53 protein-coding genes (1 of these 53 running past the window's edge) are annotated in these 57,671 nt (G+C 57.4%); 32 read left to right on the forward strand and 21 right to left on the reverse strand.

Annotation, left to right across the window (positions count from 1 at the left end):
• From I6L35_RS05975 to I6L35_RS06005, 7 genes are all read left to right on the forward strand, one after another.
• Positions 1-690, forward strand: the final stretch of a protein-coding gene (locus tag I6L35_RS05975; RefSeq protein ID WP_216952540.1) for an ATP-binding protein. The gene continues 1,278 nt to the left of window position 1, outside the view; only the last 690 of its 1,968 coding nucleotides appear in the window; its start codon lies beyond the left edge, outside the window; the stop codon is at positions 688-690.
• 76 nt (positions 691-766) lie between these two features.
• Positions 767-2,116, forward strand: a complete 1,350-nt coding sequence (gene gorA / locus I6L35_RS05980) for a glutathione-disulfide reductase (RefSeq protein ID WP_216979788.1) — start codon at positions 767-769, stop codon at positions 2,114-2,116.
• A 349-nt stretch (positions 2,117-2,465) separates the two neighbouring features.
• Positions 2,466-4,160 (forward strand): potassium-transporting ATPase subunit KdpA, encoded by a 1,695-nt coding sequence (gene kdpA, locus I6L35_RS05985; protein WP_216979789.1) that lies wholly within the window; start codon positions 2,466-2,468, stop codon positions 4,158-4,160.
• Between the two features lie 67 nt (positions 4,161-4,227).
• Positions 4,228-6,285 (forward strand): potassium-transporting ATPase subunit KdpB, encoded by a 2,058-nt coding sequence (gene kdpB, locus I6L35_RS05990; RefSeq protein ID WP_216979790.1) that lies wholly within the window; start codon positions 4,228-4,230, stop codon positions 6,283-6,285.
• A gap of 62 nt (positions 6,286-6,347) precedes the next feature.
• Positions 6,348-6,875 carry a potassium-transporting ATPase subunit C gene (locus I6L35_RS05995; protein ID WP_005355772.1) on the forward strand — a complete coding sequence of 176 codons (528 nt, stop codon included), beginning with the start codon at positions 6,348-6,350 and terminating at the stop codon, positions 6,873-6,875.
• A 126-nt stretch (positions 6,876-7,001) separates the two neighbouring features.
• Positions 7,002-9,590, forward strand: a complete 2,589-nt coding sequence (locus I6L35_RS06000) for a sensor histidine kinase KdpD (protein WP_216979791.1) — start codon at positions 7,002-7,004, stop codon at positions 9,588-9,590.
• Between the two features lie 58 nt (positions 9,591-9,648).
• Positions 9,649-10,332, forward strand: a complete 684-nt coding sequence (locus tag I6L35_RS06005; protein WP_005355774.1) for a response regulator — start codon at positions 9,649-9,651, stop codon at positions 10,330-10,332.
• A 4-nt stretch (positions 10,333-10,336) separates the two neighbouring features.
• Here I6L35_RS06005 and I6L35_RS06010 read toward each other — a convergent pair whose 3' ends face one another.
• Positions 10,337-11,464 carry a multidrug effflux MFS transporter gene (locus I6L35_RS06010; protein ID WP_216979792.1) on the reverse strand — a complete coding sequence of 376 codons (1,128 nt, stop codon included), beginning with the start codon at positions 11,462-11,464 and terminating at the stop codon, positions 10,337-10,339.
• Positions 11,465-11,556: 92 nt separating this feature from the next.
• Here I6L35_RS06010 and I6L35_RS06015 point away from each other — a divergent pair, with 92 nt between their 5' ends.
• Entirely contained in the window at positions 11,557-12,381 is an 825-nt protein-coding gene (locus I6L35_RS06015) for a helix-turn-helix domain-containing protein (protein ID WP_216979793.1), read from the forward strand.
• On the opposite strand, the gene I6L35_RS06020 is transcribed toward I6L35_RS06015, so the two are convergent.
• On the reverse strand, positions 12,311-12,544 hold the full coding sequence (locus tag I6L35_RS06020; RefSeq protein ID WP_216979794.1) for a hypothetical protein: 234 nt from the start codon (positions 12,542-12,544) through the stop codon (positions 12,311-12,313). The two genes, I6L35_RS06015 and I6L35_RS06020, sit on opposite strands and share 71 nt — an antisense overlap.
• Before the next feature lie 293 nt (positions 12,545-12,837).
• Here I6L35_RS06020 and I6L35_RS06025 point away from each other — a divergent pair, with 293 nt between their 5' ends.
• Positions 12,838-14,088, forward strand: a complete 1,251-nt coding sequence (locus I6L35_RS06025; RefSeq protein ID WP_216979795.1) for a valine--pyruvate transaminase — start codon at positions 12,838-12,840, stop codon at positions 14,086-14,088.
• A gap of 71 nt (positions 14,089-14,159) precedes the next feature.
• On the opposite strand, the gene I6L35_RS06030 is transcribed toward I6L35_RS06025, so the two are convergent.
• Both I6L35_RS06030 and I6L35_RS06035 read right to left on the reverse strand, forming a co-directional pair.
• The gene (locus I6L35_RS06030; RefSeq protein ID WP_005357182.1) at positions 14,160-14,600 is read right to left on the reverse strand and encodes an Hsp20 family protein; all 441 of its coding nucleotides are present in this window, start codon (positions 14,598-14,600) and stop codon (positions 14,160-14,162) included.
• 92 nt (positions 14,601-14,692) lie between these two features.
• Positions 14,693-15,106: an Hsp20 family protein gene (locus I6L35_RS06035; protein WP_005339298.1), complete on the reverse strand. Its 414-nt coding sequence runs from the start codon at positions 15,104-15,106 to the stop codon at positions 14,693-14,695.
• Positions 15,107-15,386: 280 nt separating this feature from the next.
• Here I6L35_RS06035 and I6L35_RS06040 point away from each other — a divergent pair, with 280 nt between their 5' ends.
• Complete coding sequence (locus I6L35_RS06040; protein WP_216979796.1) at positions 15,387-16,157, forward strand: MBL fold metallo-hydrolase; 771 nt, start codon at positions 15,387-15,389, stop codon at positions 16,155-16,157.
• 95 nt (positions 16,158-16,252) lie between these two features.
• Positions 16,253-17,212, forward strand: coding sequence for a helix-turn-helix domain-containing protein (locus I6L35_RS06045; protein WP_216979797.1), 960 nt, complete (start codon positions 16,253-16,255; stop codon positions 17,210-17,212).
• A 93-nt stretch (positions 17,213-17,305) separates the two neighbouring features.
• Here I6L35_RS06045 and gyrB read toward each other — a convergent pair whose 3' ends face one another.
• The 4 genes from gyrB to dnaA all read right to left on the reverse strand — a co-directional run bounded on the left by gyrB (position 17,306) and on the right by dnaA (position 23,377).
• The gene (gene gyrB, locus I6L35_RS06050; protein WP_076494165.1) at positions 17,306-19,717 is read right to left on the reverse strand and encodes a DNA topoisomerase (ATP-hydrolyzing) subunit B; all 2,412 of its coding nucleotides are present in this window, start codon (positions 19,715-19,717) and stop codon (positions 17,306-17,308) included.
• Complete coding sequence (recF, locus tag I6L35_RS06055) at positions 19,714-20,817, reverse strand: DNA replication/repair protein RecF (protein ID WP_216979798.1); 1,104 nt, start codon at positions 20,815-20,817, stop codon at positions 19,714-19,716. The genes gyrB and recF overlap by 4 nt, the downstream gene beginning before the upstream one ends.
• A gap of 2 nt (positions 20,818-20,819) precedes the next feature.
• The gene (dnaN, locus tag I6L35_RS06060) at positions 20,820-21,923 is read right to left on the reverse strand and encodes a DNA polymerase III subunit beta (RefSeq protein ID WP_005339306.1); all 1,104 of its coding nucleotides are present in this window, start codon (positions 21,921-21,923) and stop codon (positions 20,820-20,822) included.
• 83 nt (positions 21,924-22,006) lie between these two features.
• Positions 22,007-23,377: a chromosomal replication initiator protein DnaA gene (gene dnaA / locus I6L35_RS06065; protein WP_005339307.1), complete on the reverse strand. Its 1,371-nt coding sequence runs from the start codon at positions 23,375-23,377 to the stop codon at positions 22,007-22,009.
• 311 nt (positions 23,378-23,688) lie between these two features.
• On the opposite strand from dnaA, the gene I6L35_RS06070 reads away from it, so the two are divergent.
• The 9 genes from I6L35_RS06070 (at position 23,689) to I6L35_RS06110 (ending at position 31,256) form a co-directional block, all read left to right on the forward strand.
• Entirely contained in the window at positions 23,689-24,447 is a 759-nt protein-coding gene (locus I6L35_RS06070) for an amino acid ABC transporter substrate-binding protein (RefSeq protein WP_005339308.1), read from the forward strand.
• Positions 24,448-25,116, forward strand: coding sequence for an amino acid ABC transporter permease (locus tag I6L35_RS06075; protein ID WP_019445518.1), 669 nt, complete (start codon positions 24,448-24,450; stop codon positions 25,114-25,116).
• Positions 25,117-25,128: 12 nt separating this feature from the next.
• Entirely contained in the window at positions 25,129-25,863 is a 735-nt protein-coding gene (locus I6L35_RS06080) for an amino acid ABC transporter ATP-binding protein (RefSeq protein ID WP_100652144.1), read from the forward strand.
• A 270-nt stretch (positions 25,864-26,133) separates the two neighbouring features.
• The gene (gene rpmH / locus I6L35_RS06085; protein ID WP_005307156.1) at positions 26,134-26,268 is read left to right on the forward strand and encodes a 50S ribosomal protein L34; all 135 of its coding nucleotides are present in this window, start codon (positions 26,134-26,136) and stop codon (positions 26,266-26,268) included.
• A complete protein-coding gene (rnpA, locus tag I6L35_RS06090) occupies positions 26,268-26,627 on the forward strand; it encodes a ribonuclease P protein component (RefSeq protein WP_005342318.1) in 360 nt (119 codons plus the stop codon). Before rpmH ends, rnpA begins: the two co-directional genes overlap by 1 nt.
• Complete coding sequence (gene yidD / locus I6L35_RS06095; RefSeq protein WP_075116235.1) at positions 26,594-26,842, forward strand: membrane protein insertion efficiency factor YidD; 249 nt, start codon at positions 26,594-26,596, stop codon at positions 26,840-26,842. Before rnpA ends, yidD begins: the two co-directional genes overlap by 34 nt.
• Positions 26,843-26,847: 5 nt before the next feature.
• Positions 26,848-28,494: a membrane protein insertase YidC gene (gene yidC / locus I6L35_RS06100; protein ID WP_088868083.1), complete on the forward strand. Its 1,647-nt coding sequence runs from the start codon at positions 26,848-26,850 to the stop codon at positions 28,492-28,494.
• A 98-nt stretch (positions 28,495-28,592) separates the two neighbouring features.
• On the forward strand, positions 28,593-29,954 hold the full coding sequence (mnmE, locus tag I6L35_RS06105; RefSeq protein WP_216979799.1) for a tRNA uridine-5-carboxymethylaminomethyl(34) synthesis GTPase MnmE: 1,362 nt from the start codon (positions 28,593-28,595) through the stop codon (positions 29,952-29,954).
• A gap of 162 nt (positions 29,955-30,116) precedes the next feature.
• Positions 30,117-31,256, forward strand: coding sequence for a site-specific integrase (locus tag I6L35_RS06110; protein WP_058056545.1), 1,140 nt, complete (start codon positions 30,117-30,119; stop codon positions 31,254-31,256).
• Positions 31,257-31,457: 201 nt separating this feature from the next.
• On the opposite strand, the gene repC is transcribed toward I6L35_RS06110, so the two are convergent.
• The 7 genes from repC to I6L35_RS06145 all read right to left on the reverse strand — a co-directional run bounded on the left by repC (position 31,458) and on the right by I6L35_RS06145 (position 38,252).
• Positions 31,458-32,258, reverse strand: a complete 801-nt coding sequence (gene repC, locus I6L35_RS06115) for a replication protein C, IncQ-type (protein WP_234704036.1) — start codon at positions 32,256-32,258, stop codon at positions 31,458-31,460.
• A gap of 25 nt (positions 32,259-32,283) precedes the next feature.
• A complete protein-coding gene (locus I6L35_RS06120; RefSeq protein WP_161653293.1) occupies positions 32,284-33,135 on the reverse strand; it encodes a helicase RepA family protein in 852 nt (283 codons plus the stop codon).
• Positions 33,136-33,142: 7 nt separating this feature from the next.
• Positions 33,143-33,478, reverse strand: a complete 336-nt coding sequence (locus tag I6L35_RS06125) for a helix-turn-helix domain-containing protein (protein ID WP_042864679.1) — start codon at positions 33,476-33,478, stop codon at positions 33,143-33,145.
• 208 nt (positions 33,479-33,686) lie between these two features.
• Positions 33,687-34,403: a Qat anti-phage system TatD family nuclease QatD gene (gene qatD / locus I6L35_RS06130; protein ID WP_103255316.1), complete on the reverse strand. Its 717-nt coding sequence runs from the start codon at positions 34,401-34,403 to the stop codon at positions 33,687-33,689.
• 8 nt (positions 34,404-34,411) lie between these two features.
• The gene (gene qatC, locus I6L35_RS06135) at positions 34,412-35,716 is read right to left on the reverse strand and encodes a Qat anti-phage system QueC-like protein QatC (RefSeq protein ID WP_216979801.1); all 1,305 of its coding nucleotides are present in this window, start codon (positions 35,714-35,716) and stop codon (positions 34,412-34,414) included.
• Entirely contained in the window at positions 35,713-36,465 is a 753-nt protein-coding gene (locus tag I6L35_RS06140) for a hypothetical protein (protein WP_042864680.1), read from the reverse strand. The genes qatC and I6L35_RS06140 overlap by 4 nt, the downstream gene beginning before the upstream one ends.
• Positions 36,465-38,252, reverse strand: a complete 1,788-nt coding sequence (locus tag I6L35_RS06145) for a P-loop NTPase fold protein (protein ID WP_103255138.1) — start codon at positions 38,250-38,252, stop codon at positions 36,465-36,467. Before I6L35_RS06145 ends, I6L35_RS06140 begins: the two co-directional genes overlap by 1 nt.
• Before the next feature lie 578 nt (positions 38,253-38,830).
• Here I6L35_RS06145 and I6L35_RS06150 point away from each other — a divergent pair.
• Positions 38,831-39,154, forward strand: coding sequence for a hypothetical protein (locus tag I6L35_RS06150; protein ID WP_216979802.1), 324 nt, complete (start codon positions 38,831-38,833; stop codon positions 39,152-39,154).
• Here the strand turns inward: I6L35_RS06150 and I6L35_RS06155 are convergent.
• Positions 39,151-39,768 carry a recombinase family protein gene (locus I6L35_RS06155; RefSeq protein ID WP_216979803.1) on the reverse strand — a complete coding sequence of 206 codons (618 nt, stop codon included), beginning with the start codon at positions 39,766-39,768 and terminating at the stop codon, positions 39,151-39,153. The two genes, I6L35_RS06150 and I6L35_RS06155, sit on opposite strands and share 4 nt — an antisense overlap.
• 537 nt (positions 39,769-40,305) lie before the next feature.
• Between I6L35_RS06155 and I6L35_RS06160 the strand changes: the two genes are divergently transcribed.
• A complete protein-coding gene (locus tag I6L35_RS06160; RefSeq protein ID WP_042013334.1) occupies positions 40,306-40,560 on the forward strand; it encodes a helix-turn-helix domain-containing protein in 255 nt (84 codons plus the stop codon).
• Positions 40,560-41,879 (forward strand): type II toxin-antitoxin system HipA family toxin, encoded by a 1,320-nt coding sequence (locus I6L35_RS06165; protein WP_139743359.1) that lies wholly within the window; start codon positions 40,560-40,562, stop codon positions 41,877-41,879. Before I6L35_RS06160 ends, I6L35_RS06165 begins: the two co-directional genes overlap by 1 nt.
• A 423-nt stretch (positions 41,880-42,302) precedes the next feature.
• Here the strand turns inward: I6L35_RS06165 and fhuB are convergent, their stop codons facing one another.
• The 5 genes from fhuB to I6L35_RS06190 all read right to left on the reverse strand — a co-directional run bounded on the left by fhuB (position 42,303) and on the right by I6L35_RS06190 (position 49,833).
• Positions 42,303-44,285, reverse strand: coding sequence for a Fe(3+)-hydroxamate ABC transporter permease FhuB (fhuB, locus tag I6L35_RS06170; RefSeq protein WP_216979804.1), 1,983 nt, complete (start codon positions 44,283-44,285; stop codon positions 42,303-42,305).
• The gene (locus tag I6L35_RS06175) at positions 44,282-45,166 is read right to left on the reverse strand and encodes an ABC transporter substrate-binding protein (protein ID WP_216979805.1); all 885 of its coding nucleotides are present in this window, start codon (positions 45,164-45,166) and stop codon (positions 44,282-44,284) included. The genes fhuB and I6L35_RS06175 overlap by 4 nt, the downstream gene beginning before the upstream one ends.
• Positions 45,167-45,199: 33 nt before the next feature.
• Complete coding sequence (locus I6L35_RS06180; protein ID WP_216979806.1) at positions 45,200-45,964, reverse strand: ATP-binding cassette domain-containing protein; 765 nt, start codon at positions 45,962-45,964, stop codon at positions 45,200-45,202.
• A 46-nt stretch (positions 45,965-46,010) separates the two neighbouring features.
• Positions 46,011-47,657: a multidrug ABC transporter permease/ATP-binding protein gene (locus I6L35_RS06185; RefSeq protein ID WP_216979807.1), complete on the reverse strand. Its 1,647-nt coding sequence runs from the start codon at positions 47,655-47,657 to the stop codon at positions 46,011-46,013.
• 79 nt (positions 47,658-47,736) lie between these two features.
• The gene (locus I6L35_RS06190) at positions 47,737-49,833 is read right to left on the reverse strand and encodes a TonB-dependent siderophore receptor (RefSeq protein ID WP_216979808.1); all 2,097 of its coding nucleotides are present in this window, start codon (positions 49,831-49,833) and stop codon (positions 47,737-47,739) included.
• 396 nt (positions 49,834-50,229) lie between these two features.
• Between I6L35_RS06190 and mioC the strand changes: the two genes are divergently transcribed.
• From mioC to atpF, 9 genes are all read left to right on the forward strand, one after another.
• Positions 50,230-50,679 carry an FMN-binding protein MioC gene (gene mioC, locus I6L35_RS06195; RefSeq protein ID WP_033138545.1) on the forward strand — a complete coding sequence of 150 codons (450 nt, stop codon included), beginning with the start codon at positions 50,230-50,232 and terminating at the stop codon, positions 50,677-50,679.
• Between the two features lie 508 nt (positions 50,680-51,187).
• Positions 51,188-53,077, forward strand: a complete 1,890-nt coding sequence (gene mnmG, locus I6L35_RS06200; protein ID WP_128816787.1) for a tRNA uridine-5-carboxymethylaminomethyl(34) synthesis enzyme MnmG — start codon at positions 51,188-51,190, stop codon at positions 53,075-53,077.
• Positions 53,078-53,085: 8 nt separating this feature from the next.
• Entirely contained in the window at positions 53,086-53,712 is a 627-nt protein-coding gene (gene rsmG, locus I6L35_RS06205; protein WP_041202839.1) for a 16S rRNA (guanine(527)-N(7))-methyltransferase RsmG, read from the forward strand.
• Between the two features lie 26 nt (positions 53,713-53,738).
• Positions 53,739-54,542, forward strand: a complete 804-nt coding sequence (locus I6L35_RS06210) for a ParA family protein (RefSeq protein ID WP_005357226.1) — start codon at positions 53,739-53,741, stop codon at positions 54,540-54,542.
• Complete coding sequence (locus I6L35_RS06215) at positions 54,539-55,447, forward strand: ParB/RepB/Spo0J family partition protein (protein WP_216979809.1); 909 nt, start codon at positions 54,539-54,541, stop codon at positions 55,445-55,447. Before I6L35_RS06210 ends, I6L35_RS06215 begins: the two co-directional genes overlap by 4 nt.
• Before the next feature lie 190 nt (positions 55,448-55,637).
• Entirely contained in the window at positions 55,638-56,048 is a 411-nt protein-coding gene (locus I6L35_RS06220; RefSeq protein WP_216979810.1) for an ATP synthase subunit I, read from the forward strand.
• An 8-nt stretch (positions 56,049-56,056) separates the two neighbouring features.
• A complete protein-coding gene (gene atpB, locus I6L35_RS06225) occupies positions 56,057-56,839 on the forward strand; it encodes a F0F1 ATP synthase subunit A (RefSeq protein ID WP_216952488.1) in 783 nt (260 codons plus the stop codon).
• Between the two features lie 58 nt (positions 56,840-56,897).
• The gene (atpE, locus tag I6L35_RS06230; protein WP_005307205.1) at positions 56,898-57,140 is read left to right on the forward strand and encodes a F0F1 ATP synthase subunit C; all 243 of its coding nucleotides are present in this window, start codon (positions 56,898-56,900) and stop codon (positions 57,138-57,140) included.
• A 55-nt stretch (positions 57,141-57,195) separates the two neighbouring features.
• On the forward strand, positions 57,196-57,666 hold the full coding sequence (atpF, locus tag I6L35_RS06235) for a F0F1 ATP synthase subunit B (protein ID WP_204480536.1): 471 nt from the start codon (positions 57,196-57,198) through the stop codon (positions 57,664-57,666).
• Positions 57,667-57,671: the final 5 nt, after the last annotated feature.

Consider the following 57,671-nt stretch of genomic DNA (forward strand, 5'->3'; position numbering starts at 1 on the left):
ATCAATACCCCAATCGGCATCAGTGTGACCGCCTCCTCCTACCTGCAGGAACGGGTTGCCGATTTCAAATCTCATATAGAGTCAAAACAGCTGTCGCGTTCCTATCTCAACGAGTTCACCGTCAACCTCGACGAGTCGATGCAGCTGCTGCAGAGCAACCTGCGGCGCGCCTCCGAGCTGATTGCCAGCTTCAAGCAGGTGGCGGTCGACCAGTCATCGGAAGCACGCTACAACTTCAGCCTCGCCGACAACCTCCATCAGGTGGTGGTCTCGCTTGGCCACAAACTGAAGAAGAGCCAGTGCGAAGTGGATATCCAGTGCGATCCCAAGCTGTCTATATTCTCCTTCCCGGGCAGTTTTACCCAGATCTACTCGAACCTGATCCTCAACTCCATCAACCACGGGTTCGACAACTGGGACAAACCGAAGAAGATCACCATCAAGGTGGAACAGCAGGGAGAGGAGCTGTTTATCGACTATTCGGACAATGGCCGCGGCATCCCGCCCGAAATCTTGCCGCGCATCTTCGATCCCTTCGTCACCTCCAAGCGGGGTCAGGGTGGCAGCGGTCTGGGCACCCACATCATCTACAACCTGGTGGTGCAACTGCTGAAAGGCCGTATCAGCTGTGCCAGCGAACCGGGCCAGGGCGCCCAGTTCCATATTCGCCTGCCGATCCAACATAACTGAGTGCTGGCTCTTGTGAGCCAGCCGCTTTATCCCCATCATGCTGTGATTGCATTCTTAATGAGCGGAGAACCTCGCAATGGCACAGCATTTTGACTATATCGCCATCGGCGGCGGCAGCGGCGGTATTGCTTCTGCCAACCGGGCTGCCATGTACGGTAAGAAAGTTGCCCTGATTGAAGCCAAAGAGTTGGGTGGAACCTGCGTCAACGTAGGCTGCGTACCGAAGAAGGCTATGTGGTATGCAGGCCAGATCGCCGATGCCCTGAAATATGGCGCCGACTACGGCTTTGACACCACCCTCAACCACTTCAACTGGGCCAAGCTGGTCGAGTCCCGCCAGGCCTACATAGGCCGCATTCACCAGTCCTATCAGAACGTGCTGGGCAAGAACCAGATCACCGTCATCAAGGGCTTCGCCCGCTTCGTCAGCAGCAACACCATCGAGGTTAATGGCGAGCACTACACGGCCGATCATATCCTGATCGCTACCGGTGGCCGCCCGGAAATTCCGGCCATCCCGGGTGCCGAGCTGGGTATCGACTCCGACGGTTTCTTTGACCTGCAAAGCCAGCCCAAGCGGGTTGCCGTGGTGGGTGCTGGCTACATCGCAGTCGAGATCGCTGGCGTGATGCAGGCACTCGGCTCAGAGACCCATCTGGTGGTGCGCAAGCACGCGCCGCTACGCAACTTCGACCCCATGATCCACGAGACTCTGGTCGAAATCATGGCGCAGGAAGGGCCCAAGCTGCACACCCACGCCATTCCCAAAGCCGTGCTCAAGAACGCTGACAACAGCCTGACCCTGCAACTGGAAGATGGTCGCCACCTCACTGTTGACTGCCTGATCTGGGCCATCGGCCGGGTACCGGCTACCGACAACCTCAACCTGGCCGCAGCCGGTATCGAGCTGGACAAGCAGGGTTTCATCCCGACCGACAAGTTCCAGAACACCGCCGTCGCCAACATCTATGCAGTGGGTGACAACACCGGCCGCATCCAGCTCACCCCGGTGGCTGTCGCCGCGGGCCGTCGCCTCTCCGAACGGCTGTTCAACAACAAGCCGAACGAGCACCTCAACTACGATCTGGTGCCGACCGTGGTGTTCAGCCACCCGCCCATAGGTACCATTGGCATGACCGAACCGGAAGCCATCGCCCAATACGGCGAAGATCAGGTGAAGGTCTACCGCAGCCAGTTCACCGCCATGTACTCGGCACTGACCCAGCATCGCCAGCCCACCCGGATGAAGCTGGTCTGTGTCGGCCCGGAAGAGAAGGTAGTCGGTCTGCATGGTATCGGCTTTGCCATGGACGAGATCCTGCAAGGCTTCGGCGTCGCCATGAAGATGGGTGCCACCAAGGCAGACTTCGACAACTGTGTCGCCATCCACCCGACTAGCGCGGAAGAGTTTGTAACAATGCGATAAGCACGTTGCAGACTGACCTGCCACTATCAGGTCATCTTCTCCACCAGCGTTCAAACCCGGCTCAGGCCGGGTCTTTTGATCCCGCCTCGCCACCAGAACCCTCGCAAAAACCTCGTTCTTTACGCCGATTTTACGCCAGCCAAATCGGGCTTTATGGCGCCTTTACGCCCGTTTTACATACCCTTTCAGCGTCAATGAGACCTATGGGATCGACACGGATATGCATCGATCCCTGACGCTAATTACCTCAACGGAGTCGTTATGAATTGGCTATATCTGCTGCTGGTCCTCGCCCTCGCGGGTTATCTGCTGCGCGCCCTCGCGCGCACCCATGAGTGAGGAACCGGATATGTGGCAAGAGATCATCTATCCCGTCGCGTTCGTGCTGCTGGTGCTGCTGCCGGCGCCTCTGCTTGGCAACTACCTGTATCGGGTATTTGAAGGCAAGAGTCGCTGGCTCGCCCCGCTTGAGCGTGCCACCCTGGCCTGCTGCGGCACGGACGGGCGCGAGCAGGACTGGAAGTCCTACGCCCTCAGCCTGCTGGCCTTCAACGGCGCAGGCTTCGGCCTGCTGTTCCTGATCCTGCTGGCGCAGGGGCTGCTGCCCCTCAACCCGCAGCAACTGCCCGGGCTGAACTGGCAACTGGCATTCAACACCGCGGTCAGCTTTATGACCAACACCAACTGGCAAGCCTATTCCGGTGAGGCCAGCCTCTCCTACTTCAGCCAGATGGTTGGGCTGACCACCCAGAACTTCGTCTCCGCAGGGACGGGTGCAGCCGTCGCCATTGCCCTGTTCCGCGGCATCGCCCGCCAGCAGACCATCAACCTTGGCAACTTCTGGCAGGATCTGGTGCGTTTCTGCCTCTATGTGCTGCTGCCCATCGCGCTGATCATGGCGCTGGTGCTGGTATGGCAAGGGGTGCCGCAAAGCCTGTCAGCCTATCTGCCGTTCCACGGTGTGGAAGGTCAGGAGCAGCTGCTGCCCCTCGGCCCGGCGGCCTCGCAGATCGCCATCAAGCAACTGGGCTCCAACGGCGGCGGCTTCTTCGGCATCAACTCGGCACATCCGTTCGAGAACCCGACAGCCCTCTCCAACTGGCTGGAGATGGTCGCCCTGCTCACCATCGCCGCTGCAATGGTCTTTACTCTGGGCAGCTATGTGAAAGACATGGCCCACAGCCGCGCCATTCTCGGCGCCATGACCCTCATGCTGGTGCTAGGGCTCTTCGTCTCACTCTCTCAGGAGCTGAAACCGGATCCCACCCTCGCCCAGCTCACCACTGACGCCAGCAACATGGCTGGCAACTGGGAAGGCAAGGAGAGCCGCTTCGGCCCTGTGCTCTCCAGCATCTGGGAAGTGGCGACTACTGCCGCCTCCAACGGTGCCGTCAACGCCATGCACGACAGCTTTACTCCGCTCGGCGGCATGGTTGGCATGATCAACATGCTGCTGGGTGAGGTCATCTTCGGCGGGGTCGGCTCCGGTATCTACGGCATGATGCTGTTCGTGTTGCTGACCGTGTTCCTGTGCGGCCTGATGGTGGGACGTACCCCGACCTATCTGGGCAAACGCCTCGGCATCACCGAAATGAAGTGGGTCGTCGCCAGCATGCTGGTCATGCCGGTGGGGGTTTTGGTGATCGGTGGTGTCACCCTGCTGATGCCGGATGCCAACACCATCATCGGCCATGATGGCCCGCACGGTCTGTCACGCCTCATCTACGCCTACGCCTCGGCTGCCGGCAACAACGGCTCCGCTTTCGCCGGTTTTGCCGCCGGTGACAACTGGCAGTGCATCGCCATCGGTCTGGCCATGCTGCTCGGTCGCTTCGGCTACATCATTCCGGTACTGGCCATCGCCGGTCAGCTGGCCCGCGCGCCCCGTCAGGAGACGAGCGAAGGGGACTTCCCCATCAGCGGCCCGCTGTTCGTTACCCTGCTGATCATCACCGTCCTGCTGATAGGTGGCCTCTCCTTCCTGCCGGTGCTGGCACTGGGCCCTGTGGCCGAACATCTGAGTCTGATCGGAGGGGCACTCTGATGAACCTGACCCTGTCGATCACCATCCGGATGCCAATGGCCAACTATCTGATGCTGGGAGCTTTCCAATGAGCAAGTCCACTGCAATGAGCACCGACACCATGTTGGTGAAGGGCAAAAAACAGAAATCACAGATCATCCAGGCAATGGTTGAGGCCCTCTATCGCTTCAATCCCAAGGCGCTGTTTGGCAGCCCCATCCTGTTCACCCTCTGGCTGGCCGCAGTCATGGCGACGGTGGAGTCCCTGCTGGGGCAGCCGCTCTCCGGCGTCGCCCCTTCGCTGGCCTGGCAGCTGACTGCCTGGCTCTGGCTCACCCTCTGGTTTGCCAACTTTGCGGAAACCCTGGCCGAGGGGCGCGGCAAGGCTCGCGCCGACAGCCTGAAAGCGGGCATGAGCCAGCTCAAGGCCCGTCGGGTGACCAATGCCAAAGATGGTCAGGGCGAGTGGGTACCCGCCACCAGCCTGATGAAGGGGGATCTGGTGCTGGTACGCAGCGGCGAGATGATCCCGGCCGACGGCGAAGTGGTCGCTGGTATCGCCTCGGTCAACGAGGCCGCCATCACCGGCGAATCCGCCCCCGTTATCCGCGAGTCGGGCACCGACCGCAGCGGCGTGACCGGCAACACGACGGTCGTCTCCGACGAGATCTGGGTGCGCGTCAGCAACAATCCGGGCGAAAGTACGCTGGACCGGATGATCGCACTGGTGGAAGGGGCCAAGCGCCAGAAGACCCCCAACGAGATGGCGCTCGACGCCCTGCTGGTGGGCCTGACCCTGATCTTCCTGTTGGTGGTCGCCACCCTGCCCTGGTTCCTCGACTACAACGGCACCCAGGTCCCGCGTCTCTACCTGATCGCTCTCTTTATCACTCTGATCCCGACCACCATCGGCGGCCTGCTCTCCGCCATCGGTATTGCCGGCATGGATCGACTGGTGAAGCTGAACGTCATCGCCAAGTCTGGCCGTGCCGTGGAAGCGGCCGGTGACGTGCGCACCCTGCTGCTGGACAAGACCGGCACCATCACCTTCGGCAACCGGATGGCCGATGAGTTGATCCCGGCACCGGGTGTCGACCCTGCCCTGCTGGCACAAGCGGCCATGCTGGCCTCGCTGGGTGACAATACCCCGGAGGGCAAATCCATCCTGACTCTGGCCAGCAAAAGCATGGCCAAGCCGAGCCAGCTGGAGAGCGACAAGGTGATCCCTTTCAGCGCCGAGACCCGCCTAAGCGGACTGGATCGCAACGGTCATCAATATCGCAAGGGTGCGGTGGATGCAGTGTTGAACTACCTGAGCCTCGACCGCAAGGCGGTACCTGAGCTGGTGCTCAAGTCAGTCGACAGCATCGCCCGTCAGGGTGGCACTCCGCTGCTGGTCTGCACTCAGGAGAAACTGCTGGGGGTGGTCTACCTCAAGGACATCATCAAGCCCGGTATCAAGGCTCGCTTCCAGATCCTGCGCCACATGGGGATCCGCACAGTGATGATCACCGGTGACAACCCGAAAACCGCCGCCGCCATCGCCGCCGAAGCCGGGGTGGATGACTTCATCGCCGAAGCGACGCCGGAGAAGAAGCTCGCCTATATCCGTCAGGAGCAGGCCGATGGCCGTCTGGTCGCCATGTGCGGTGACGGTGCCAACGATGCGCCCGCGCTGGCGCAGGCTGACGTGGGGCTGGCCATGAACGAGGGTACCCAGGCCGCCAAGGAGGCGGGCAATCTGGTGGATCTCGACTCCAACCCCACCAAGCTGCTGGACGTGGTGCTGGTCGGCAAACAGCTGCTGGTGACCCGCGGCGCCCTGACCACCTTCTCCATCGCCAACGACGTGGCCAAGTACTTTGCCATCCTGCCAGCCCTGTTCATCGCCGCCTACCCGCAACTGGGGGCACTGAACCTGATGCAGCTGGGCAGCCCGCAGAGCGCCATCCTGTCGGCCATCATCTTCAACGCCCTGATCATTGTGGCGCTGGTGCCGCTGGCACTGCGTGGTGTCGACCTGAAAGGCTCGGCCGCCAGTCTGCTGCGCCGCAACCTGTTGATCTACGGGGTCGGTGGTCTGCTGGTGCCTTTCATTGGCATCAAGCTGATCGATCTGGTCATTACCGGCCTGGGTCTGGTGTAACGACATAACCGGGATGCGGGGCAGACCCGCATCCCAAGCCATCCTTTTGGAGCAAGAGAATCATGATAGCAATCAGAACCCTGTTGACCCTGACCCTGCTGCTGGGCGTGGGTTATCCGCTGGCGGTCACCGGGCTGGCCCAACTGCTGTTCCCCTGGCAGGCCAACGGCAGCCAGCTCACCGACAGCAAGCAGCAACTGATCGGTAGCGCCCTGCTGGGGCAGAAATTCGAGCGGGCTGACTACTTCCATCCCCGCCCCTCAGCCAGCGATTTCAACACCATAGGCGGCAGCGCCAGCAATCTGGGGATGAGCTCACCGCTGCGGGCAGAGTTCGCCGAACAGGCCGCCAAGGCACAGCCGGGAACCAGCTCCCCCGCCATGCTGACCCGCTCCGCCTCCGGCCTCGATCCCCACCTGCCGCTGGATGCGGTGCTGGCTCAGGTCGACCGCGTCGCCAAAGAACGTGGACTGGATCCCGCCCAACTGACGGAGCAGGTCAAGTCGGCCACACAAGCTGGTATCCTTGGCCCGCAGGTGGTCAACATTCTCCAGCTGAATCTGCAACTGGATCATAAAAAGGGCGCCTGATGGCGCCCATTCCGGTTTGGTGATGACCTCGATTTTCGAAACGGGCGGTTGGCTCGATAGGGATAACAATGGCTGATGTAGCAAGCGCTGATGCCCTGCTGACGATTCTGATGCAGGAGCATGGGGATGCGTGATGAGGTAAGGGCCGACGCCCTGCTGGCGAGCCTGGAACAGGAGCACAAGGGCAAGCTGAAGGTGTTTCTCGGGGCCGCTCCCGGCGTGGGCAAGACCTACGCCATGCTGCAGGCGGTGCGGGAGCAGGCCAAAGAGGGGGTAGACATCCTGATCGGCGTGGTGGAGACCCACGGCCGGCAGGAGACCCTGGCTCTGCTCGACAAGCTCGCCATCATGCCGCGCAAGATCCACATGCACCGCCAGCAGCGACTGGAGGAGATGGATCTCGACGGCCTGCTCGCCCGCAAACCGGCCATCGCCGTGGTGGACGAACTGGCACACAGCAACGCCCCCGGCAGCCGCCACGAGAAGCGTTGGCAGGATGTAGAGGAGCTGCTCAACGCCGGGATCGACGTCTACACCACCCTCAACGTGCAGCATCTGGAGAGTCTCAACGATCTGGTGTGGCAGCTGACCGGGGTCAGGGTGAAAGAGACTCTGCCAGATCAGGTGCTGCTGGAGGCCGACAGTCTGGTGCTGATCGACCTGCCCCCCAAGGAGCTGCTCGACCGCCTCAAGGAGGGCAAGGTCTATGTGCCCCATCAGGCCAAGGCTGCGTTGCAATCCTTCTTCTCCCTCAACAACCTCACCGCATTGCGGGAGCTGGCGATGCAGACTGCCGCCAGCCATGTGGAGGGCGATCTGCAACTGCAATGGCAGGCGGCGGGCAAGAGCACCTTGCCGCTGCGGGGCAAGCTGATGGTTTGCCTCGGTGACCTGCACGGCTCGGCGCTGGTGCGCTACGGCCACCGCTTTGCCCAGCGCCGCCAACTTCCCTGGCTGGTAGTGCATGTCGACAGCAATGGCTGCCGCTCGGCCGATGTGGAGCAGGCGCTGGCGCTCGCCTCCCACCTCGGTGCCAAGGTGCTGACCCTCTCCAGTCCGGCTGTCGCCAATACCCTGCTGGAAACTGCCGAGCAGCAGCAGGTCTCCCAACTGCTGCTTGGCAAACCTCACAAGGCGCCGTGGCGCCGCTCACTGGTGCAACACCTGCTCAAACAGGCACAGGGGCTGGAGATCACGCTGGTCGATACCGAGAAGCAGAAGCCCGAAGTGGGAATGCGCGTCCCGACCCCGAAGGATATACACCACAGCATGCTGGCAGTGGTGATCATGGGGATCACCTCGGCCGCCGCTTGGGGACTCTCCTACTGGCTACCGCCAGCAGCGTTGCCGCTCATCTTCGTGCTGGGGGTGCTGGCGACTGCCCTCACCACCAGTCTGGTGCCCGCCACGCTGGCGGCTGTGCTGGGCTTTATCGCCCACAATCTACTCTTCACCGCCCCCTACTTCTCCCTGAGCGTCGCCAACCACAGCGACCTGCTCACCCTGTTTGTGCTGCTTATCGTCGGCATGACGGCGGGACGGCTCGCCTCCCGCCAGCGGCAACAGCTGATCGGTCTGCGCGAGACCCAGCAGCTGGGCAATGCCCTGCTCTCCCTCAGTCAGGGGCTGGCCACCGCCAGCAGCCCGGAGGAGGTGCTCAGACAAGGTGCCCAGGCCATTTCGCTGGCGCTCGGCCAGCCGACCGTAGTCATCGACAAGGAGTTCAACGATCGGCTCGGCAACGAGAAACACAGGCCCGGGCAGACCGACAAGGCGGCCATCGACTGGTGTCTGGCCCAGAAGCAGAGCGCCGGGGCCCACACCGCCACCCTCAATGCTGCAGAGGCCCAGTATCACCATCTCAGCGACGATCTGGTGATCGGCATAACGCTGGCCAATCCGCTCTCCTCCTCTGCCGAACATCAGCTGCAGGCGCTGCTCACCGATATACGCGCCGCACTGGCGCGGATCGACCTCAACGAACGGCTGGCCGACAGCCAGTTGCAGGCCGAGACCGACCGGATGCGGGCGGCCCTGCTCTCCTCGGTCTCCCACGATTTGAAGACCCCGCTGGCGACCATCATGGGGGCTGGCAGCACCCTGCTGGAATATGGTGACCGGATCCCCGCCGATGATCGCAACGAGCTGCTCCACTCGGTACAGGAGGAGGCGCGCCGCCTGCACAGCTATGTGCAGAATCTGCTGGATATGACCCGCATCGGCTCCCCCGACTTCCAGCTGAAACGGGACTGGGTCGATCTGGCGGATCTGGTGGAGAGCGCCCGCAAGCGGCTCGACTCCTCCTGGCGCCAGCACAAGCTGCTGGTCCATTTCGATCAGCATGTGCCCCAGCTCTATGTGCACGGCGCCCTGATCGAGCAGGTGCTGGTCAATATCCTCGACAACGCCTCCCGCTACTCGCCGGCAGGCACCCCCATCGAGTTCAAGGTGATGGTGGCCGAACCAGATCTCATCATCGACATCATCGATATCGGGGTCGGTATCGCCGAGTCGGATCGGGAGAAGATCTTCAACCTCTTCTACACCCAGCCGGTAGGCGATTGCGGCAGCCGTGGCACCGGGCTTGGCCTCGCCATTTCCCGCGCTATGATAGAGGCCCACGGCGGCAAGATTTGGGCTTTCTCCGGCCCCAATGGCAACGGCACCTGCATGCGCATCTCCCTGCCGCTCGCCCTCAATTCACCGGAGGTCTGATGGCTGACCGCCTGATCGGGTCACTCAGCCCCTCCCACCATTCGCCTCAGGAGGTTCGATGGCGCACATTCTGGTCATAGATGATGAAGCGGCGATCCGTCGCTTTCTGCGGATCAGCCTGATTGCCGAGGGGCATCAGGTGAGTGAGGCGGTGGGGGTCAATGAAGGGCTGGAGCAGTATCGCCACCTCAACCCTGATCTGGTGATCCTCGATCTCGGTCTACCTGACGGCGATGGCATTCAGGTGTTGCAGGCCATTCGCGAACACCACCCCAATCCGGTGCTGGTGTTGTCGGCCCGCGATTCGGAGCAGGAGAAGGTGCGGCTGCTGGATGCCGGCGCCAACGACTACATGAGCAAGCCGTTCGGCATCGGCGAGATGATGGCTCGCATTCGCGTGCTCTTGCGCCAACGAGCTGGCGTCAGCAGCGGCGAGCGGCGCCACTTCCCCCAATGCGGCCTGACGCTGGATATCAGCAGCCACAAGGTGACCATGAAGGAGGAGGAGATCCCCCTCTCCCGCAAGGAGTTCGCCCTGTTGCAGGCGCTGGTGTGCCACCCCGGCAAGCTGGTGATGCAGACCCAGCTGCTCAATGACATCTGGGGGCCGAGCCACAAGGAGGACACCCACTACCTGCGCATCGTCATCGCCAGCCTGCGCAAAAAGCTGGGGGATAACCCCCAGCAACCAACGCTTATCGAGACCGAATCTGGTATCGGCTACCGCTTTATCGGCAACTGACGTTTCACGTGGAACAACGCCCACTGCAAAGCAGCGCCAATAGACCGCAGCCACTCAGCAACAGGCCGAGATCCTGCAATCCGGCCGCCACCGCCAACCCCAGACTGAGCAGCAGGTAGTAGCCAAGCCCGAACAGGGCGCCAGCACTGCCAGCTACCTCACGATAAGCCAGCAGCGCCTGACTCAGCACATTGGGGATAGCCAGCCCGAAGGCCACCACGATTCCCATCATGGGCAACAGGAACCAGAGGCCGGCCTGACTCGCCCAGACCAGCAGCCCGGCGACCAGCGCCAGAGCGCAAGCCAGTCTGACCAGAGAGGACGGCAGCCACCCCCTCCCCAGCAGATGCTTGTTGAGCAGACTACCGAGCAGAGTCGCCAGCGCCAGCAAGATCCCCGAATAGCCAAACTCGCCGGTGCTCAATCCCAATCCGGCAAACAGGAACGGCGCCAGACTGTAGTAACCAAATAGCATGGTGTTGAACAGAGCGACCAGCATGGCACTACGCCAGAGCCCGCCATCCTTCATCATCCGGCACGCCAGCGGCCAGAGTGCGACTTGCCGGGTGGTGGCCGGACGGGTTTCCGGCAGTTGCCAGCAGGCCACCAGCAGCAAGCCTACCGCCAGTATCAGCAGACCGCTGAACACCCCGAGATAGCCGAACCCGCTCGCCAGCTGACTGCCACTGAGCAGCCCCAGCACCGGACTGAGTGAGAGCACAATGCCCATCACCGAGAAGACCCGCGCCAGATCGCTCCCCTGATAGCTATCGCGCAGCATGGTCTGGGTCACCACGGATCCCACCGCAGCGCCAAAGGCCGAGATAACCCGGGCCAGCAGCAGGGTTTCAAACTGATTGGCCAGCAGCGCCAGCAGGGTGCCGACACCATAGGTGAGCAGACCCGCCAGCATGGCGGGACGCCGCCCAATCAGATCGCAGAGCCGTCCCCAGCAGACCACGCCCACCGCAAACGCCAGAAAATAGACCGACAGGGTCTGGGATGCCTGCCCCTCGCTCACCTGAAACTGGGTGGCGATGTGGGTCAGTACCGGGCTGTAGATGGTCTCCACAATTTGGGGAAACATCATCAATCCCACCACCAGCCAGAGCGGTGGCAACTTGTTGTTCATGACAAACCTCCTTCACAAGAGGTCGCCATTCTAGAGAGATGCCGTCTGTCTGATTACAATAAGAAGGACTATAAACATCAAAAATCGGACATATGGCCTTTATTCTTCCCGATCACCCTTTTGACCCCGACCAGCTGACCGGCAGCGTGATCGGCATTGCCTCCGCCCTCGGCTGGCACGACTCGGGCCTACATCAACATCAGCGCCATCAGCTGCTGTTCGCCCAATCCGGCTGCATGACCATGGAGCTGGAAGGTCGGGTCTGCCTGCTGCCGCCTACCCGCGCCGCCTGGCTGCCTGCAGGCACCTCACACCGGATCTTGATGCGCGGTGTGGTGGCCTACCGCTCCCTCTACTTCCAGCCGCACCCCGAGTTGCCCGGCACGGTCGAAGTGCTGGCGGTCAATCCGCTGCTGCACGAACTGATCGAACGGATGGCGCTCTGGCCGTGGGACAAACCGCAAGAGCAGCAACAACGGACGGTGGCACTGTTTATGGAGGAGTTGGGGCAGGCACCGCGGGAGTCGTGGCAGTTGCCGCTGCCGACGGATCCCAGACTGGGCGACTGGCTACAGCAGTTGAAACGGGGGGATGCCCTGCCCGATCGGCTCAACCGGCTGGCCGAGCGGGTGGGTGCCAGTGACAAGACCATTGGCCGCATCTTTATGCGGGAGACCGGCATGAGCTATCAGGCGTGGCGTCAGCAGTGGCGGCTGTTGCGTGCCATGGAGCTGCTGGCAGAAAGCGAGCCCATCAGCCGGATTGCCGCTGCGCTGGAGTTCTCCAGCGACAGTGCCTTTATCAGCTTCTTCAAACAACATACGGGACAGACCCCCCTGCGCTATCTCAGCTCTCGGGGTGAGTCGCCACAGCCTGGCTCGCTTCCACCACCAGGGTATCCAGCGCCAGCGGTTTGAGATTGTGCAACGCATCCTTCACCACGGCGTGGGATGCCTGTTGCACCTCGCTCTGCACATCCTGCTCCAGCTGGGCACTCTCCAGCTCGGGCCGCGGGTTTTCGTTGGCCATCACGTTCAGGCTCAGGGCACTCACAATCAGGGTAGCGATCAGGCTTTTCATCTGGTTTGCTCCGGTATGGTTGAGATGACCAGATAGCTATTTCAATAGTTGTGCCAATCCTCATGCAATTCATAACATGATGATTTTGTTTAAATTAACTATCTTGCGATACCAAATTGAGTCGCAAAATGCATCCCGCTCGATCATTTTTAAACCAACAGTTGGTGCTTTTAACCACGCTTGATTTTTGCACCATGTTCCACGTGGAACGTCCCATCTTTTTGATCGACACCCGCTTTTAAACTGAGCTATGGTGCTACATCCCCGTAACTCAAATCTGGATCTGTCACTGAATGGAATTTTCCTTGTTCGGCGAGAAGTTCACTCGCCACGCCGGCATTACCCAACTCATGGATGACCTCAATCAGGGGCTGACCAATCCGGACGCCATCATGCTGGGTGGCGGCAATCCGGCCCCCATCCCCGCCATGCTGGAGCGCTTTCAGGCCGAGGCCAAAACCCTGCTCGACAACGGCGAACTGGTGAAGGCGATGGCCAACTACGATGGCCCACAGGGCAAAGACAGGTTCACCAAAGCGCTGGCAGCCCTGCTCAGCAAGGAGCTGGGATGGGATATCTCGGCCCGCAATATCGCCCTGACCAATGGCAGTCAGAATGCCTTCTTCTACCTGTTCAACCTGCTGGCCGGCGAATTTGCCGATGGCCGCAAGAAGAAGGTGCTGTTCCCGCTCGCCCCCGAGTACATCGGCTATGCCGACTCGGCGCTGGCCGACGACTACTTCGTGGCCTACAAGCCCACCATTGAGAAGCTGCCCGATGGCCAGTTCAAATACCATGTGGATTTCGAGAGCCTGCAGGTGGGTGACGATATCGGGGTGATCTGCGTCTCCCGCCCGACCAATCCCACCGGCAACGTGCTGACCGACGAAGAGATCGAACACCTCGATCAGATCGCCCGCGACAAGGGGATTCCGCTGCTGATCGACAACGCCTACGGCGTGCCCTTCCCGGGCATCATCTTCAGCGAGGCCAAGCCGTTCTGGAACGCCAATACCATCCTCTGCATGAGCCTCTCCAAGCTCGGCCTGCCGGGCACCCGCTGCGGCATCGTCATCGCCGACGAGAAGATCATTCAGGCCATCACCAACCTGAGCGGCATCATCAATCTGGCACCGGGCAGTCTGGGCCCCGCCATCACCATCCCGATGATCGAGAGCGGCGAGATCATCGCCCTCAGCGAACAGGTGGTGAAGCCCTTCTATCAGCAGAAGGCGGAGCTGGCGGTGCAGCTGCTGCGCGAAGCGATCCCCGACCCGCGCTTCCACATTCATAAACCGGAAGGCGCCCTCTTCCTCTGGCTCTGGTTTGAAGGCTTGCCGATCCACTGTCAGGAGCTCTATGAGCGACTGAAGGCGAAGAACCTGCTGATCGTGCCGGGTCACTACTTCTTCCCCGGCATTGATGACCCCGAGTGGCGCCACAGCCAGGAGTGCATTCGCCTCAACTACTCCCAGAGCGAGGAGCTGGTGCGTCGCGGCATCGCCATTCTGGCGGACGAGATCAACACCCTCTATGCTGGTTAATCCAATCCGGCGATACAAAACAGAAAGGCCTGCAGATGCAGGCCTTTGTCATTTATCGCGATCCGGTTTGCTTAGCCGGGCAGCGCCAGCTGCTCGGGTTTACCGATGGGGATTGCGCGGGGCTTGAGCGCCTCCGGCAGTTCGCGGGCCAGATCGATGGTCAGCAGACCATGCTCCAGCTTGGCGCCCTGCACTTCCACGTGCTGGCTCAGCTTGAAGGCGAGCTCGAAGTCACGCTCGGCAATCCCCTGATGGAGGAACTGACGTTCACCGGCCGCGGCCCCTTTACGACCCTTCACCTTGAGGGTGCCGTTTTCGGTCTCCAGCTCCAGCTCTTCGCGCTCGAAGCCAGCCACGGCGACCGTAATGCGATAGCCATCCTGATCGCGCTTTTCAATGTTGTACGGGGGGTAAGCAGCGGTCTTCTGATCGAACAGACCTTCCAACTCACGGGCCATCCGCTCGAAGCCGACGGCATTGGAATAGAGATGAGAAAAATCGAGGTTACGCATAATCCTATCCTTCTAATAAGCAACAGGTTCAACTCTCCACAGGCCCGTCATCGGCACCCGGGAAATTTTAAAATTTCAGTGAATTCAGGCTATCAGCCGTTGATCTCTATCTTGCGCGGCTTCATCGCCTCGGGCACTTCACGCACCAGCTCGATGTGCAGCAAGCCGTTTTTCAGGTCGGCCCCTTTCACCCGCACATAGTCGGCCAGCTGGAAGCGGCGCTCGAAACCACGTTCGGCGATCCCCTGATAGAGATAGTTGCGCCCGGTATCGGCCTGCTTGTTGCCCTTCACCGTCAACAGATTTTCCTGGAAGCTCAGCTCCAGCTCTTCCTGGGTAAAGCCCGCCACCGCCATGCTGATGCGGTAGTCGTTGTCACCCAGTTGCTCGATGTTGTAGGGGGGATAACCGGCATTGCCATTGCTGGCCGCAGATTCAATGAGATTGGCCAGACGATCGAAACCGATGGCAGAACGATAGAGCGGAGAAAAATCGATAGAACGCATAGTATTACCCTCTTGTGAGCGATAACGGATTGTTTGCCCTCCTGATGGACGGGCGTCTGGTCGAAACCTCTGTTGAGCGTTCCGGCCTTGTTACCTATATAGGGGCTCACTTTTTCCTTTCAAGGGGATTTTTTCAAATTTTTTAAATGGCCGTGCCGACCTTTGGCACATCAACCTGTTGGCCCGATAGTGATGATAATCGACCCATGGGCCCCTGATGGCAATGCGCTCCGCACCCCATAATTGGTTGCATATCCACCAGCCAATATGGAGCCATCCCATGAAGATTACCCAGGTTCGCAACGCCACCCTGCTGCTCGACTATGCCGGCACCCGCTTTCTGATCGACCCCATGCTCTCGGCCAAGGGTGCCTTCCCCGGCTTTGAGGGCACCGCCAACAGCCAGCTGCGCAATCCGCTGGTCGAGCTGCCGCTGCCGATCGATGAGCTGGTCGATGTGGACGCCGTTATCGTCACCCATGACCATCCCGACCACTGGGATGATGCCGCCAGAGCGCTAATCCCCAAACATCTGCCGCTCTTGGTACAACATCAGAAAGATGCCGATGCCATTCGTGCCAGTGGCTTTGAGGATGTGCGCCTGCTGAGCGATCAGCCCGAGTTTGCTGGCATTCGCCTGCAACAAACCGGTGGCCAGCACGGCAGCGACCAGTTGATGGCGGTGCTGGGCGAGCGCATGGGAGAAGTGTGCGGTGTGGTCTTCTCCCACCCCGATGAACAGAGCCTCTATCTGGCCGGTGATACCATCTGGCATCCCCGGGTCAAACAAGCCCTGCAACAGCATCAACCCGAGGTCATCATCCTCAACTGTGGCGATGCACAGGTGCCCGGACTCGGTTCCATCATCATGGGCAAGGAGGATGTCGCCGCCGTTTATCAGGCCGCACCGCAAGCCACGCTGATCGCCAGCCATATGGAGGCGGTCAACCACGCCGTGCTGTCACGTCAGGAACTTCATACCTATCTGACCGAGCGAGGCATGATGGATCGGGTGCGGATACCGGCGGATGGCGAGGCTCTCTCGCTGTAACTGACTGGGCCATGCCGAACAGCGCGCACGGCCCTTCGGCTTTCACTGCAAAATGCTTATGATGAGAGGTCTGCGCGTAGAGAGGAGCCAACACCATGACCACCCCGATCGTTGCCGTGGTGACCTTCGATCACTTCAGCCCTTTTCACTGCGCCGTCCCCTGCCTCATCTTCGGCGATATTCTGCCGGGCCAGCCGCTGTTCGAGCTCAAGATCTGCTGCGGCGATGGCAACCGCCACGCACACTCGGCACAAGGCTTCACCATTCAGGCTCCCTATGGGCTGGAGGTGCTGGCCGAGGCGGAGGTCATCGTCATCCCCTTCTGGCACGACCCGGCAGCACGGCCACCCGCAGCGCTGCTCGATGCCATGATTGCCGCCAGAGCCAGAGGTGCCCGGCTGGTCGGGCTCTGTCTTGGCACCTATGTGCTCGCCTACGCCGGCCTACTTAATGGTCGCAAAGCATCGACCCACTGGGAGTACGAACAGGATTTCTGCCGCCGCTTTCCCTGCGTGCAGCTCGATACCAACGCCCTCTATGTGGATGACGATGGGCTGGTCACCTCGGCAGGCACTGCCGCCGGGTTGGACTGCTGCCTCTATCTGGTGCGCCAGTACCACGGCTCGGCCATCGCCAACAAAGTGGCGCGGCGGCTGGTGATCCCGCCTCACCGGGAAGGGGGTCAGGCCCAGTTTATCGAGCAGCCGGTGCTCACCTCCACCCGCGATGTCCGGATGAACCAGTTGCTCGATCACCTGCGTGCCCATCTGGCCGAACCCCACACCCTGGATTCTCTGGCGGCCCATACCCTGATGAGCCGCCGCACCTTTACCCGCCGTTTTCATCAGGCTACCGGCCTCTCGGTGGGTGAATGGCTGCTGGCGGAGCGGCTCAGGCGCAGTCAGGAACTGCTGGAGGTAAGCGGCCATTCCATCGATCGCATCGCCGAGCTGGTCGGCTTCAAGAGTGCCACCTCCCTGCGCAATCACTTCCGCGCCCGCTTTACCATCTCCCCCAGCGAGTGGCGCCGATCTTTTCGCAGCCAAAACCCCTGATACACAGACTCGATGTTTCACGTGGAACGTGGCCAGAAAAACAAAAAGCCGCTCACAGGGAGCGGCTTTTGTATATCGAGCTGACAGCATCGATTAGACGTCGAGGTTGGCTACGCGCAGGGCGTTGGTCTCAATAAAGTCACGACGGGGCTCAACGGCATCACCCATCAGGGTGGAGAAGAGCTGGTCGGCACCGACGGCGTCGTCGATGGTGACGCGCAGCATGCGACGGGCTTCCGGATCCATGGTGGTTTCCCACAGCTGGTCCGGGTTCATCTCACCTAGCCCTTTATAGCGCTGGATGTAGATGCCGCGCTTGCCTTCGCCCATCAGCCACTCGACGGCTTCTACGAAGTTGGCAACCGGCTTGACCTTCTCGCCACGCTTGATGAAACCACCTTCCTCGATCAGGTTGGCGATCTCCTTGCCCAGCGAGACCAGTTGACGGTACTCACCGGACTGCAGGAAGTCGTAGCTGAGCGGATATTCGCGGTCGACCCCGTGCTGGCGTACCACGGCGTGCGGCACGTACAGGCTGCGCTCTTCATCACGACGAACCTGGATCTGGTACTGGATACCGTGGTTGCTCTCGTTGAGCACGGCTTCCATACCCTGACACCAGGCCAGCAGATCGCTCTCGCTGTTCAGCAGCGCTTCGTTCAACTCCGGCTGATAGATCAGCTGGGTCAGCACCGCTTCCGGCGCACGACGAGACATGCGGGTGATCAGGTGAGTCACCGAGCGGTGCTGGTTGACCAGACGCTCCAGCGCCTCGCCACCGATGGCCGGAGCAGACTCGTTGACGTGCAGGGTAGCACCATCCAGCGCCATGGCGGTCTGGTACTGCAGCAGCGCGTCTTCGTCTTTCAGGTACTGCTCCTGCTTGCCCTTCTTCACTTTATAGAGCGGCGGCTGGGCGATGTAGACGTAGCCACGTTCGATGATTTCCGGCATCTGACGATAGAAGAAAGTCAGCAGCAGGGTTCGGATGTGCGCACCATCGACGTCCGCATCGGTCATGATGATGATGTTGTGATAACGCAGCTTGTCCGGGTTGTACTCGTCGCGACCGATACCGCAACCCAGTGCGGTGATCAGGGTACCCACCTCTTGCGAGGAGATCATCTTGTCGAAACGGGCCTTCTCTACGTTCAGGATCTTGCCCTTGAGCGGCAGTATGGCCTGGTTCTTACGGTTGCGACCCTGCTTGGCGGAACCGCCAGCAGAGTCCCCTTCCACTATGTAGAGTTCGGAGAGAGCAGGGTCTTTTTCCTGACAGTCAGCCAGCTTGCCGGGCAGACCGGCGATATCCAGCGCGCCTTTGCGGCGGGTCAGTTCGCGGGCTTTGCGGGCCGCTTCGCGGGCACGGGCCGCATCGATGATCTTGTTGACCACGATCTTGGCATCGCCCGGGTTTTCCAGCAGGAAGTCAGCCAGCTTCTCACCCATCGCCTGTTCAACGGCGGTCTTCACTTCGGAAGAGACCAGCTTGTCCTTGGTCTGGGAGGAGAACTTGGGATCCGGCACCTTGACGGAGATAACGGCAATCAGACCTTCACGCACGTCGTCGCCACTGGCGGCAGACTTGGCCTTCTTGCTGTAATCCTCTTTGTCCATATAGGAGTTCAGAGTACGGGTCAACGCGGTACGGAAGCCAACGAGGTGAGTACCACCATCCCGCTGCGGGATGTTGTTGGTAAAGCAGTAAACACCTTCCTGATAGGCGTCATTCCACTGCATCGCCACTTCAACACCGATACCATCCTGCTCGGTAGTGAAATGGAACACCTTCGGGTGGATCGGGGTCTTGTTCTGGTTTAGGTATTCAACGAACGCCTTGATGCCACCTTCGTAGCAGAAATGCGCCTCACGGCCGTCACGCTCATCCATCAGACGGATGGAAACACCGGAGTTGAGGAAGGAGAGCTCGCGCAGGCGCTTGGCCAGGATCTCGTAGTGGAACAGGGTGTCGCTGAAGATGGTCGGGCTCGGCCAGAAGCGAACTTCAGTACCGGTGCCGGTGCTGTCGCCAATCTGCTTGAGCGGCGCCTGCGGCTCACCCAGATGATAGGTCTGTTCGTAGACGTGGCCGTTACGACGAATGGTCAGCAACAGCTTGTCAGAGAGGGCGTTAACGACGGAGACGCCGACGCCGTGCAGACCACCGGAAACCTTGTAGGAGTTGTCATCAAACTTACCGCCTGCGTGCAGCACGGTCATGATGACTTCGGCAGCGGAGCGGCCCTCTTCCGGGTGAATATCGACCGGAATACCACGGCCGTTATCGCGTACGGAGACGGAGCCATCGGAATGGATCTTGACCTGAATATCGGAGCAGTAGCCAGCGAGCGCCTCGTCAATGGAGTTATCGACGACCTCGAACACCATGTGGTGCAGACCCGAGCCATCATCCGTATCGCCGATATACATCCCCGGGCGCTTGCGGACCGCATCCAGGCCCTTCAGCACCTTGATATTCGAGGAGTCGTAAGTATTTTCACTCATAGCTTACTCTCTGCCTTCTCTAACGTTTCGGAGATTTTACCCTGTTCCACGTGGAACAACTTGCAGTCATTCGCATCCATCATGTCTGCGAGCTGACCGGTGTCGATGGCGGTGATAAACACCTGGGACGCACACTGCTTCAGCCTTGCGGCCAGCAAGCGGCGCTTGTCGACATCCAGTTCAGAGGCAAAATCGTCAATTAAAAAAATACAGCCACGGCTGCTATGTTGATTCAAATAGAGCCCTTGGGCCAGTCGCATGGCGCAGACCAGCAACTTCAGCTGACCCCGGGACAAAATATCCTGAGCGGGCACCCCGTTCGCCTTGAGGCGCACATCGGCTTTTTGTGGACCGACACCGGTATAGCCCAGCGCCCGATCCCGCTCAAACCCCGCCTCCAGCAGATCGCCGAGGGGAGTATCTTTCTCCCAGCCCCGGTAAAAGCCGAGACTGATATCGAACTCCGGCAGAAAATCCGCCGTCATCTCCTTGATCAGGGGCGTAATGGCCTGACAATAACTGGTGCGAAACTTGGCCAGCTCACCCCCCAGCCGCACCAACTCCTGATCCCAGAACGCCAGCTGGCGATATTGGGTGCTCTGGCGCAACAGCGCATTGCGCTGTTTCAGCAGCCGCCGCACTCGTCCCCACAGGGCAAAGAAGGTCGGCTCCTGATGGAAGACACCCCAATCGAGCCAGGCGCGGCGAGCCTGAGGCCCGCCCGTCAGCAAGTTGAAACCATCGGGATGGATCAACTGCACCGGCAACAGCTCCGCCAAATCGGCAAGCCGCTGGGCCTGTGCCCCGGCAATCTTGAGCTGGGTCTCGCCACTCTTGTCTTTGGCAAGACCGATCGGTACCTGACGCCCCTCCAGCTCGCACTGGGCAAACAGGGTAAAGGCCCTCTCCCCCTGGCGGATGACCCGCCCGGTCAAATGAGTGCGAAAGGAGCGCCCCAGACCAAGGTAGTGAATGGCTTCCAGCACGCTGGTCTTGCCGCTGCCATTGCACCCGACCAGAATGTTGAGGCCGGGCGACAGCTTGAGACTGGCTTGCTGGATATTGCGAAAGTCGCTGAGCTGGAGTTTGACCAGGGACACGGCTAGATCCGCATCGGCATCACCACGTACTGAGCATCCTGATGTTCAAAATCCTCAATAATGGCACTGCTGATGGAATCGCTCAGGCTAATCCGAATTTGGTCACATTTTAACGTATTCAGCACGTCGAGCACATAAGAGACGTTAAAGCCGATCTCCATCTCGCCAGCGGCATATTGTACGTCAAGCAGCTCTTCGGCTTCTTCCTGTTCCGGGTTGTTGGCGGTGATGCGCAGCAGGTTTTCCTGCAGATTGAGACGCACCCCACGGAATTTCTCGTTGGAGAGGATAGCGGCGCGGGCAAACGCCTGACGCAGATCCTCACGGCCGGCGATGAGCGCCTTGTCGCTGTTGCGCGGAATGACGCGGCGCCAGTCCGGGAAACGGCCATCCACCAGCTTGGAGGTGAAGATGAAGCCGTCCAGCGCAGCACGCAGGTTGCTGCGACCGATCTGCAGCCGCACCGGTTTGTCTTCCGCCTCCAGCAGACGCACCAGCTCCAGTACCCCTTTGCGCGGCAGGATAACTTGATGATCGGGCAGCGATTCCCCTACTACCTCGCGGCGGCAGGTGGCCAGACGGTGACCGTCGGTCGCCACGGTGCGCAGACCGTGACCTTCGCTCTCGAACAGCATGCCGTTCAGGTAGTAACGCACGTCCTGGCTGGCCATGGAGAACTGAGTCGCATCGATCAGCTTCTTCAGCTCCAGCTGGCTGATATCGAACTCGAGCACGGATTCCCAATCCTCGATGTTCGGATACTCGGTCGCCGGCAGGGTCGAGAGGTTGAAGCGGGAGCGACCGGACCGGATGATCAGGCGCTCGCCTTCGGTATTGAGACGGATCTCGGCGCCTTCCGGCAGACCACGGCAGATATCCAGCAGCTTACGCGCCGGTACTGTGGTGCGGCCATCTTCGCTGGCCCCGTTCAGATAGACCTGACCGATCATCTCTACTTCGAGATCGGTACCGGTCAGTGACAGCAGACCGTTGCTGACATCAAGCAGCACGTTGCCGAGGATCGGCAGGGTCGGTCGGCCGCCGAGGGCGCCGGACACCAGTTGCAGAGGACGTAACAGGGCCTCACGGCTAATTTCGAGCTGCATCTGTGCTCTCCGTTGTGATTAGGAGGAAAAGATTCGGATCAGGTTGGAATATTCGCGCTGCATCTGTCCACTCGATTCCGTTATCAGGAAGAAAGGGTACGGATCAGGTTGGAATAGTCCTCCTTGATGTCGTGACTCTCCTCCTTCAGCTGCTCGATCTTGCGGCAGGCATGAAGAACGGTAGTGTGGTCACGGCCACCAAAGGCATCACCTATCTCCGGCAAACTGTGGTTGGTCAGCTCCTTGGCCAGTGCCATCGCCAGTTGGCGCGGACGGGCAACGGAGCGGGAACGACGCTTGGAGAGCAGATCCGCCAGCTTGATCTTGTAGTACTCCGCCACCGTCTTCTGGATATTGTCGATGGTGACCAGCTTCTCCTGCAGTGCCAACAAGTCGCGCAGCGCTTCGCGCACGAAATCGATGTTGATGGCACGGCCGGTGAAGTTGGCGTTGGCGATCACCCGGTTGAGGGCGCCTTCCAGTTCACGGACATTGGATCGCAGACGTTTGGCAATGAAGAAGGCCACTTCGTCCGGCAGATGGATCTGGTTCTCGTCTGCCTTGCGCATCAGGATCGCGACGCGGGTCTCCAGTTCCGGCGGCTCGATCGCCACGGTCAGGCCCCAGCCGAAGCGGGACTTGAGGCGATCCTCGACACCGTTGATCTCCTTCGGATAGCGATCCGAGGTCAGGATGATCTGCTGATTACCTTCCAGCAAGGCATTGAAGGTATGGAAGAACTCCTCCTGGGAGCGCTCCTTGTTGGCGAAGAACTGGATGTCATCGATGAGCAGGGCATCGACACTGCGGTAGTAACGCTTGAACTCTTCAATGGCGTTGTTTTGCAGCGCTTTCACCATGTCCTGAACAAACCGTTCGGAGTGCATATAGATGACTTTGGCATCTTTTTTACTCTCCTTGATGGCATTGCCAACGGCGTGCAACAGGTGGGTTTTACCCAGGCCGGTGCCGCCATAGAGGAACAGCGGGTTGTAAGCACCACCCGGATTGTCCGCTACCTGACGGGCAGCCGCACGCGCCAACTGGTTGGACTTACCCTCAACGAAATTCTCGAAGGTATAGTTCACGTTGGTGTTGCTCTTGTGGTTCGGCTCGGGCTTGGCTTCAGCCTTGCTTTCCCAGCTCTTCTGCAAGTTATTCACAGGCGCGGCACCCTGTACCGGCGCTCTGGCGACAGCAACAGGATGGGGACGATTGCCTATATCAAAACGCAGGGCGGGGCCGTCGACCCCGCAGAGTTCGTTGATGATGCCGTTAACCCGGATGAGATACTTGTCTCGTACCCAGTCCAGAACAAAGCGATTCGGTGCATACAGGGTCAGAGTATTGTCACTCAACTCCGCTTGAAGCGGCCGGATCCACATGCTGAATTCTGCCGAGGGCAACTCATCTTGCAGCCGGTTAAGGCACTGCTGCCATAGCGAAGCAGTCACTCTAAACTCCTGTCGATTGATTAACTAAAGACCGGCTATTCTACGTTTTTAGCCGCCGGATCTCCAGCCATCGCCCGGTGGATCCAGCAAATAAGATCCTTGACTTTCAAGGATCCAGCGCCTTTGGATCGGATTTCATCCCCAAAGTTACCCACAGCTTGATCCACCGTCCGGATTGGTCGATCCCGTGCTTCTCTCCTGTTATTTCATATAACCAAATGTCATTTATTTTTTAAATTTTATTCCAATAACATCAGCGCCAAACCAGTTATTACAACTACAAATACAAGACATTGAGAGAGAGAAACACCATGAAAACATCCATCAAACTGATTTCTGGCGCAGCCATCCTGCTCGCCACCCTGTCCGGTCAGGCCATCGCCCAGGAGACCATCAAGGTCGGCATGTCTGGCAAATATTTCCCGTTCACCTTCGTCAAGCAGGACAAGCTGCAAGGCTTTGAAGTGGATATGTGGAACCAGATCGGCGAGCGCACCGGCTACAAGGTCGAATTCGTGACCGCCAGCTTCTCCGGCCTGTTTGGCATGCTGGAAACCGGCCGCATCGACACTATCTCCAACCAGATCACCATCACCGACGAGCGCAAGGCGAAGTACGACTTCTCCCAGCCTTACGTCTATGACGGCGCCCAGATTGTGGTACGCAAGGGCAACAGCACCATTCATGGCATCAAGGATCTGGAAGGCAAGAAGGTGGCCGTGAACCTGGGTTCCAACTTCGAAGAGCTGCTGCGCAAGAACGACCCGAACAAGAAGATCGATATCCGCACCTATGACTCCGCCTTCGAGCAGGATGTTGCCCTGGGTCGCATCGATGCCTTCGTGATGGACCGCGTCTCCACCGCCCAGCTGATCAAGGAGTCCAAGCTGCCACTGCAACAGGCTGGCGCACCGTTCGAGACTATCGAGAACGCCCTGCCCTTCCTGAAGACCCCGGAGAAACAGGCGCTGCTGAAGAAGGTCGACGAGGCCCTGACTGCCATGCGCAAGGATGGCTCCCTGCGTCAGATCTCCGAGAAATGGTTCGCTTCCGACATCACCGACAAATAAATGATGGAATTTGACCTCGAATACACGCTGGGGCTGTTTCCCATCCTGCTCAAATACCTGGGCACCACGATGGAAATGGCCCTGTGGGGATTCGTGCTGGCACTCGTACTCTCGCTGGCCCTGGCGATAGTACGGGTGTTTCGCGTCCCCGCGATTCACTGGCTGGCGATGCTCTATATCTCGTTCTTTCGGGGTACACCGCTACTCGTTCAGCTGTTCCTGCTCTACTACGGATTGCCGCAACTGTTCCCGATCTTCGTGGGAATGGATGCCTTTACCGCCGCCATCGTCGGTCTGACCCTGCACTTCGCCGCCTACATGGCCGAGTCGATCCGCGCAGCCATCCTCGGCATTCACAAAAGCCAGATGGAAGCGGCGCTCAGTATCGGCATGAGCCGTTATCAGGCGATGCAGCGGATCATCCTGCCGCAGGCGGCACGCATCGCCACCCCGTCGCTGATGAACTACTTCATCGATATGATCAAGAGCACCTCGCTGGCCTTCACCCTGGGAGTAGCCGAGATCATGGGCAAGGCGCAAATGGAAGCCTCCTCCTCCTTCAAGTTCTTCGAGAGCTTTATGGCGGTGGCGCTGATCTACTGGGTGGTGGTGATCTTCTTTACCCGCTTGCAGCATCTGCTGGAAGTCCGTCTCAACCGTGCCTATTAAAGGAGGGCTCTCATGATCAAGCTAACCGGCCTCTCCAAGGCATATCACGGCAATCAGGTGCTCAACGGCATCGATCTGGAGGTCAAAAAGGGGGAAATTGTCGTCATCATCGGCCCCTCTGGCACCGGCAAGTCAACCCTGTTGCGCTGCCTGAACCTGCTGGAGACCCCGGATGCGGGCACCCTTGCCATCGACGATCTTGAGCTGAATCTGGCCAAGGCCAGCGAACAGCAGGCGATCGAGCTGCGTAAACGAGCCTCCTTCGTGTTCCAGAACTATGCCCTGTTTGCCAACAAGACGGCGCTCGACAACATCGCCGAAGGTTTGATCACCGTCTGGAAACAGCCAAAAGCGGAGGCCCGCGCCACAGCGCTCGGCATCCTCAAGGATATTGGTCTCGCCGACAAGCAGGATGCCTATCCGGCCTCCCTCTCCGGCGGCCAGCAGCAGCGGGTCGGCATTGGCCGCGCCATGGCGGCCCACTCCAAGGTGATCCTGTTTGACGAGCCCACCTCGGCCCTAGATCCCGAGTGGGTCGACGAGGTTTTGGGGCTGATGAAAGCGTTGGCCCGCCAGCACCAGACCATGGTGGTGGTGACCCATGAGATTGAATTTGCTCGTGATGTTGCCGATCGGGTGATCTTCATGGAAGGAGGGCGGATCGTCGAGCAAGGCCCGCCGGATCAGATATTGGTCGATCCCAAGGATCCCCGTACCCGGGAGTTCTTGCGGAAAGTCCTTAAATAGCTCTCTCTTTGGCGGCCTGGCCGCCTTTTTTATTGAGGGATCCCTTGTTTAACCCCGGGTTGCCAGTATAATCCGGAGCCCTTGATCCTCTGGATCCTCACGCTCGGCAGTGGCCTTTTCAAGACCACGGCAGGATGAGAGGGAACGGCGGATTGACTAAAAGCCGAACTCTGTTTAGAATTCGGCCTCTTTTGCTAGTCGTCACACGCTATAGCTGGCGCGTCGGCTAAGTGTGACAATCAAAACTGTACAGAAATACGGAATCGAATCATGAAACGTACTTTTCAACCGTCCAACCTGAAGCGCAAGCGCTCTCACGGTTTCCGCGCCCGCATGGCAACTGCCAACGGTCGTAAAGTTCTGGCCGCTCGTCGTGCCAAGGGTCGTGCCCGCCTGGTAGTCTAATGCCTACCCAGCACACCTTCTCTCGGGAGTTACGTCTGTTAACTCCCGAACACTTCAAACGCGTTTTCGCCGAGCCTGTCCGGGCCGCCTCTCCGCAGATTACCCTTCTCGCTTCTCCCAATTCGCTCGAACACCCTCGTCTTGGTCTCGCTGTGCCCAAAAAAGCACTCAAGCGTGCCGTTTGGCGTAATCGTGTCAAACGGGTGGTTCGGGAAAGTTTCCGCCTCAAACAACATCAGCTGCCCGCTATCGACATCGTGGTGATCGCCAAGGCCGGTGTGAAAGAGATGGATAACGAGGAACTGTTCAAGTTACTGGAAAAGCTATGGCGCACCCTGTCACGCCGTTGCAATGGGTAGCTATCAAACTGATACGCCTGTATCAGCTAATCATTAGCCCTCTGCTCGGGCCGCGCTGCCGTTTTACCCCAACTTGTTCCCAATTTGCGATAGAAGCCATCCGACTTCACGGTTTCATAAAAGGCGTTTGGTTAGCCAGCAAACGTCTATTAAAATGCCATCCCTTATCCGAGGGTGGTTATGACCCGGTTCCGCAACCAAAGCGAAGAAACTGAAAACTATGGAATCACAACGCAATCTACTCCTGATCGGTTTGCTGTTCGTGAGCTTTCTGCTCTGGCAACAGTGGGAGTCCGACAAGGCTCCGAAGCCGGCCCCGACTACCGTGGCCCAAACCGAACATTTCGTACCTGAAGCCGGTCAGACCGGTGATATTCCTCAGGTTTCCGAGCAAGCCAACGCAACTGCCGCACGCAAGCTGATCACCGTCTCCTCTGACGTGCTCAAGCTGACCCTGGACACCCAGGGTGGCGACATCGTGTCTGCCGAACTGCTGTCTCACAAACTGGAAGAGGGCAAGGACCAACCGTTCGTGCTGCTGACCAGCAAGCCTGAGCACCTCTATATCGCCCAGAGCGGTCTGGTAGGTCGCAACGGTCCGGACAGTCAGGCCGAAGGACGTCCTACCTATGAAGCCGCCCAGACCAGCTATCAGCTGGCCGATGGTCAGGATCAAGTCGTCGTTCCGATGACCTGGACCGACAGCAAGGGCGTGGTCTTCACCAAGGAGTTCATCCTCAAGCGTGGCGACTATGCCGTTGGCGTTGATTACAAGATCGACAACAAATCTGCCGAGCCGGTTCAGGTGCAGTTCTATGGTCAGCTGAAGCAGACCGTAGCCACACCGAAGGATCAGGAAGGTCATGCCATGGTAGCCAGCGCTTACCGTGGTGGTGCCTTCTCCACTGAAGATACCCGCTACAAGAAGTACACCTTCGACGAGATGAAGGATGCCGACCTGAACAAGACCACCAAGGGTGGTTGGGTCGCCATGCTGCAACACTACTTCGTTTCTGCCTGGGCTCCGAATGCCGACGATACCAACAGCTTCTACAGCCGCGTGATCCCGGGTAAAGGCCAGGCCATCATCGGTTACAAGGCGCCGATGGTTGACGTGGCTGCCGGTCAACAGGCCGAAGTGACCAGCAAACTGTGGGTTGGCCCCAAGCTGCAAGACCAGATGGCCAAGGTGGCTAACCATCTCGACCTGACCGTCGACTACGGCTGGCTGTGGTTCATCGCCCAACCGCTGCACTGGCTGCTGACCGTGTTCCACGGTTTCGTCCAGAACTGGGGTCTGGCCATCATCATGCTGACCCTGCTGGTGCGCGGCATCATGTTCCCGCTGACCAAGGCCCAGTACACCTCCATGGCCAAGATGCGCATGCTGCAACCCAAGATTGCGGCCCTGCGCGAGCGCTTCGGCGATGACCGCCAGAAGATGTCTCAGGGCATGATGGAGCTGTACAAGAAGGAGAAGGTCAACCCGCTGGGTGGCTGCCTGCCGATCCTGGTTCAGATGCCGATCTTCATCGCCCTTTACTGGGCACTGATGGAGTCCGTTGAACTGCGTCACGCGCCGTTTGCCCTGTGGATCACTGACCTGTCAGTGAAGGACCCCTTCTTCGTGCTGCCAATCCTCATGGGTGCCTCCATGTGGTATCTGCAGAAGATGAGCCCGACCACCGTAACCGACCCGATGCAGCAGAAAGTGATGCAGTTCATGCCGATCATCTTCACTTTCATGTTCCTCTGGTTCCCGGCTGGCCTGACTCTCTACTGGCTGGTGAGCAACGTCATCTCCATCATCCAGCAGACCATCATCTATCGTCAGCTGGAGAAGAAAGGACTGCATTCACGCAGCTAATCTTCCCGTGATGACAAAAGAGGCGGCCTTCGGGCCGCCTTTTTTATTACAATGTCTCCACTACGTTTTCCTATCAGCGAACAAACGAGCCAAGCAAGATGACAACAGATACGATCGTGGCCCAGGCCACCGCGCCAGGCCGTGGTGGCGTCGGCATAGTCCGGGTCTCCGGCCCCGCCGCCGAACAGGTCGCCGGGATAGTGCTCGGCAAGCTCCCGCGGGTGCGCTACGCCGAATATCTGCCGTTCAAGGATGAGCAAGGCCAGGTACTGGATCAGGGCATAGCCCTGCTGTTCAAAGCCCCCAACAGCTTCACCGGCGAGGATGTGCTGGAGCTGCAGGGCCACGGCGGCCCCGTCATCATGGACATGCTGATCCGCCGCATTCTGAAAATCGATGGCATCCGCCCTGCCCGCCCCGGCGAGTTCAGCGAGCGCGCCTTCATCAACGACAAGCTGGATCTGGCCCAGGCCGAAGCCATCGCTGACCTTATTGAAGCCTCCAGCGAACAGGCCGCCCGCAGCGCAATGCACTCCCTGCAGGGGCAGTTCTCCAGCAAAATCCAGCAGCTTGTGGAGAGCCTGATCCGGCTGCGCATCTATGTGGAAGCGGCCATCGACTTCCCGGACGAGGAGATCGACTTCCTCTCCGACGGCAAGGTGGCGGGCGACCTTTACACCATCATGTCCGAGCTGGACGACGTGTGCGGGGAAGCCAAACAGGGCGCCCTGCTGCGGGAAGGGATGAAGGTGGTGATCGCCGGTCGTCCCAACGCTGGCAAATCGAGCCTGCTCAACGCCCTGGCGGGGCGCGAGTCGGCCATCGTCACCGAGATCGCTGGCACCACCCGCGATGTGCTGCGCGAGCACATCCATCTCGATGGCATGCCGCTACACATCATCGATACCGCCGGTCTGCGCGACACTCAGGACAAGGTGGAGCAGATCGGTATCGAACGAGCCTGGGCCGAGATCGAACAGGCCGATCGGGTGCTGTTTATGGTGGATGGCACCACCACAGATGCGGTCGACCCGCGCGAGATCTGGCCGGAATTTGTTGATCGGTTGCCAAAAAACATCGGCCTCACCGTCATTCGCAACAAGGCCGACCTGACCGGCGAGGATCTGGCACCGAGTCAGGAGCAGGGCCACGCCGTCTACCGCATCTCCGCCAAGACCGAGCTGGGGCTGCCTGCCCTGCGCGAGCACCTGAAAGCCTGCATGGGCTTCCAGGGCAACACCGAAGGGGGCTTTATGGCCCGCCGCCGCCATCTGGATGCGCTGGAACGTGCCGCCGAGCGCCTGCTGGTGGCCAAAGAGCAACTGGAAGTGTTCGTGGCTGGCGAGCTGGTGGCCGAAGAGTTGCGCCTGGCGCAGGAGTCCCTCTCCGAGATCACCGGCGAATTCAGCTCCGACGATCTGCTGGGCCGCATCTTCTCCAGCTTCTGCATCGGCAAGTAATGTGGTGAAAAATCAGCAATAAAAAGCAGCCAGTGAGAACATAAGGCATTGTAAATATTGGACTTTGTTTTTTACTGGCTATTCTTGCCTGATCTTGTTTCGTGAGAATTTACCCCGAGAGTACCCCAAAGTAACCTCTTGGGGTACTTTTGGGGGACACTTATGAAGATCAGCATCGAATACCGCGCACCGGACGCCGAAGGCAAGCGCGCTCTGCGCTTAACCTACTACGCCGGCTCCTACCTTGACCAAACCACGGGCATCCGCAAGCACAAACGCAGCAGAGAGACCCTGGATCTCTTCCTGTACGACAAGCCGCGTACCCCAGCACAGCGGCTCCACAACAAAGAAACCCAGCGAGCAGCCGAAGCCATCCGCGCCAAGCGACTCTTCGAGTACGAGACTGGTAAACACCATCTGGATTTCTCGAACGCCTACAAGGCCAGCTTCTTCGAGTACTTCCAAGATGTTACAGACCAAAAAGCGGCAGGTAGCAAGAGCAACCACTCCATCTGGATATCAGCCCTCAAGCATTTACGCCAGTACCATAAGCTGCCGGAACTGACTTTCGAGGAAGTAGATCAGCTGTTCCTGGAGGGGTTTCGGCATTACCTGATGCACAAGGCCCGCACCAAAAGCGGCACACCACTGAGCCGCAACACCCAAAGTGCCTATTTCAACAAGTTAAGGGCGGCCCTGAACCAGGCTGAGCAGGAACGGCTGCTACCGGATAATCCGGTACGACGTGTCAAAGCTATCCAGGGGGAGAAGAACAAACGGGTTTACCTGACCGAAGACGAGGTACGAGCCTTGGCCCAGGCCGAGTGCCGGTACGACGTTCTTAAGCGCGCCTTTCTGTTCTCTTGTTGCACTGGCTTGCGCTGGTCCGACATTCACAAGCTGACCTGGGCCGAGCTGGAGCCCTTCTATGGCCATTACCGTATCGTCTTCACCCAGAAAAAGACCAGCGGCCTGCAATACCTGGATTTGAATGACATGGCGATGCAGCTGATGGGGCGCCCAGGCAAGGCAACAGAGCGGATCTTCAAGGGCCTCAAGTACTCGGCTTGGCACAACATGGAGCTCACCCGGTGGGCGTTGCAGGCGGGTATAACCAAGAAGGTCACCTTCCACAGCGCGCGTCATACCTTCGCCGTCATCCAGCTTAACCGCGGCGTTGATATCTATGCCCTCTCCCGCTTGCTGGGGCACAGTGAGCTGAGAACCACCGAAATCTACGCCGACATTCTTGAATCGCGGCGCCGAGATGCCATGCTCGATTTCCCCAATGTCTTGGGGTGATAGAAGCACCCTCGACGAGATCATAGCCAGGAAGAGCCAACAAATAGGCCAGCGCAACCATGCGCTGGCCTAGATTATCTTAGATAATATAGATCGGATTTCAGGATCGCCCTGCAGCCCAAGCGGTAACTGGGTTTCACTGAATTGGCTTGTGACCGTTATCGTGAACTTTGTGACCACTTTCGTGATAGTTTGTGACCGTTATCGTGATAGTGCAGGCCGGCCGATGGTAAACCGCCCCTTGGCATGTTCACTGATTGACCAACCCAGTTCAGCCAGTTCATACAGCGCCTTGCGAACTCGCGATTGCCGCTTTCGGTTGGTGGCCGCGCTGGACTTATCAGGAAAAGCGTAAGAGACCAGTTTATCTAAACCTACTGGCTTGCTGCGGCCACAATCAATCCAGGCACAAAGCCGCTGATGCAATATCCGGGCAGTGCTACTACGCAGTTGCCGTACCTCAGCCAGATCGATATAGGTATATCGGCCATTACCCAATATGGCATTGGTCAGCAATGGATTAAGCGCCACAAAGAGCCTATCGGTCAGGGGATCGCTGGCATAGTTCGCCAGCAGACGAAAACCACTACGCAAGCCTGCTACCTGTGCTATTACCGACACCTTCCACAACCGCTCGACAGTGCGACGCACCGTATTGGTGTCACGAGGGTTTGCGTAACCAATCTCCTTGGCCAGTTTGCGCAAGCTGCTTTTGACTACCAAGACATCCTGCTGGTTGGCAATCCCACGCAGCTGAAGTAGGTCTCGTAATATCTCTCCGGTTTCACCACTCGCAATAGGCCCAATCTTGCCACTTTCTGATTCAAGCCCAGCTAGGGCAACCAACCCTTGAAGTACGCGCAAATCGTCAGCCCCCAAGGGTTCTGGCCCAGAAAACTCAATCTGATTACCGTTATCCAAACGGTAAATCACCTCCAGCTTGTCACGGCGGCGTTGGCCATTCGAGATCGCCCTAAACAACCCGGGAGCAAGGCAGTGCATATGGTCGTGCCGGGCATGAGTCAATTCAAAGCAAGGCACGTTTGCCCCCAGCCCAGTGTATTTCGTCAAAACCAGCGGGGTACAGCACGCCACCTTCCTTCCGCTCCAGCCAGCGCTCCGGTAGTGGCGGCCCATAATTGCTTTTGCTTACCCCAAACCGCACGTAAAGCTGGCTCTTCTCTACCGATACGCCCAGCTTCTGCGCCTCTTTCTTGGTCATAGTGGCGAGATAGGCCTGCCAGCGAACGTTGTCAACCAGTACCGACGAACCACGGCTTGCCTGCTGCAGATCGCCAGCTTCTTGGAATGCCGCAGATTTACTGGTGTGGTGTACAAACAACACAGCGCATCCCTTCAGCATGGCCAGCCGTTCCAGCTGACCCAGCACCAGTGTCATAGCACAGGCTGCATTCTCATCAGCATCGTGAAAGCGTCTCAGTGTATCGATAACCACCAACCTGACCCCCTCAGCCCAAATGGCAATCGCTTCCCACCAATGGCTATCCAGCACATTCGGGCTGGCACCCTGAAGCGATATCAAACGAAGGTATCGTTCAACGTTGGCACGAAGTTCAGCATCAAGACCTCTGCCCAAGGCAAACAAGCGCTGGTGCAGTACAGGCCAAGGGTCCTCGGCAGGCAGGTAGAGCACAGCTCCCCTGCCCAGATTGCCAAGCCCAATCCAATCCGGCCCACCGGATATCTGCATTGCCAGTTGCAATGCCAACATCGATTTGCCCACCCCTCCCGGTGACACCAAAGCACCAACGCAGCCAACAGGCAGCCCCGGGAGGACAAAATCGAGGGGTTTTGGAGGCTCAACAAAAGCCGACCGGAGATCCTGGGGGCAGAGAGATGTAATCAGATCCTGTGTCATACCCACCTCACAACCGCCCATGGCTAGCTTGCCGCACACGCTTGGTTACATGCTCAGTGAGTTCGGCGTCCGGTGAAATGCGGTGGGAGAGCAGCCAATCCAGCAGCTCAACGCGCTTGAAGTAGATCTTTTTGCCTTGTGGCTTGTAATGCGGCAGACGCTTTTCACTGGTCAGCCGGTACACATAGCAGATAGAAACCCCCAGCAACTCAGCGCACTCCTCGGCAGAAAGCACCTCTTTTTGCGCCTGTCCTTGCTGGATTACCAACTGCTTAAGCTCATAAAGCTCTTTCAGGATTGCCCCATTCGGATCACTGAAAACTGACGAATTTTGTTCGCGCATGCAGATTGTCTCCTAGTTACAAACATCAGCATGCAAGAGCGTACCGGGGACCTAACGAAATCCAGACCGCTGTAAGTGCCCGTTTTGGGCACTTACAGCGCTTTTGAGAAAAACTTTACATGTGGAGGTTTAAAAATGTAGATATGAGAAGTAATTTTATGAAACTGATTTTATTATCTACATCAGATAGATATTGAATCAACACACTCTATCTGGATTCACATAAAACCCTAAAATTATTGAAAAGTTGCTCTTGGGTATCGGACAGACTCATACCCCACAGCGATGCTAGTTGCCTCTCTGCAATCTCGCTATCCCATGGCATTAGTGTATTATTTTGAAACTTTCCAAACGGACCATCCGTCTCGGTTAGAATTCGTGATTTTGGCATTTTTAAAGCTAGAGCTTTACCCTTTGATGTCTGTAACATGGCTGGGCCAACAGAGAACCAACAACCTATTTCAATTGCGTCTTGAAGCTGCTTTGGAGTACCAGTAAACCAATGCAGTATTGGTGTACCTTCACTAGCCTTGAGTTCATCAATTACAGTAGCTGCACACCCTCGGCTATGGATAGTCATTATTCTACCTCCAGCACGACTCACACTACGCAATATATGCCTTAATACCTTAAGTTGAACTTCCCAGTGTTCTTTGAAGCCACTTCCACCATCAAGACCTATTTCACCCACGTACTGTGTTTCAGGGAGTAACGCATCGAATAAATCCAACTCTTGGAATCTTTGATGCGCAATTTGTGGATGAAGTCCTAATGCCGTTCGTATCCTCTTCCCCCCCTGAGCAAGCCTACAAGTTCCCTCCCAAGCCTTAGGCGTTGTTGTCACAGACAATACGTAGGCTCCTCGCCTTTTGCATTCCTCGGCCACCTTGAATGGCTCGGGGTACAAATCGAGGTGACAATGCATATCTATACTCACCGAACACCTTCAGACTTCAGAAAGGCATCCACTTCATTCAGTCCGTCTAAGAAGACTCTCTGAAACTCTTGAAAATCGGCTATTGGTAATGGTCCGCTATTCGCAACCCAAGAACCAATCCTGCGAGTTGCCTTCTCTGCAACCGCAATCCGTAATGCAAGAACATCATCTCTACGGTCTGTCTCACTTAAAACATGGGCAACACGATCAAAAGTGTATTCAACGTTCTCTATGATTCCACCAGCTTTCAACGCTGAGCGTCGAATAATACAGGGGACACAAATGCCACATTGCTGGTTAGAGCGCTTCCAATGACTACATGAAACAGTATTGTCCACAATATCTGATAATAATTTTCTGTTCTTACAGTCTAAAGCCATTTGTCCTTTAGTTTTAAACTGATAAGGATTTAAAATACGGCATGGGATCATCGCCTTTTCAAAAATCCTTTGGATACTGTCGATAAAGTATGGATGGGTTGTTCTTGTGCTCAACGAACCAATACGCCTATTAGTCAATGGAGCATTCAATGAGATAAATCCATTTTCAGGCACAAACAATTCAACTTCATCTTTCTGAGATACCTCTTGCACAGCACAAGCTCCGATAGCCGCAAACGCAAGAAAATTTAAGCTGCGTGTTCGCATAGAAATATCAGTCTCACCGATAGACAGGTGAGGGTCAGCGTTAACCTGAAAACGAGAATACCGCCCAGAGAGCGCTGAAGCTATCTTATCCTGATGGGATTTATCTCCTTTGTATGCATGACTTACCAATAATGGGGCACGCCCCTGGGCAAGAAGATCGATCGCCCCAATGGCAGAATCGAGCCCTCCTGAAAATAAGCACACAGAATCAAGTCCCTGGAGTTGAACTAACTGGAAACGGTCAGACCCACTATATGGCTTGGGAGAAGCAAAACCACCTTCCTTAAATTCAAAATCCCACATGTCACCGCTGAGAAAATGGAGCGATTTTTCAATATCCTTTTTCAGGGGGAGCCAGCGTTCAGGCTCATTCAGCGGCAGTTGAAGAAAAAACTGGCGAGTCCAGCCATCTTCAGTGTCAGAGCGGCGAACAAAAGTATCTGCAGCTGTAACGGCTAGTGCTATTGTCAGAAAGTCCATAGCTTGGCTAGGAATACTGACCCCCAAACGCTTTATCTTATCTATGATCGGGTTTCCGATGAAAGATATATCACTACGGTGCTTGCCACCCAGCCCATAAAGTTGCACCGGCAACAAGCCATCTTCAGCTAAAGGCAGCAACTGATAATCGTGATGGAATACTAACTTTGTCACTGGTAGGTCTCCCATTCCTTCCATACATCTATGATGGCTTGACGCTCAATCTGTACCATTTGCTGACGGCTGACGTTTCTCACCTTACCAGTTAGTTTGGTTGCCATATGCTTATCAACTACAACCTTGATGAGTTCCCGCAGTTCAGTTTCTGCTCTCAGAGCCTGAGAAGGTGTATTGGCTTTGTTCCATGCTTTATCGGAATCCATAACCATCTGCAGGAAGATGATTTCAGCCAAGTAACCAATCATTGTGTCGACAATAACATCATCAGTGATGCACTGGGGATCGAAAGTCTCCACCCCATCCAAAGCCTCTACAAGAGCATGATTCATTGCGGCACGGATCTTATCCGAATCTCCATCCCCAGTGGCCAGCGCCTGCGTTATCGTGGAAATAGCAAGCTCACAAGGCAGGCCGGCTAAACTCCCAAGATCGACACTAGCTTCGCCCGAAGCTGCCGGTACACCAGCCAGAATGCTGAAAAGTCCCGCACCTGCATTGGTGGCACTTCCCATTCTTCTGGCAGCATTACTGCTTCCACCACTGGCTTTACGTGCGTAATGACCGATCGCTTTCCTAAAATCATCTCGATTGCCACTAGATACAGCGCGACCTAAAGATGTGCGATATGGCCTAAATCTATCACCCTGAGGCAATGGTAGTGGTTGCTGCGGTTGATCATCCGCCCATGGAGGGACGAGTGGTGATCCCCCTCCTGGTCCAGTACTTGATTGCGAAGTTCCCATTACCCCTCCTTATGCCATTGCTCATCTTTGAGGGCTGCAGCCATCCAGGGAGGACGCTTGTCACCCAATTCCAGTTCTTGCAGCAAATATCGAACAAGAATCTTGGCCGCCTCAGCAGAATGCCGGGCCAGCAAACAAGCACCAGCAAACCCTTTAGGCTTTCTAGACCAGTCAGAAACCTGCCTTAAGTGGCTAATAATCCCTTCCATGACTGGTATCTGCTCCTCTAATGGAAGGGTATCCAACAACTTTTCTGCTGTTGGGGAGCTAGTGTTCTTCGTGTCCACCAGTACACTCAGGATTTCTCGCCCAATAGGGGATAACCCCACTACATAGGCACCAATCGGCATAGTTTCCCGAGACAAGTAAATCGCAGCTCTGAGATCAACCCCGCCCAATCGAGGCTCAAGCTGAGACCACTCGCTAATGAAGGACTTGGTGGTTGGATTATCCATCCATGTCTTCGGGGCTCCATCAGGTATTTTTCCTCCATCATCCTCGAGCTGTTTGAGCAGTGCAGGTATTCCTTGTTCAGCATCCACCAAACGATAGAAATCTGCTGTTGCCTCAACACCAACACAGCGCTCGAAAATTACTAGCTTAGTAATGATGGCTTCATCCAGCGGCATTGACCGACGCCGAGCAATCTGCGAGCGCATTTTTACGACGTTTAAAAGTCGTTTCACGATTCGCGGATTTCCGTGAATAATTGGGGAATTGGCCAGTATCGGTGCAATACGATCTGCCCGAGAAAATGCTCTGGCTAAGTCACCATCTTCTGACTGTCCTGTCAGTGCTAATGCATCCTGCCGGGTTATAGGATCGTCTTTCCAAGAATGTTGTAGTGACTTCTCCAATCCCTCACGGAGCATATTGAGCTTGTCTTCGGGCAGACGGTGATCAATGGCGTAAAGCATAAACAAATAAGAACGAATTTCCCGAACACCAGCCTTGGGAACACGAATAGGGACTTGAATTAGCTTGTCCAAATAGTCGATCTGGTGTCGCTCTGATGCACCTTTAAAATGATCAGCTACCGCAGAACGGATCATTTCTTCATCGGCGGCGATGATGAAAGCAGTATTAGTCAGGAATAGGAACAGCCGGATAGCCTCAAGAGTATGGATGGCATTAGTTGGTAAGCAACGATCAAGATTATCGATAACCACTACCAACGGCTTACCAAGCTCTTCCAAAATTTCCCCGTACTCTTTTCGAAAGGCGTCAATCTGTTGAGGTGGACTTTTCTTTGGCTCAGACTTCAGTAGCCCGCCGGCTTGTTCCTTAACCTCTGAAGCCGTCTTGCACAAATCCTCATACTCACCCTGATTCTGAATACCATCAACAGAATTCCCTAGAGCGCCTAAACTCCTAGCAACAAGCCCTCCGGTAGGAATACCGGCAATCAGGGCGGCCCCCTCAGCCAGTAAGCCCATTGCACGGAATCCATTAACCCGGGCTAGGAGTCTCTTTGTTTTGGTCACTAGGCCATCATTTCCATCTGCCGCTTCGGTCAAAGCCGACGCGATAACCTCCAAAAGAGCAGCTCTAGCATCGTCATACCCTTGGTACAACCAAGCATCAAACTTGATGACTATCCATTCCCCATTCTCGTGCTCTAGTTTTTGCTCAATCAACTCTAAAAGAGATGATTTACCAGCTCCCCAGTTACCAAAAATCCCAACAGAAACTGGCAACATTTTGTCAGTGGTTAGGATATCAACAGCAAGTTGTGAAACCTCACCAAAGTTTAAATAGTCTTCAGAGGATTCCTTATCAGCCCACATCGTACATCCTTGTGCCAGTCAATAGAGTTAGAAATCTAGTGCTATGCTAAACAAGACCCATGAAAGTCTCAAACATAAGAATGATTCCAGATAGATAGGAATCCCCCTACCTCTTCCAGCGCCCCCAAGAGCCCCCATTCCTCCAAACCGGATGGCCTACATTCCAGAGCGAAGAACAGCACGAACATTCCAGATAGATGGGAAGGCTCCTATCAATGTTCCAGGTGCTCGTTCTGAAGCGACATTCCACTATCTGGAATATCCGCACCAAGATTCCAGATAGATAGTTATGTGGAAAGGAATTGGACAGAGATTGGCCGGGGATGAGGGCGCTGATTCCACTGGCCAATAAGCCACTGGATTCCAGTACTCCAACTTTGTCACGAACGAACAAACTCAACATTTTCAATAAGTTGATTGAACACCAAGGCCTTCGGTGCCATGCTGAAATCATGTTCATTGGTGGAGTAACACGATGGATTCGTTCAGTTGGGGGATGGTTGGCTTGCTGGCCTTCTTCACGCTTGTCTTCGTGTGGAGTCTGTATAGCTACAAGGCGCATGCAAAAGAGAGACACCATGAAACCGATCGCTGATATCGCCCTCATGGCGGTGGTTGCGCTGGGCTTGATGGCACTTGGCGACACGGTGCTTGCATGGCTGCTGATCTGCCTGCCACCGGTTTACTGGTGCTGGCCAATACTGGCCTGGGCCACCAGGCACCCCATCACGGCCAGGTTGCAGTTAATGGCTCTTGCCACACTCACCTGCTGGCACTGGCCCGCCGGGCTGTTCACTGCGCTGAGCATCGCACTCATCTGGACAGCGAAAACCCTGAAGACAACCCCACGCCCAAAGCGCAAGGGTGGGCCGGTCATCAAAAATTACTACTTCTGGAGCTAACTGCGTGTCTCCTTGGCCACACTAGCGATAAGGTACCTTGAGCAACCAAGCATCTCCTGAATCGCGGAATAACTATGGCCTGTCACCAACAGCCTGGCGATGTGCTGACGCTTCTTCTCATCCTTCTGCCTACCACGGTATTTCCCTTCATCCCTGGCCTTGGCAATACCCTGCTGCTGCCTGCGACGGCGATCTTCATAGTCTTTACGAGCGACGGCTGCGAGCATATCCAACAGCATGCCATTTACAGCCTGCAAGATGGCGCTGGTGAACTCGGAGCGGCAGCCCCCCTGTAATGCCACCCAGGAAGTCGGAAGCTCAGGAGAAACGATGGAGAGCTGTTTCTGTGCCAAAAGCTGCTTCAGTGTTTGCCAATCCGTCTGATTGAGACGGGCCAGACGATCAATCTGCTCTACCAGCACAATGTCACGATCTGCAGCATCGCGGATCAGCCTCATAAGCTCAGGCCTGTCCAGCGTCGCTCCCGACTCATTCTCCACATAGAAACTGGCAATCTGATGGCCATGCTCAGCAGCAAAACCAATCAGCAGCTCTCGTGCCCGCTCAGCATCCTGTTCCACTGTCGATGCACGTAAATACGCCCGTATGAACATTGAAACCCCATCAGTCTGTTTAAAGTGGTTCCTAATTATTGGTTCAATATAAGTGGTTTCAATATGATTTTCGAGAGGGTATTAAGTGGTTTTAATGGGGTATACCTTTTTAGAACCACCACATGACGATCGAAACACAACCTTTCGATAGCCTTTTGATCTGACAGCACAAACTTTAAGTGTGATCCGTCATCACAAAGTCGCTTTTGAGTTGTATTTGAGTATTTAAGCGACGTTGCTCACCATTCCTGATCTGCTGAATGGGATGCCAAAGGAGGAAATCTACAGAAGCTGGGCTTTGAGGTGAGTCATCTTTTCGACTCACCGAACAAGCCAGCAGCCAAGCGTAGCGCGGCAGTTCTTTACCCCATGGCTTGGTAATCTCCCCGTCTGCTGTTCTCTTACCCGCTATAGGGGATAAATGTTAGATACCGCCTACAGCGTGTGAGTTACATTTACCTCCTATAACAGGTAAATATTGATATACCTGCCATAGCGTGTAAATTGGAAGAAGGCACGCTACCAGGTTGTCGAATCATGAAAGTAACCAGCGCCAAGCAGCTGAGCGCCTGTATCAAGGATGCCAGGCTTTCTCAAAAGCTCTCTCAAGGCAAAGTGGCCGAGAAAGTGGGGATTAGGCAAGACACAGTCTCCAGCTTCGAACTCAATCCTGAGTCCACCAAGCTGGAAACCCTGTTCAAGATCCTCGCATCACTCGAATTGTCACTGGACATCAAACCCCGCAATGAGTCATCCGAGAGTCCGGCATCGGGCTGGAAGGAGGAGTGGTAATGGCCAATCTGGCTGTCTACATGAACGGCTATCGGGTAGGCACATTCACCAAAACTACCAGCGGCGCCCATCAGTTTCAGTACCATGAGTCATGGCTGGCACAACCGGGCAGCCGTCCCATCTCACTTTCCATGCCATTGCGCCATCAGGCCTACCGGGGCGATGAAGCCTATAACTTCTTCGACAACCTGCTGCCAGATAATACGGAGGTGAGGAACAGGGTTGTAGCACGCTATCAAGCGGCATCAACTCAGCCCTTCGATCTGCTCAGTTGCATTGGCCAGGATAGCGTAGGGGCATTACAGCTGGTTACCGAAGGGCACGACGTTCCAGATGTCAGGCGAATCGACTACAAAGCACTTTCCGATGGCGAGCTCGAGCAGATCCTGACCAGCTACAAATCAGGAATCCCTTTGGGGATGGTCAGGGAGCAAGAGGAGTTCCGGATCTCTATCGCCGGAGCGCAAGAAAAGACAGCGCTGCTCTATCTCGATGGCCGTTGGTACTTGCCACTCAACGCAACGCCGACAACCCACATTATCAAACTCCCTATTGGCAAGATTGAAAGCCACTCCTACTCGATAGACCTCTCCCAGAGCGTAGAAAACGAATATCTCTGCACTCTGATTGCCAAGGAGTTTGGTCTACCCGTGCCTCACTGCTTCATGATGCAGGTTGGCCAGGTCAAAGCACTGGCTGTGGAACGCTTCGACAGACGTTACGCTGCCGATCGCAGTTGGATCATGCGCCTTCCCCAAGAAGATTTCTGTCAGGTATTGAATGTTCCGTCAGCACGGAAATACGAGAGTCATGGAGGACCAGGGATCACTGACATCATGAAAACCTTGCTGGGCTCTGCGACACCAGAACAGGATCGCTACCTGTTCATGAAATCTCAGGTCCTGTTCTGGCTGCTGGCGGCCACCGATGGCCATGCAAAGAACTTCTCGGTCTTTATTGAACCGGAAGGGCGTTTTCGCCTGACCCCTTTTTACGACATCCTATCTGTCTATCCAGTGTTTGGCGGCCGAGGCCTCAACCGAAGGGACGCCAAGCTCGCTATGGGCCTAGCAAGCAGCAAGGGAAAGAAATACGCCATTGAGCAGATATTCCCGCGTCATTTCTTCCAAACGGCGAAAGCTGTGGGATTTGAGCGTTCTGCTATGGAAGAGATCCTGACAGAACTGGCCAACTCCGTTGATGATGTTATTAAGCGTGTTACCCAGCAATTGCCAGCGGGCTTCCCCGATGCCATCAGCAGCACCATTCTAGAGGGCCTAAAAGCCCGCTCAGCCAGGCTGATAAAGGGCTGGGATTAAATTGACGGTATGTGGGATGATTGCACGGTTAGCCAAACCACCTATGGGAAGTTTGCACGGTTCGAAGAGTAAAAGCGGCTTTCCAGGCACCGGACGGTGCTATGGTCGGTTCAAAATATGTTCAAAACTCACCTAAAAAGCAGTTTTGAATGCGTGTAGTAGCATCGCGTTGATTCATATGGGAAGGCTGCACGATCGAGAATGGACTATGTGGGAACGCTGCACGATAGCAGAAACCCGTGAGCGGCCTCTCAATATGCTGTTTTAGTTACTTTTACCCCAAGCGGCCCCCGAAAAGCCACTAACATATTGAAGATAATAGATTATTTACATTCTGCATCGGCAAGTAACTCTCTGCACAGCAGACAACAAAAAGCCCGGGATGAACCCGGGCTTTTTGTTGTGCGTTTTTTGTCCGCAAACCTAGAGGCGGCGCAGACACCACATGAAGTAAGCGCCCCCTAACAAGGTGGAGACCAGCCCGACTGGCACCTCCTGCGGGAAGAGGATCTGCTGGCCGACCCAGTCCGCCGATACCATCAACAGGGCGCCTGAAGCGGCGGCTCCAAGCTGGTGCCAGCGTGCCCGCACCAGCCCCATCAGCTTGGCCATATGCGGCGCCAACAGACCGACGAAGGAGAGCGGCCCCACCACCAGGGTGGCGCTAGCGGTGAGCACGGCCACCAGCAGCAAGATGGCGAGCTGGGCACGGTTGAGGCGAATGCCCAGCGCGGTCGCTACAGCACTACCCATCGGCATCAGATCGAGCCAGCGGCTGACAAGCAGACAGGCGGCCAGCATCAACAGCGCCAGCCCCACTAGCCCATAGGCTACCGGCAGGGTGACGTAGTAGGTGGAACCAGACATCCAGGAGAGCAGTTGCTGCACCCGCATGTCACCATTGGCCAGCGCGATGGCCTGCAGCGGCTCAAACAGTGCCGTGATGGCAATACCTGAAAGCAGGATCCGCTCCGGCTGGAAGCCGTGCTTGCGATTGACCAGCACCAGCAGCAACAGGCAGCCGAAGGCCCCGAGCAGGCCACCGGCCAGCATCAACGGCAGGGGCAATGCAGGCAGCAACAACGCCGTCGCAATCACCCCCATAAAGGTGCCGCCGCTCACCCCCAGCAGCTCCGGGCTCGCCATCGGGTTGTTGCTGACCCGTTGCAACAGGGTGCCCGCCAGCGCCAGCAGCACGCCAGCCGCCCCCGCAGCCAGAGTGCGCGGCAGCCGCCACTCCAGCTGGGCCTGCCAGCGGAGCCAGCTTGGCCAGCTCCAGCCCGCCATTCCCTGCCCAACCAGCAGGGAGGCGACCACGGCCAGCAGCAGCCCGACCAGCAACAGGCCAATAAGGCGAGCCGGAGCCGAATGACGAGCCACCAGCAGAGCCGCGTTAGCCTTCGGCGTACCCGACTTGATGCCAAGGCGCGGGATCAGCCAGAGCAGCAGCGGCGCCCCCAGCAGGGCGGTCATGGCGCCGGTGGGGATCAATACCGGCCAGAAGCGGCTCAGGCTCTGCAGCAGCAGATCGGTCGCCGCCAGCAGCAGGGCGCCGAGGATCGGTGCCCACAGCAGCCGCTGGCCAAGCTGGCGGATCCCGAGCAGCCGCACCATGGCGGGCGCCGCCAGCCCGATAAAGCCGATCAGCCCCACCACGCTCACCACGCAAGCGGTGACAAACACCGCCAGCCCCAGTCCGGCAAAACGCAGATGCTGAAGGGAGACCCCCAGACTGCGGGCGCTGGCATCATCCAGCTCCAGCACCGCCAGCGGGCGCACCAGTACCGCGGCCAGCGCAGCGGCTGCCAGCAGGCGGGGTAACAGGTAACTCACCCCGCTCCAGCTGTTCTGCACTAGCGAGCCACTGCCCCACACCAGCAAACCTTTCAGCTCCTCCTGAAAGAACAGCAAGAGCCCCATGCTGATGGCCGCCAGATAGAGGTTGATCACCAGCCCGGCAAAGACGATGACCACCGGATTGAGCTGGCGACGCCAGGCCAGGGCAAACACCAGTGCCATCGCGAGGCTGCCACCGGCCATGGCGATCCACTCCCGCCCCAACAGCAACCAGGAGGGGGCAAACAGGGTCACCATCATCAACGCCAGTTGGGCACCGGAGGCCACCCCCAAGGTGGTCGGTGACGCGAGCGGGTTGCGCAGCACCTGCTGCATCAGGGTGCCCGCCAGCCCGAGCGCCGTCCCGGCCAGCAGGGTGACAGCCAAGCGGGGCAGCCAGCTGAAATGCACCACTGCTTGGCTGACGTCATTCAGATTGGGGGCGAAGAGGCTCTGCCACCAGAGCGCACCGGGCAGCTGGCGAGCCAGCTCCCAATACGCGAGCAAGAGGATCAACCCCAGCAGGATCGAGACCGGCCGCAGCAGCGGCGATGTGAGCAGTCTCTTCATCGGCTAGCCTCCATACGCTCGGCATCTTGCAGCAATGCATCGCTGAGCAGACCGGCGAAACGGCGGGCGGCCAATACGCCGCCAAAATTCCAGACCGCAGGCAGATGCAGCACGGGCGCCTGCCGTACCAGCGGCAGATGCTGCCACAGCCCAGGCTCCTGCAGCCGTTCGCTCACCCCTACCGGGATGGGATCGACCACCACCAGTCGCGCGGTTGGCAAGGTCATAAACTGCTCGATGCTGACCACCGAGAAACCCCAGTCATTGGTCTGCTCCTGCCAGCCATTACGCAGCCCAAGCCGCGTCATCACTGCATCGAACAGGCTGTGGCGACCAAACACCCGCACATGGCGCTCATCGATAAACTGCACCACCAGCAGGGGCGGCAGATCCTCAGGCAATCCGGCCTGCATACTGGCGAGATCCCGATCCAGCCCGGCCAGCAGCCGTTCGCCCTCGGCGGTTTTGCCCACCATACGGGCGAGGGTCAGGGTCACCTCGTGCAGCCGCTGCCACAGATCGGTTTGCCCATCATAAAGGGCAATGGTGCTCACCGGCGCGATGCGGGAAAGAGTTGGCGCCAGCGGGGCCGCCAGCGGCGAGATGAGGATGCGATCGGGTTTGAGCTCCTCCAGCAGCTCACGGTTGGGCTGGGTGCGCAGGCCGATATCCACCACTCCGGCGGGTAGCCGTGGCTCGCCAACCCATGCCTGATAGGGGCCAACATCCCCCACCGCCAGCGGCGTCACCCCGAGCGCCAGCAAGGTTTCGGCAATGGTCCAGTCGACAGTGGCGATACGGGGTAGCGATGCAGAGGCGATCGGGGATGTGTCGGCCTGCGCCGCTAGTGGCAGCAGCAGGCTAATAAGGCAGGGTGCCATCTTCTTCAATAAACAGTTCAAGAGAGCCCCCGGTCAGACGATGGCGATGGGATGAGCATGAGCCGGATGGCGAATGACCTCCATCGGGATGCCATAGATGGCGTTCAGGGTCTCGCTGGTCATGAGCCCCTCAGGTTCACCGTGGGTAAGCAGGCGGCCGGAGTGGAGCGCCACCAGCCGATCACAGAAGCGGGAGGCCATATTGATGTCGTGAATGACGATGATGACCCCAAGGTTTAGCTGACGGCTCAACTGCTTGACCAGCGTCAGCACCTCCACCTGATGGGCCACATCCAGCGCGGCCAGCGGCTCGTCCAGCAGGATAAAGCGGCTCTCCTGCGCCAGCAGCATCGCCAGCCAGACCCGCCCTCGCTCGCCACCGGAGAGGGTATCCACCAGCCGATCGGCAAAGCGTTCGGTATGGGTAAGGGCGATGGCCCGATCGACCTGACGGTGATCCTCCGCCCCCATCCGGCCCAGCAGGCCGCGCCAGGGATAGCGGCCCATCTCCACCAGCTCCCGCCCGAGCAGATTCTCGGCGCTCGGCAGATGCTGGGGCAGATAGGCCACCTGACGGGCAAACTCGCGATTGCCCCAGTCGGGTAGCGGCTTGCCATCGAACAGGATCTCGCCGTCGCTGAGGGGTTGCTGGCGTGCCAGCAGCTTGAGCAGGGTCGATTTACCCGAACCATTGTGGCCGATGAGGCCATAGACCTGTCCCTGCTCGAAACGCAGGTCGGTGGGGTGCAGCAGCGTGCGGTCATTGACCGTGAAGCTGGCTGATTTCATCTCGAACATAAGCAGTTCCTGTGCTGGCTTGCCGCCAGTCTCATCGGTGCCGGCATCAAGCCAGCACCTCGCAATCCAGATGGGCAATCGCATCACGGCTCACTTCGGCGCGGCGCGCCCCGGTCAGTTCGGTGAGTTGACCCTGACGCATCTCCAGCAGGCGATCGGCCAGCGGGAAATAGTGATCATCGTGACTGATAGCAATTACCGTCTTGCCCATCTCCTTGAGGCGAGGCAGCAGCACCTGATAGAAGATGCGGCGGAACTGGGGATCCTGATCCGCGGCCCACTCGTCAAACAGCATCACCTCGCGCTGCTCGGCCAGCGCCAGCAGCAGGGCGACCCGCTTGCGCTGCCCTTGGGAGAGATCGATATCGGCGATAAAGCCATCCTCGATGGTGAGCTTGCTGCCCATCTGCAACCGCTCCAGCCACTCGGCCACCAGCTCATCCTTGGGTTCCGGCCCCAGCAGGTGCTGGAACAGGTGATAGTCGGTGAAGATGGCCGAGAAGAGCGCCAGATAGCCGTTGCGATCGGTGACGGGTTCACCATCCAACAGGATCCGGCCCGATACCGGCTGGTAAAGGCCGGTCAACAGCATGGCCAGCGTCGACTTGCCTGATCCGTTGCCACCGATGATAAAGATCTGCTCCCCCTTTTCGATGACCAGATCGATGGGACCAACGGCAAAGCCGTCCTCCTCCTGATAGTGAAAGCTCACCTGCTCCAACTCGATACGCTGCCAGGGTCGGATGGCGGGCGGCAGCGGGAAGTCCGCATCAGGCTCGGCCAGATTGAGGGCGGCGATCTTGTCGAACGCCACCTGAGCGGCAAGCAGGGTCGGCAGGGCGCCAATCCCCTGCAACAGCGGGGTGCGCAGGAACAGCAGGGTCAGGGCGAAGGTGGCGGCCACATTGGTGTTGGCCCAGCCAAGGCCGTTGGCCAGAAAGAAGACCAGACCGATGGCCCCCAGCATCATGATATTCGACCAGTTCACCGCGCTCAGGTGATAGGTGTCGGCGCGGATGATCTGCTGGCGGTAGTCACGGGCATTTTGCTCATAGAGCTGGTGATAGACGAAGTGAGCCCGCTCGCGGTTGAGCGCCAGCTCCTTGCTGCCGGCGATGATGGCCTGATAGTTCTGATAGAGCCGATCTTCGGCCTGACGCATGTGGGAGAGATGGCGATAAACACGGTTCACCAACAACCAGCCCACCACCATGGTAATCGTGACCCAGAGCGCGGTCACCCCGAGTAATGCAGAAGAGAGCCAGCCAAGATAGAGGGCTGAACCCAGCGTGAGCACCAGCCCCTGCACCAGCTCTGGCAGGCGCACGAAGGCGATGGTGATTTGGCCGATATCGCTGGAGAGGGAGGCCAACAGCGGCCCCTGACCAATCTGGCGGATGCGGGCGACATCGCTATCCAGCAGTTGCTTGAGCAGACGGCCGCGCAACCGGTAGACAAAATGGTGACCGAGAGTGGTCAGGGCCAGCTGAGATCCGAGTGTGATCACCAGCAGCAACACAATCAGGCCGACCAGCTGACCGAGGATCGGCAGCGGATCACCTATAGATTCGATAAGAGACTGATTGATAAAGGCAATGACGCCAATCCCGCTGACTGCACTGAGCAGACTGAGCAGGGTAATGGCGATGAAGGGCCAACGATATTGGCGATAAACCAGAGACAAGAGTTCCATAACGGACCGGTATTCCAGAGAGATCAGAACAACTGCGGGTGAAAAGAAGGGCGGGAATCTGGTTCCCGCCCGACTTCGATTACCAGCGGTAGTTGATGCTGCCCACTACGCTGCGCGGCTCGCCGTAGTAGCAGTAGTAGTCACAACTGGCCACGTAGGTTTCACCCAGCAGGTTGTTGACGTTGAGCTGGGCGCGCCAGTTCTTGGCAAAGTCATACCCGATCATCGCATCCCAGACGGTATGGGCCGGCACCTCGGCAGAGCCGTAGATGGGGGTGTAGTCCGCATTCACGGCGCCAATACCCACGCTGGAACCGATATAACGCACACCGGTACCCAGCTCCAGACCTGAAGCCACCCCTTGCTGCACCTTGTAGTTACCCCAGAAGGAGGCGATGTGGCGCGGGATCAGGCTGGCACGGCGATCGCCACTGCCGGTGTCGTTGGTTTTGGCATCGGTGTAGGTATAAGCAGCGGTCAGACGCAGCGCATCTGTCACCTGCACGCTCCCTTCCAGCTCAACCCCCTGAGAGGTCACTTCACCCGCCTGGGTCTGCTGGCCGGAACCGGTAGAGACCAGCGAGTTGGTCTGGGCCAGATCGAACAGCGCCAGATTGATGTAACCGTCGAGGAAGGCAGGCGCATACTTGACGCCGGTCTCGTAGAGCTTGCCCTTGAGCGGCTTGTAGGAACTCTTGGTGTTGGGATCGATCCCCGGCAGCACCTCGAACGACTCGGCATAGGCAAAGTAGGGAGAGAGGCCGTTGTCAGCCAGATACATCAGGCTGCCCGAGAGGGATAGCTCGTGATCGTACTGGCGCTCGTCCTTGCTGGTATTGGTGTTGTGGGTCTCCACATAGTCGTAACGGCCACCGGCAGTCAGCAACCAGCGATCGTCCCAGCGGATCTGGTGCTGGGCATAGAGGCCGCTCTGGCCCTTGCTGCTCTTCTGGTGAGTGGCGGTCGACTCGTCAAAACCGGGGAAGCCGCTGTAATCCGGGTTCATGGTATTGATGGAGCCCATACCGTAGTTGTCGGCCTCGACCCCTTCATTGACGTGACGCTGCAGATCCACCCCCAGCAGCAAGGTCTGCTCGGTGCTGTCGGTGTTCCAGTAGCCCACCATCTGGTTATCCATGGTGGCACTCTTGGTATTGCCATCGCGGTAAACCAGGCCACGACTAGCGGTTGTGCCTTCATAGGTCGGGAAGATATAGGTCTGGCGCAGCAGCAGATCGTTGTAGTTGAAGCGGACGTTCTGCTTGAACTCCCAGGTCTGGTTGAGCTGGTGGGCCAGCTCATAACCGGTGGAGATCTGGGTATTGCGGTTGCGATCGTAATCCGGCTGACTCAGGTTGGTGGAGGGATCAATCTGGCCACCTGACGTATTCAGGGTGCCATAGACCGGGAAGAAGCCGTTGGTCGGGACCCCTTCGTCGTGCAGGAAGCTGGCCAGCAGGGTCAGGCTGGTACGATCCGAAAGATCGAAGGTGACGCTGGGCGCCAGATAAACCCGATCGTTATAGGTGCCAGTGAGCACGCCATCACGCTCTTTATAAAGAGCAACCATGCGGTAACGGCTGTTGTCGGAGAGCGCGTCAGAGACATCCACCCCGACCTGACGATGATCCCGGCTGCCAAGCTGCAGATCCACCTGCCCTTGCGGCGTGGCGGTAGGCCGCTTGCTGATGGCATTGCTCACCCCGCCAGGAGGAGCCTCACCGTAAAGGATCGAGGCTGGCCCCTTCAGCACTTCCACACTCTCCAGACCAAACGGTTCCGGCGTCCAGACGTAGTAGCCGGAGCCAAACAACCGGTTGCCATCCAGATAAGAGGCGGCATCGAAGCCACGTACCTTGAACCAGTCGGTGTTGTTGTCGGAACCATAGAGACCGGTCAATACGCCGGAACGGTAGCGAATCGCTTCATCCAGCTGCAACACGGCGTGCTGATCCAGCTCCTCGCGATTAACCACGGAGACGGCGCGAGGGGTCTCGGCCATCGGCACTTCCACCTTCATGGCCGTACCGGTCACCACCATGGTTTCGCTGGCTTTGGGCAGCTCAACAGTGGTTTGTTCGGCCATCAGCGGCAGGGAGACGAGCAAACCGGAGAGCGAAAGCACGCCGAAGGCGCCCTTCTTGCCGGGTCCTGTAGTGTATTTTTGCGCAATCATATTAAAGTCTCGTTTATCAATGAGTTATGTTGTTTTAATTGTTATTTGTGGTCGTTTGTCACGACATCACCCTGTTCCATGGGCGAATAAAGCAGCGCAATCCTACTACAGGAGCCGTGATCGAATCGATTCAATAATTGCTAATCATTTGCATCTACATTGTTATCTAGCTGCATCGTTGGCAGGATTTCGCGGGAGATGGGATCCATCAAGAGAGCTATGAGCGGAGAAGAAAATGGAGAGGAATATAAAGAAGCAGAAAAAAGATCGGCAGGATGGATCCGGTGGCATTATCTGACTGGATCCATTATCCCCAAGCTTTATCCATATTTATCCACATCCTTTGGCGGTAGAATCCGGCTTTCCGTTTCTTTGTCTGAAATCAGGATCCATTCCATGGCCAAACTCAATCTCGTCGTCGGCTCCATGCTGGGCGCCGCCGAATATGTCGCAGACCACGTCGCCAACCTGCTGGAACAGGCTGGCCACCAGACCCGGATCCACAACCCGGCCAAGCTGGCAGAGGTGCTGGATGATGCGGGATCCATCCTGCTGGTGGTCACTTCCACCCATGGTGCCGGGGATGTGCCCGACAACCTGCAACCCTTCGCCAAGGATCTTGCCGAGCAGCATCCGGATCTTAATTCATTGAAATATGGCGTGATCGCCCTTGGTGACAGCAGTTATGACACCTTTTGCCAGGGTGGCAAGACGCTGGATCGGCTGCTGGCCGAGTGCGGAGCCAGCCGGATTGGCGAGCGACTCGACATCGATGTGACCCAACACGAGATCCCCGAAGATGCCGCAGAAGTGTGGATCCGCGACTGGATGACGATGATCGCCTGATCAGCGTGCGGGAGATCCTGAAAAAAAGCTTGATCTCCCCACTTATCCCCAGATCGACTATCCACCATGTTATTAACAGATTGATCCGGGGGAGTTGTTCTACAAGGTTACCCACAACGCCCAGGGGTAATGTGCATAACTACGGTGTAAAGCTCTGCAAAACCTATAGTTATCCATGTATTAGATCCAGAACGACAGACCTCTGTGTATAAAAGTCCTGGTTATCCCCTCGTTCACCGGGCCAGGATCCAAGCTTTTCCACAAGCCAGGATCGTTCTTAAATTAATGATCTTTATGATCAAAAAGTGCTTATCAACAGAAAGGGCGGATCCTAATAAGAGATCCAGTAAAAGATCGATCTAAAGATCCTTAAGATCTAATTAGTGGATCCTCCCTTGATACTGAACGTTAAGTAGACGTTCCCCTCTGGACGCGAAACAGATAGAATGTTCCGCCCTTTAGCCCAGGCAAATAAAGATCTTCAGGCGTGCAGATCAAGGTGATCCCAATGCAATACCATGAACAATTTGATGTGATCGTCGTCGGTGGCGGTCATGCCGGAACCGAAGCAGCAACAGCGGCAGCCCGTATGGGTATGAATACCCTGTTGCTGACCCACAATATCGATACGCTGGGACACATGTCCTGTAATCCGGCGATCGGCGGGATCGGCAAGGGACACCTGGTAAGGGAAGTTGACGCACTCGGCGGGATCATGGCGCGTGCCATCGATCTTGGCGGGATCCAGTTCCGCACCCTCAACTCCTCCAAGGGCCCGGCAGTACGAGCCACTCGTGCCCAGGCGGATCGCCTGCTCTACAAGGCCGTCGTTCGCCAGATGCTGGAGAACTACCCGAACCTGAAGATCTTCCAGCAGGCCTGTGACGATCTGATCATGGACGGGGATCGTGTTGCCGGTGTGGTCACCCAGAGCGGGATCCGCATCAGCGGCAAGACTGTGGTGCTGACGGTCGGTACCTTCCTGAACGGTTTGATCCACATCGGGATGGAAAACTACAAGGGTGGCCGTGCCGGAGATCCTCCTTCGATCGCCCTGGCCCAGCGCCTGCGTGAACTGCCGCTGCGCATCGATCGTCTCAAGACTGGCACCCCGCCGCGCATTGATGCCCGCAGTGTCGATTTCTCCGTAATGCAGGAACAGCACGGTGATGATCCGCGTCCGGTATTCTCTTTCATCGGTGATGCCAGCCAGCATCCCCGTCAGGTGCCTTGCTACGTTACCCATACCAACGAGCGCACCCACGATGTGATCCGCAATAACCTGGATCGCAGCCCCATGTACGCCGGGGTGATCGAAGGGATTGGCCCGCGCTATTGCCCGTCTATCGAGGACAAGATCACCCGCTTTGCCGACAAGACTGCGCACCAGATCTTCGTCGAGCCGGAAGGCCTGACCACCCACGAGCTTTACCCAAACGGGATCTCCACCAGCCTGCCGTTTGACGTACAGGTGCAGATCGTTCGCTCCGTGCGCGGCTTCGAGAATGCCCACATCACCCGTCCGGGCTATGCCATCGAATATGATTTCTTCGATCCGCGGGATCTCAAGGCCAACATGGAGAGCAAGTGCATTCCAAACCTGTTCTTCGCTGGCCAAATCAACGGCACGACCGGTTACGAAGAGGCGGCGGCACAAGGCCTGATGGCCGGTCTGAACGCGGCCCTGCGTGCCCAGGATAAGGATCCCTGGAATCCTCGTCGGGATCAGGCCTACATGGGCGTGATGATGGACGATCTCTCCACCCTGGGGACCCGCGAGCCTTACCGCATGTTCACCAGCCGCGCCGAATACCGCCTGCTGCTGCGTGAAGACAACGCCGATATCCGCCTGACCGCCATCGGTCGCGAGCTGGGTCTGGTGGATGACGAGCGCTGGAGCAAATTCAACGCCAAGATGGAACAGGTCGAGCTGGAGCGTCAGCGCATGCGTTCAACCTGGATCCACCCGCAACATCCGTCACTGGAGGCAGTCAACGCCCTGGTCAACACCCCGCTGACCCGCGAGCAGAGTCTGGAAGAGCTGCTGCGTCGCCCCGAGGTGACCTATGATGCGCTGATGGCCATCGAAGGTGTCGGCCCCTCCGTGACTGATCCTGCCGCGGCCGAACAGGTTGAGATCCAGATCAAGTACGCCGGTTACATCGAGCGTCAGCACGATGAAGTGGAAAAGCAGCTGCGCAACGAGAACACCCTGCTGCCGCTGGATCTGGACTATCGCGAGGTGAACGGCCTCTCCAACGAGGTGAAAGCCAAGTTGAACGATGCCAAGCCGCAGACCATTGGTCAGGCTTCCCGCATCTCCGGCATCACCCCGGCGGCCATCTCCATCCTGCTGGTTCACCTGAAAAAACACGGCTTGCTGCGTAAAACCGCCTGAGGAATCCCATGTTGGAAAGATTGAACGGCCTGCTCATGCAGGCCGGAATTGTTATCACCGATACCCAAAAGAGCCAACTGGTGCAGTTGGTCGAGTTGCTGCACAAGTGGAACAAGGCTTACAATCTCACCTCGGTGCGAGATCCGGACGCCATGCTGGTCAAGCATATCCTCGATAGCCTGGTGGTAAGCCCCCACTTGCACGGTGAGCGCTTCATCGACGTGGGGACAGGTCCTGGCCTGCCGGGATTGCCGCTGGCGATCATCAATCCGGACAAGCAGTTCGTCCTGCTCGACAGTCTGGGCAAGCGGATCAACTTCATCCGTCAGGTGATCCAGGAGCTGGGGCTGACCAATGTGACGCCGGTCAAATCCCGGGTTGAAGAGTATCAACCCGAGGTGGGATTTGATGGTGTACTGAGTCGGGCATTTGCCTCGCTGGAGGACATGCTGAGCTGGTGTCACCACCTGCCGTCAGAACAGGGCTGCTTCCTGGCACTCAAGGGACAATATCCCGAGCAGGAGCTGGCCCAGTTGCCTGCCAATATCCGTCTGGTAGCCTGTCATGAGTTGCGGGTGCCGGAGCTGGAAGGCGAACGTCATCTGCTGGAATTCAAACATATCCAGCCCGAATAGGGTCGCAGTTTCATTTAGGGGATCGTGTGGGAAAAGTCATCGCCATAGCCAACCAGAAGGGTGGAGTGGGTAAAACCACCACCTGTGTGAATCTGGCCGCCTCCATGGCTGCCACCCGGCGCAAGGTGCTGGTGATCGATCTGGATCCGCAGGGCAATGCCACCATGGGCAGCGGTGTCGACAAGTATGACGTCGAGCGCACCGCTTATGAGTTGCTGATCGAGGATGCCCCCATCAGCGAAGTGATCATCCCCGAAACTACCGGGGGTTATCACCTGATCGCCGCCAATGCCGACGTGACCGCGGCCGAAATCCGTCTGATGGAATTTTTCGCCCGCGAAATCCGCCTGCGCAATGCGCTGGCCTCGGTGCGGGACAAATACGACTACGTCTTCATCGACTGCCCGCCCTCTCTCAACATGCTGACCGTGAACGCCATGGCCGCCGCCGACTCCGTGCTGGTGCCCATGCAGTGCGAATATTACGCGCTGGAGGGGCTCACCGCCCTGGTCGACACCATCAGCAAGCTGGCCGCCGTGGTCAATCCGGAGCTCAAGATCGAAGGGGTGCTGCGCACCATGTTCGATCACCGCAACCGGCTGGCCAATGATGTGTCCGATCAGCTAAAACAGCACTTTGGCGACAAAGTCTACCGCACCATCATTCCCCGCAATGTTAGACTGGCTGAGGCCCCGAGTTTCGGTGCCCCGGCCATGCACTATGACAAATCATCGGTGGGCGCCAAGGCCTACCTGGCACTGGCTGGCGAGATCCTGCGCCGCCAGGAGCAGGAGCGTCAGGCGACCATCGCAGACCGAGAGAGCATATGACTCCGAAAAAACGTGGACTGGGCAAGGGGCTGGATGCCCTGCTCAGTACCAGCACGGCTGCCCGCCAGAAACAGGTGATGAGCGATCAACGTACTGAAGAGGCCATGGCCCCCACCAATCAGGGCGAGCTGCGCAAGCTGCCGGTGGAGTGGTTGCAGTCCGGCAAGTACCAGCCCCGCAAGGATATGTCCCAGGATGCACTGGAAGAGCTTGCCAACTCCATCCGCGCCCAGGGGGTGATCCAGCCCATCGTGGTACGCCCTCTCGGCGAGCAATCCTTCGAAATCATCGCCGGTGAACGGCGCTGGCGTGCTTCCCAGCTGGCGCGGCTCGAGGTGGTGCCCTGCATCGTCAAGGATGTGCCCGACGAGGCTGCCGTCGCCATCGCGCTGATTGAGAATATTCAGCGGGAAGACCTCAATGCCATCGAAGAGGCGGTCGCTTTACAAAGACTGCTGACCGAATTCGAACTCACCCACCAGCAGGTGGCCGAGGCGGTGGGCAAGTCCCGCACCACGGTGACCAACCTGTTGCGTCTCAACCAGCTCAACGACGACGTGAAGCGTTTCGTCGAGCATGGTGACCTCGACATGGGTCATGCCCGAGCCCTGCTGGCCCTGAGCGGTCAGGCTCAGTCCGAACTGGCCAAGCTGGTTGCCCAGAAAGGGCTGACTGTACGCGATACCGAGAAGCTGGTGCAAAAAGCGCTTGAACCGGCAAAAGCCAGGGTCGAACCGGCCCGTGATCCGCAGATCGGCTACCTGGAGCGCCAACTGGCAGAAAAAATTGGCAATCAGGTGCAACTTCAGCCTGGCAAGCTGGATAGCGGAAAGTTAGTAATAAGTTACGAGAATTTATCCGATTTGGACCGTATATTGGGCTATTTTGGCGTGTCAGAATCGTGATTCTTACGCTTTTTGTAGTAATAAAACATCCATTCCTTTTGATATGGCCATAACCTTGATTTGCCGCGGAAAGCCGCAAAAATTAAGGATTTTTGTCATATTGCAATAGCGGCCCTCAAGGGTATAATTTGACCGGCTTTAAGAGCTGTTAACATGGGGTCTTCGGATCCCGATTTTTTACAGTTCTGTAATGTTCAGGGGTAGGTTGGTGAAGCAGAAAATAGCCTTGGAAGGTTTGACACTGGCCTTGGTTATGCTCGTTTGTCAGCTCATCCTGATCCTGGCGATGAGTGCCGTCTGGTTTTACCTGACTGGTGCCGGCGCCGGTTATTCCGCCCTCTACGGAGGGGGGATGTACTGGGTTCCTCAAGCCTTGTTTACTGTCTGGGTGCTGCGCCGCAAGGTGACAACCGAGAGTGTGGGCTTGGTTTTGCGGGACTTTTATGGTGGGGCAGGGATTAAGCTCATTTCTACAACAGGTCTATTCGCCCTGATGTTTGGTGCGGGAGTCGAGGTCGTTACCGTCTCGTTTTTCGCCACTTATATCCTCGCCCTCGTTGTACAGTGGATGGTTTCATTCACGCTTAACAACCACTATTAGGAAAACTCATGTCTGCAACCGGAGAAGTCCTGACTCCTCAGGGATATATCTCCCACCACCTGACCCACCTTCAAGTCGGGTCCGGGTTCTGGACGGTCAATATCGACTCAATGGTATTTTCCGTCGTGCTAGGCGCCCTGTTTATCCTGCTGTTCCGCAAAGTAGCCGTTAACGCTACCAGCGGGGTGCCGGGTAAGCTGCAGTGCTTTGTGGAGATGCTGGTCGAGTTTGTGAATGGTAACGTCAAAGACATCTTTCATGGTCGCAACAAGGTCATCGCACCTTTGGGGTTGACTGTGTTTGTCTGGATCTTCCTGATGAACCTGATGGATCTGATCCCCGTTGACTTTATCCCTCACGCTGCACAATTGATGGGTATTCCCTATCTGCGTGTGGTTCCCTCTGCTGACGTTAACATCACCATGTCCATGGCTTTGGGCGTGTTCTTCTTGATCCTGTACTACAGCATCAAGGTCAAGGGTATCGGCGGGTTTGTGAAGGAGCTGACGCTTCAGCCTTTCAACCACCCGGCGGCCATCCCGGTTAACCTCATCCTGGAAACTGTTACGCTGGTATCCAAACCGGTCTCTCTGGGTCTTCGACTGTTCGGCAACATGTATGCTGGCGAACTGATCTTTATCCTGATTGCGGGTTTGCTACCCTGGTGGTCACAGTGGATCCTGTCCGTGCCTTGGGCAATTTTCCACATCCTGATCATCACTTTGCAGGCATTCATCTTCATGGTTCTGACCATCGTCTATCTGTCGATGGCACAGGAAGACCATGGTTGATGCGACTCAAATAATCCTTTTTATACAATCAATTACATCTAAATAAATGGAGATCCTCATGGAAAACTTGAACATGGACCTGCTGTACATCGCTGCTGCAATGATGATGGGTCTGGCTGCTATCGGCGCTTCCATCGGTATCGGTATTCTGGGTGGCAAGTTCCTGGAAGGTGCTGCTCGTCAACCTGATCTGATCCCTGTTCTGCGTACCCAGTTCTTCATCGTAATGGGTCTGGTGGATGCGATCCCGATGATCGCCGTTGGTCTGGGTCTGTATGTGATGTTTGCGGTTGCTGGCTAAGTCGTTACGACATCTCCAGGCATAACCCATTAACTAACTAAAGAGGACATCGGCTGTGAATATCAACGCCACCCTCCTCGGCCAAGCAATTGCTTTTTTCTTCTTCGTTGTGTTTTGCATGAAGTATGTATGGCCGCCGCTGATGGCTGCCATCGAAGCCCGTCAGAAAGCTATTGCTGACGGTCTCTCTTCTGCCGAACGAGCCAAGAAAGATCTGGATTTGGCCAAGGCCAATGCCGTCGATCAGCTGAAAGAAGCCAAGCTGCAGGCTGCTGAAATCATTGAACAGGCCAACAAACGCAAGGCCCAGATCATTGATGAGGCAACTGTCGGTGCTCAGGCTGAGCGGGAAAAAATCCTGGCTCAAGGCCGTGCCGAGATTGAAGCTGAACGTCATCGTGCCAAAGAGGAACTGCGCAAGCAGGTTGCTGCTCTTGCCATTGCGGGTGCAGAGAAGATCCTGGCGCGCCAAATCGACCAGGCTGCCAACAGCGACATCGTCGACAAACTGGTAGCTGAACTGTAACGGGA

Origin of the sequence: Aeromonas sp. FDAARGOS 1405 (genome assembly GCF_019048265.1) — a bacterium.
Lineage (GTDB): Bacteria > Pseudomonadota > Gammaproteobacteria > Enterobacterales > Aeromonadaceae > Aeromonas > Aeromonas veronii_A.

What these genes read in the sequence shown, in the direction of transcription:
- I6L35_RS06070 (WP_005339308.1), top strand. Translation starts at nt 23,689, where the DNA reads ATGAAAACATCCATCAAACTGATTTCTGGCGCAGCCATCCTGCTCGCC.
- qatD (WP_103255316.1), bottom strand. Translation starts at nt 34,403, where the DNA reads ATGCATTGTCACCTCGATTTGTACCCCGAGCCATTCAAGGTGGCCGAG.
- I6L35_RS06125 (WP_042864679.1), bottom strand. Translation starts at nt 33,478, where the DNA reads ATGCGCGAACAAAATTCGTCAGTTTTCAGTGATCCGAATGGGGCAATC.
- I6L35_RS06120 (WP_161653293.1), bottom strand. Translation starts at nt 33,135, where the DNA reads ATGACACAGGATCTGATTACATCTCTCTGCCCCCAGGATCTCCGGTCG.
- I6L35_RS06185 (WP_216979807.1), bottom strand. Translation starts at nt 47,657, where the DNA reads ATGGAACTCTTGTCTCTGGTTTATCGCCAATATCGTTGGCCCTTCATC.
- I6L35_RS06020 (WP_216979794.1), bottom strand. Translation starts at nt 12,544, where the DNA reads ATGAAAAGCCTGATCGCTACCCTGATTGTGAGTGCCCTGAGCCTGAAC.
- I6L35_RS06215 (WP_216979809.1), top strand. Translation starts at nt 54,539, where the DNA reads ATGACTCCGAAAAAACGTGGACTGGGCAAGGGGCTGGATGCCCTGCTC.
- I6L35_RS06150 (WP_216979802.1), top strand. Translation starts at nt 38,831, where the DNA reads ATGAAACCGATCGCTGATATCGCCCTCATGGCGGTGGTTGCGCTGGGC.
- I6L35_RS06145 (WP_103255138.1), bottom strand. Translation starts at nt 38,252, where the DNA reads ATGTGGGCTGATAAGGAATCCTCTGAAGACTATTTAAACTTTGGTGAG.
- I6L35_RS06030 (WP_005357182.1), bottom strand. Translation starts at nt 14,600, where the DNA reads ATGCGTAACCTCGATTTTTCTCATCTCTATTCCAATGCCGTCGGCTTC.
- I6L35_RS06015 (WP_216979793.1), top strand. Translation starts at nt 11,557, where the DNA reads ATGGCCTTTATTCTTCCCGATCACCCTTTTGACCCCGACCAGCTGACC.
- I6L35_RS05995 (WP_005355772.1), top strand. Translation starts at nt 6,348, where the DNA reads ATGATAGCAATCAGAACCCTGTTGACCCTGACCCTGCTGCTGGGCGTG.
- kdpB (WP_216979790.1), top strand. Translation starts at nt 4,228, where the DNA reads ATGAGCAAGTCCACTGCAATGAGCACCGACACCATGTTGGTGAAGGGC.
- rsmG (WP_041202839.1), top strand. Translation starts at nt 53,086, where the DNA reads ATGTTGGAAAGATTGAACGGCCTGCTCATGCAGGCCGGAATTGTTATC.
- I6L35_RS06010 (WP_216979792.1), bottom strand. Translation starts at nt 11,464, where the DNA reads ATGAACAACAAGTTGCCACCGCTCTGGCTGGTGGTGGGATTGATGATG.
- repC (WP_234704036.1), bottom strand. Translation starts at nt 32,258, where the DNA reads ATGCACTGCCTTGCTCCCGGGTTGTTTAGGGCGATCTCGAATGGCCAA.
- fhuB (WP_216979804.1), bottom strand. Translation starts at nt 44,285, where the DNA reads ATGAAGAGACTGCTCACATCGCCGCTGCTGCGGCCGGTCTCGATCCTG.
- I6L35_RS06025 (WP_216979795.1), top strand. Translation starts at nt 12,838, where the DNA reads ATGGAATTTTCCTTGTTCGGCGAGAAGTTCACTCGCCACGCCGGCATT.
- I6L35_RS06180 (WP_216979806.1), bottom strand. Translation starts at nt 45,964, where the DNA reads ATGTTCGAGATGAAATCAGCCAGCTTCACGGTCAATGACCGCACGCTG.
- I6L35_RS06035 (WP_005339298.1), bottom strand. Translation starts at nt 15,106, where the DNA reads ATGCGTTCTATCGATTTTTCTCCGCTCTATCGTTCTGCCATCGGTTTC.
- rpmH (WP_005307156.1), top strand. Translation starts at nt 26,134, where the DNA reads ATGAAACGTACTTTTCAACCGTCCAACCTGAAGCGCAAGCGCTCTCAC.
- yidD (WP_075116235.1), top strand. Translation starts at nt 26,594, where the DNA reads ATGGCGCACCCTGTCACGCCGTTGCAATGGGTAGCTATCAAACTGATA.
- I6L35_RS06155 (WP_216979803.1), bottom strand. Translation starts at nt 39,768, where the DNA reads ATGTTCATACGGGCGTATTTACGTGCATCGACAGTGGAACAGGATGCT.
- I6L35_RS06045 (WP_216979797.1), top strand. Translation starts at nt 16,253, where the DNA reads ATGACCACCCCGATCGTTGCCGTGGTGACCTTCGATCACTTCAGCCCT.
- mnmG (WP_128816787.1), top strand. Translation starts at nt 51,188, where the DNA reads ATGCAATACCATGAACAATTTGATGTGATCGTCGTCGGTGGCGGTCAT.
- I6L35_RS06165 (WP_139743359.1), top strand. Translation starts at nt 40,560, where the DNA reads ATGGCCAATCTGGCTGTCTACATGAACGGCTATCGGGTAGGCACATTC.
- I6L35_RS06175 (WP_216979805.1), bottom strand. Translation starts at nt 45,166, where the DNA reads ATGGCACCCTGCCTTATTAGCCTGCTGCTGCCACTAGCGGCGCAGGCC.
- I6L35_RS06000 (WP_216979791.1), top strand. Translation starts at nt 7,002, where the DNA reads ATGCGTGATGAGGTAAGGGCCGACGCCCTGCTGGCGAGCCTGGAACAG.
- rnpA (WP_005342318.1), top strand. Translation starts at nt 26,268, where the DNA reads ATGCCTACCCAGCACACCTTCTCTCGGGAGTTACGTCTGTTAACTCCC.
- atpE (WP_005307205.1), top strand. Translation starts at nt 56,898, where the DNA reads ATGGAAAACTTGAACATGGACCTGCTGTACATCGCTGCTGCAATGATG.
- dnaN (WP_005339306.1), bottom strand. Translation starts at nt 21,923, where the DNA reads ATGCAGCTCGAAATTAGCCGTGAGGCCCTGTTACGTCCTCTGCAACTG.
- I6L35_RS06140 (WP_042864680.1), bottom strand. Translation starts at nt 36,465, where the DNA reads ATGGGAACTTCGCAATCAAGTACTGGACCAGGAGGGGGATCACCACTC.
- I6L35_RS06040 (WP_216979796.1), top strand. Translation starts at nt 15,387, where the DNA reads ATGAAGATTACCCAGGTTCGCAACGCCACCCTGCTGCTCGACTATGCC.
- I6L35_RS06110 (WP_058056545.1), top strand. Translation starts at nt 30,117, where the DNA reads ATGAAGATCAGCATCGAATACCGCGCACCGGACGCCGAAGGCAAGCGC.
- mioC (WP_033138545.1), top strand. Translation starts at nt 50,230, where the DNA reads ATGGCCAAACTCAATCTCGTCGTCGGCTCCATGCTGGGCGCCGCCGAA.
- gorA (WP_216979788.1), top strand. Translation starts at nt 767, where the DNA reads ATGGCACAGCATTTTGACTATATCGCCATCGGCGGCGGCAGCGGCGGT.
- I6L35_RS06005 (WP_005355774.1), top strand. Translation starts at nt 9,649, where the DNA reads ATGGCGCACATTCTGGTCATAGATGATGAAGCGGCGATCCGTCGCTTT.
- gyrB (WP_076494165.1), bottom strand. Translation starts at nt 19,717, where the DNA reads ATGAGTGAAAATACTTACGACTCCTCGAATATCAAGGTGCTGAAGGGC.
- I6L35_RS06075 (WP_019445518.1), top strand. Translation starts at nt 24,448, where the DNA reads ATGATGGAATTTGACCTCGAATACACGCTGGGGCTGTTTCCCATCCTG.
- I6L35_RS06190 (WP_216979808.1), bottom strand. Translation starts at nt 49,833, where the DNA reads ATGATTGCGCAAAAATACACTACAGGACCCGGCAAGAAGGGCGCCTTC.
- I6L35_RS06220 (WP_216979810.1), top strand. Translation starts at nt 55,638, where the DNA reads ATGTTCAGGGGTAGGTTGGTGAAGCAGAAAATAGCCTTGGAAGGTTTG.
- kdpA (WP_216979789.1), top strand. Translation starts at nt 2,466, where the DNA reads ATGTGGCAAGAGATCATCTATCCCGTCGCGTTCGTGCTGCTGGTGCTG.
- I6L35_RS06080 (WP_100652144.1), top strand. Translation starts at nt 25,129, where the DNA reads ATGATCAAGCTAACCGGCCTCTCCAAGGCATATCACGGCAATCAGGTG.
- I6L35_RS06160 (WP_042013334.1), top strand. Translation starts at nt 40,306, where the DNA reads ATGAAAGTAACCAGCGCCAAGCAGCTGAGCGCCTGTATCAAGGATGCC.
- mnmE (WP_216979799.1), top strand. Translation starts at nt 28,593, where the DNA reads ATGACAACAGATACGATCGTGGCCCAGGCCACCGCGCCAGGCCGTGGT.
- atpB (WP_216952488.1), top strand. Translation starts at nt 56,057, where the DNA reads ATGTCTGCAACCGGAGAAGTCCTGACTCCTCAGGGATATATCTCCCAC.
- yidC (WP_088868083.1), top strand. Translation starts at nt 26,848, where the DNA reads ATGGAATCACAACGCAATCTACTCCTGATCGGTTTGCTGTTCGTGAGC.